Source organism: Azospirillum brasilense, assembly GCF_007827815.1.
Lineage (GTDB): Bacteria > Pseudomonadota > Alphaproteobacteria > Azospirillales > Azospirillaceae > Azospirillum > Azospirillum brasilense_C.
In genome coordinates this window covers 1-57,671 of the sequence record NZ_VITH01000016.1, presented here as the reverse complement: position 1 = coordinate 57,671, position 57,671 = coordinate 1, and the positions used below count along the sequence as shown (strand labels likewise).

Annotated in this window: 38 protein-coding genes (1 of these 38 running past the window's edge); 17 read left to right on the top strand and 21 right to left on the bottom strand. The window is 67.0% G+C overall.

Annotated features, from left to right (window positions below):
- The 3 genes from FBZ83_RS25925 to FBZ83_RS25915 form a co-directional block, all read left to right on the top strand.
- On the top strand, positions 1-198 hold the final stretch of the coding sequence (locus FBZ83_RS25925; protein ID WP_145689662.1) for an LIC12192 family sporadic carbohydrate cluster protein. 225 nt of this gene lie to the left of the window's left edge; 198 of the gene's 423 nt are visible here — the last part of the coding sequence; the start codon falls outside the window, past its left edge; its stop codon occupies positions 196-198.
- 2 nt (positions 199-200) lie between these two features.
- Entirely contained in the window at positions 201-866 is a 666-nt protein-coding gene (locus tag FBZ83_RS25920) for a class I SAM-dependent methyltransferase (protein WP_145689660.1), read from the top strand.
- 109 nt (positions 867-975) lie between these two features.
- The gene (locus FBZ83_RS25915) at positions 976-2,268 is read left to right on the top strand and encodes a nucleotide sugar dehydrogenase (protein ID WP_145689658.1); all 1,293 of its coding nucleotides are present in this window, start codon (positions 976-978) and stop codon (positions 2,266-2,268) included.
- 6 nt (positions 2,269-2,274) lie between these two features.
- On the opposite strand, the gene galE is transcribed toward FBZ83_RS25915, so the two are convergent.
- Entirely contained in the window at positions 2,275-3,276 is a 1,002-nt protein-coding gene (gene galE, locus FBZ83_RS25910; RefSeq protein ID WP_145689656.1) for a UDP-glucose 4-epimerase GalE, read from the bottom strand.
- A 605-nt stretch (positions 3,277-3,881) separates the two neighbouring features.
- Here galE and FBZ83_RS32415 point away from each other — a divergent pair.
- The 9 genes from FBZ83_RS32415 to FBZ83_RS25865 all read left to right on the top strand — a co-directional run bounded on the left by FBZ83_RS32415 (position 3,882) and on the right by FBZ83_RS25865 (position 18,562).
- The gene (locus FBZ83_RS32415; protein WP_247888683.1) at positions 3,882-4,814 is read left to right on the top strand and encodes a calcium-binding protein; all 933 of its coding nucleotides are present in this window, start codon (positions 3,882-3,884) and stop codon (positions 4,812-4,814) included.
- A gap of 299 nt (positions 4,815-5,113) precedes the next feature.
- Entirely contained in the window at positions 5,114-9,244 is a 4,131-nt protein-coding gene (locus FBZ83_RS25900; protein WP_145689652.1) for a glycosyltransferase, read from the top strand.
- Between the two features lie 20 nt (positions 9,245-9,264).
- The gene (locus FBZ83_RS25895) at positions 9,265-9,912 is read left to right on the top strand and encodes a class I SAM-dependent methyltransferase (protein ID WP_145689650.1); all 648 of its coding nucleotides are present in this window, start codon (positions 9,265-9,267) and stop codon (positions 9,910-9,912) included.
- Positions 9,913-9,985: 73 nt separating this feature from the next.
- Positions 9,986-11,263 carry a glycosyltransferase family 4 protein gene (locus FBZ83_RS25890; RefSeq protein ID WP_145689648.1) on the top strand — a complete coding sequence of 426 codons (1,278 nt, stop codon included), beginning with the start codon at positions 9,986-9,988 and terminating at the stop codon, positions 11,261-11,263.
- Entirely contained in the window at positions 11,260-12,837 is a 1,578-nt protein-coding gene (locus tag FBZ83_RS25885; protein ID WP_145689647.1) for a class I SAM-dependent methyltransferase, read from the top strand. The genes FBZ83_RS25890 and FBZ83_RS25885 overlap by 4 nt, the downstream gene beginning before the upstream one ends.
- A 154-nt stretch (positions 12,838-12,991) precedes the next feature.
- Entirely contained in the window at positions 12,992-13,564 is a 573-nt protein-coding gene (gmhA, locus tag FBZ83_RS25880) for a D-sedoheptulose 7-phosphate isomerase (protein WP_145689645.1), read from the top strand.
- A gap of 513 nt (positions 13,565-14,077) precedes the next feature.
- Positions 14,078-15,772 (top strand): M10 family metallopeptidase, encoded by a 1,695-nt coding sequence (locus tag FBZ83_RS25875; protein WP_145689643.1) that lies wholly within the window; start codon positions 14,078-14,080, stop codon positions 15,770-15,772.
- Between the two features lie 225 nt (positions 15,773-15,997).
- Positions 15,998-17,677: a glycosyltransferase family 4 protein gene (locus FBZ83_RS25870; RefSeq protein WP_145689640.1), complete on the top strand. Its 1,680-nt coding sequence runs from the start codon at positions 15,998-16,000 to the stop codon at positions 17,675-17,677.
- Between the two features lie 39 nt (positions 17,678-17,716).
- Positions 17,717-18,562: a GNAT family N-acetyltransferase gene (locus FBZ83_RS25865; protein ID WP_145689638.1), complete on the top strand. Its 846-nt coding sequence runs from the start codon at positions 17,717-17,719 to the stop codon at positions 18,560-18,562.
- 16 nt (positions 18,563-18,578) lie between these two features.
- Here the strand turns inward: FBZ83_RS25865 and FBZ83_RS25860 are convergent, their stop codons facing one another.
- The 10 genes from FBZ83_RS25860 to FBZ83_RS25815 all read right to left on the bottom strand — a co-directional run bounded on the left by FBZ83_RS25860 (position 18,579) and on the right by FBZ83_RS25815 (position 31,814).
- The gene (locus FBZ83_RS25860) at positions 18,579-20,309 is read right to left on the bottom strand and encodes a tetratricopeptide repeat protein (protein ID WP_145689637.1); all 1,731 of its coding nucleotides are present in this window, start codon (positions 20,307-20,309) and stop codon (positions 18,579-18,581) included.
- A gap of 81 nt (positions 20,310-20,390) precedes the next feature.
- Positions 20,391-21,749 (bottom strand): HlyD family type I secretion periplasmic adaptor subunit, encoded by a 1,359-nt coding sequence (locus tag FBZ83_RS25855; RefSeq protein ID WP_145689635.1) that lies wholly within the window; start codon positions 21,747-21,749, stop codon positions 20,391-20,393.
- Positions 21,712-23,949 (bottom strand): peptidase domain-containing ABC transporter, encoded by a 2,238-nt coding sequence (locus FBZ83_RS25850; protein WP_145689633.1) that lies wholly within the window; start codon positions 23,947-23,949, stop codon positions 21,712-21,714. The genes FBZ83_RS25855 and FBZ83_RS25850 overlap by 38 nt, the downstream gene beginning before the upstream one ends.
- Positions 23,950-24,196: 247 nt before the next feature.
- On the bottom strand, positions 24,197-25,189 hold the full coding sequence (locus FBZ83_RS25845; protein WP_145689631.1) for a GDP-L-fucose synthase family protein: 993 nt from the start codon (positions 25,187-25,189) through the stop codon (positions 24,197-24,199).
- Positions 25,186-25,962 carry an ABC transporter ATP-binding protein gene (locus FBZ83_RS25840; protein ID WP_145689629.1) on the bottom strand — a complete coding sequence of 259 codons (777 nt, stop codon included), beginning with the start codon at positions 25,960-25,962 and terminating at the stop codon, positions 25,186-25,188. The genes FBZ83_RS25845 and FBZ83_RS25840 overlap by 4 nt, the downstream gene beginning before the upstream one ends.
- A complete protein-coding gene (locus tag FBZ83_RS25835) occupies positions 25,962-26,822 on the bottom strand; it encodes an ABC transporter permease (protein ID WP_247888475.1) in 861 nt (286 codons plus the stop codon). Before FBZ83_RS25835 ends, FBZ83_RS25840 begins: the two co-directional genes overlap by 1 nt.
- A 182-nt stretch (positions 26,823-27,004) precedes the next feature.
- Positions 27,005-28,063, bottom strand: a complete 1,059-nt coding sequence (gene gmd, locus FBZ83_RS25830; RefSeq protein ID WP_247888474.1) for a GDP-mannose 4,6-dehydratase — start codon at positions 28,061-28,063, stop codon at positions 27,005-27,007.
- Positions 28,064-28,259: 196 nt separating this feature from the next.
- Positions 28,260-29,507 (bottom strand): glycosyltransferase family 61 protein, encoded by a 1,248-nt coding sequence (locus tag FBZ83_RS25825; RefSeq protein ID WP_145689626.1) that lies wholly within the window; start codon positions 29,505-29,507, stop codon positions 28,260-28,262.
- 59 nt (positions 29,508-29,566) lie between these two features.
- The gene (glf, locus tag FBZ83_RS25820) at positions 29,567-30,664 is read right to left on the bottom strand and encodes a UDP-galactopyranose mutase (RefSeq protein ID WP_145689624.1); all 1,098 of its coding nucleotides are present in this window, start codon (positions 30,662-30,664) and stop codon (positions 29,567-29,569) included.
- Between the two features lie 166 nt (positions 30,665-30,830).
- Positions 30,831-31,814: a hypothetical protein gene (locus FBZ83_RS25815; RefSeq protein WP_145689623.1), complete on the bottom strand. Its 984-nt coding sequence runs from the start codon at positions 31,812-31,814 to the stop codon at positions 30,831-30,833.
- Positions 31,815-32,137: 323 nt separating this feature from the next.
- Here FBZ83_RS25815 and FBZ83_RS25810 point away from each other — a divergent pair, with 323 nt between their 5' ends.
- From FBZ83_RS25810 to FBZ83_RS25800, 4 genes are all read left to right on the top strand, one after another.
- Positions 32,138-34,654, top strand: coding sequence for a glycosyltransferase family 2 protein (locus tag FBZ83_RS25810; protein ID WP_145689621.1), 2,517 nt, complete (start codon positions 32,138-32,140; stop codon positions 34,652-34,654).
- Positions 34,655-34,749: 95 nt separating this feature from the next.
- Positions 34,750-35,085, top strand: a complete 336-nt coding sequence (locus tag FBZ83_RS25805; protein WP_145689620.1) for a hypothetical protein — start codon at positions 34,750-34,752, stop codon at positions 35,083-35,085.
- 4 nt (positions 35,086-35,089) lie between these two features.
- Positions 35,090-35,212 (top strand): hypothetical protein, encoded by a 123-nt coding sequence (locus tag FBZ83_RS32410; RefSeq protein WP_282186912.1) that lies wholly within the window; start codon positions 35,090-35,092, stop codon positions 35,210-35,212.
- A gap of 4 nt (positions 35,213-35,216) precedes the next feature.
- Positions 35,217-36,515 carry a hypothetical protein gene (locus tag FBZ83_RS25800; protein ID WP_145689618.1) on the top strand — a complete coding sequence of 433 codons (1,299 nt, stop codon included), beginning with the start codon at positions 35,217-35,219 and terminating at the stop codon, positions 36,513-36,515.
- Positions 36,516-36,652: 137 nt separating this feature from the next.
- Here FBZ83_RS25800 and FBZ83_RS32405 read toward each other — a convergent pair whose 3' ends face one another.
- Positions 36,653-37,378: a CatB-related O-acetyltransferase gene (locus FBZ83_RS32405; RefSeq protein ID WP_145689616.1), complete on the bottom strand. Its 726-nt coding sequence runs from the start codon at positions 37,376-37,378 to the stop codon at positions 36,653-36,655.
- A 281-nt stretch (positions 37,379-37,659) separates the two neighbouring features.
- Between FBZ83_RS32405 and FBZ83_RS25790 the strand changes: the two genes are divergently transcribed.
- The gene (locus tag FBZ83_RS25790) at positions 37,660-38,898 is read left to right on the top strand and encodes a sulfotransferase family 2 domain-containing protein (protein WP_145689614.1); all 1,239 of its coding nucleotides are present in this window, start codon (positions 37,660-37,662) and stop codon (positions 38,896-38,898) included.
- 64 nt (positions 38,899-38,962) lie between these two features.
- Here FBZ83_RS25790 and FBZ83_RS25785 read toward each other — a convergent pair whose 3' ends face one another.
- From FBZ83_RS25785 to FBZ83_RS25745, 9 genes are all read right to left on the bottom strand, one after another.
- Positions 38,963-39,589, bottom strand: coding sequence for an SIS domain-containing protein (locus tag FBZ83_RS25785; RefSeq protein ID WP_145689612.1), 627 nt, complete (start codon positions 39,587-39,589; stop codon positions 38,963-38,965).
- A gap of 7 nt (positions 39,590-39,596) precedes the next feature.
- Positions 39,597-40,634, bottom strand: a complete 1,038-nt coding sequence (locus FBZ83_RS25780; protein WP_145689610.1) for a GHMP kinase — start codon at positions 40,632-40,634, stop codon at positions 39,597-39,599.
- Positions 40,635-40,784: 150 nt separating this feature from the next.
- A complete protein-coding gene (locus FBZ83_RS25775; protein ID WP_145689608.1) occupies positions 40,785-44,381 on the bottom strand; it encodes a glycosyltransferase family 4 protein in 3,597 nt (1,198 codons plus the stop codon).
- Positions 44,382-44,639: 258 nt separating this feature from the next.
- Complete coding sequence (locus FBZ83_RS25770; protein ID WP_145689606.1) at positions 44,640-49,229, bottom strand: glycosyltransferase family 2 protein; 4,590 nt, start codon at positions 49,227-49,229, stop codon at positions 44,640-44,642.
- 622 nt (positions 49,230-49,851) lie between these two features.
- Entirely contained in the window at positions 49,852-52,323 is a 2,472-nt protein-coding gene (locus FBZ83_RS25765; RefSeq protein WP_145689604.1) for a glycosyltransferase, read from the bottom strand.
- Positions 52,324-52,340: 17 nt separating this feature from the next.
- Positions 52,341-53,414: a glycosyltransferase family 61 protein gene (locus tag FBZ83_RS25760; protein ID WP_145689601.1), complete on the bottom strand. Its 1,074-nt coding sequence runs from the start codon at positions 53,412-53,414 to the stop codon at positions 52,341-52,343.
- Between the two features lie 115 nt (positions 53,415-53,529).
- Complete coding sequence (locus FBZ83_RS25755; RefSeq protein WP_145689599.1) at positions 53,530-55,008, bottom strand: mannose-1-phosphate guanylyltransferase/mannose-6-phosphate isomerase; 1,479 nt, start codon at positions 55,006-55,008, stop codon at positions 53,530-53,532.
- 145 nt (positions 55,009-55,153) lie between these two features.
- The gene (locus FBZ83_RS25750; protein WP_145689597.1) at positions 55,154-56,197 is read right to left on the bottom strand and encodes a rhamnan synthesis F family protein; all 1,044 of its coding nucleotides are present in this window, start codon (positions 56,195-56,197) and stop codon (positions 55,154-55,156) included.
- A 25-nt stretch (positions 56,198-56,222) separates the two neighbouring features.
- Positions 56,223-57,671 (bottom strand): class I SAM-dependent methyltransferase (locus FBZ83_RS25745; protein ID WP_145689595.1); only part of this gene is annotated, 1,449 nt, incomplete at its 5' end.

Genomic DNA, 57,671 nt, shown 5'->3' with positions numbered 1-57,671 from the left:
ATCGCCTATACTCTGTTCATGCTGCCGGAACGGCGGGGCCGCCGCCAGGAGATCTACCGTCGGATCCTCGATACGGGCGCCTGCCTGCACACCGCCGTGGAAGGGCTGGTCCTGGCCAGTGAAGCCGACATCGGGCGGCTGGAAGACATCTGGAGCGTCCAGCAGGCGCTCACCCACATGGCTCCGGTGAGGTTCTGACCATGGCCCGCATCGACTTCATCCAATCCCTGCACAGCTCGACCCGGCGCAACTACGTCCAGCGCGTGGTCGAGCACGACAAGGCCGAATGCGCCGAAGTCGCCCGCCGGTTCGGCCGCGACTATTGGGACGGAGAGCGCCGGTTCGGTTATGGCGGCTACCGCTACGACGGCCGCTGGCGCCCGGTCGCCGAGCGGATCGCCGCGCATTACGGGCTGAAGGCCGGTGACCGGCTGCTCGACATCGGGTGCGGCAAGGGCTTTCTGCTCTACGAGTTCACCCAGGTGGTGCCGGGCATCGAAGTGGCGGGCATCGATGTCTCCGAGTATGGCATCGCCAACGCCAAGGAGGAGATCCGGCCTTTCCTCCAGGTCGGTGACTGCCGGTCGCTGCCGTATCCGGAGGGCTCCTTCGACGCGGTGATTTCGCTTGGCACCTTCCACAATCTGCCGATCGAGGGAGTGTTCCAGGCGCTGTCCGAAATGCAGCGGGTCGGGCGCGGCGATCGGAAGTATTTCATGGTGGAGAGCTTCCGGGACGAACGGGAAAAGGCCAATCTGCTGTACTGGCAACTGACCTGCCTGTCGTTCCACAGCCCGGAAAGCTGGGCCTGGATCGCGGACGGCGCCGGCTACACGGGCGATCACGGCTTCATTTTCTTCGATTGATCGCCTTGCTGTGCCCGGTCGGGGCGATCCCATTAACCGCTCCCCAGCGGCGACCGGGCGTGTATAAGACAGCCACCCCCATTCCGCTCTCCAAGGAACCGTCGCCATCATGACCCATTCCCGCCGCATCTCGGTGATCGGGCTCGGCTACGTCGGCCTGCCGGTGGCCGTCGCGTTCGGGCGGACGGGCGCACCTGTCGTGGCCTTCGACATCGACGCGCGCCGCATCAAGGCGCTGCGGGAGGGGCACGACCACACGGGCGAAGTGGCGGACGCGGATCTAGCGGCGGCCCGGCTGCACCTGACCGACGACCCGGCGGGCCTGGCGAAGGCCGATTTCCACATCGTCACCGTGCCGACCCCCATCGACGACGCCAAGCGTCCGGACCTGCGCCCGCTGCTGGCCGCCAGCCGCACCGTTGGGCGGCATTTGAAGCGTGGCGACGTGGTGGTCTACGAATCCACCGTCTATCCCGGCGCCACCGAGATGGACTGCGTGCCGGTCCTGGAGGCGGAATCGGGGCTGATCTACGGACAGGACTTCACGGTCGGCTATTCGCCGGAGCGCATCAACCCCGGCGACCGGGAGCACCGGTTCGAGACGATCACCAAGGTCGTCTCCGGTTCCGACCCGGAGACGCGGGCAATCGTCGCGGCGGTCTATGGCAGCGTGGTGAAGGCCGGCGTGCACGAGGCCGCCTCCATCGCCGTGGCGGAGGCCGCCAAGGTGATCGAGAACACCCAGCGCGACGTCAACATCGCGCTGATGAACGAACTGGCGGTGATCTTCCACCGCATGGGCATCGACACCCGCGACGTGCTGGCCGCCGCCGGCACCAAGTGGAATTTCCTGGCGTTCCAGCCGGGCCTCGTCGGCGGCCACTGCATCGGCGTCGATCCCTACTACCTGACCCACCGGGCCGAGCAGCTCGGCCACAACCCGGAGGTCATCCTGGCGGGCCGGCGCATCAACGACACCATGGGCCAGTATGTGGCGCAGGAAACGGTGAAGCGGCTGCTGCGCGCTCGGGACGGACGGCCCGGCCCGCTGCGCGTCACCGTGCTGGGGCTGACCTTCAAGGAGAACGTGCCCGACATCCGCAACACCCGCGTCGTGGACATCGTGGCGGAGCTGCGCGGCTTCGGCGTGGAGGTGGCCGTGCACGACCCGCTCGCCGCGGCGGACGAGGTCGCGCACGAATACGGCCTTGCCCTGACCCCGCGCGGGGACCTGCCGCCGGCCGACGCCGTGGTGCTGGCCGTCCCGCACGCCGCCTACCGGGCCGAAGGCTGGGGTCTGGTGTCCAGCCTGCTGAAGGACGGCCGCGGTTTGGTGATGGACATCAAGGGCCTGCTCGACCGCGCATCGGTGCCGGACGGCGTGGAGCTGTGGCGGCTGTAAGACCGCTCACCCGGGAAGCGAACGCTCCCAGGCGAGGGCGTTGCGGACGATCTCGTCCAGCCGGTCGTGCTTCGGGACCCAGCCGAGCCGCTCGCGGATCCGGTCAGCCCCGGCGACCAGTTGCGGCGGGTCGCCGGGACGCCGGTCGGCGAAGGTGGCGGGGACCGTCTCGCCGCTGACCGCCTCCAACGTGCGCACGACCTCCAGGACGGAGGCGCCGCGCCCGTAGCCGCAGTTCAGCGTCAGGCTCTCGCCGCCGCCGCGCAGGTGGAGCAGCGCCAGGACATGAGCCTCGGCAAGGTCGCTGACGTGGATGTAGTCGCGGATGCAGGTGCCGTCCGGGGTCGGATAATCGGTGCCGAAGATCGACAGGGCCGGCCGGCGGCCGAGCAGGGCCTGGCAGGCGACCTTGATCAGGTGGGTCGCGGTCGGCGTCGCCTGGCCGGTGCGGCCCGCCGGGTCGGCGCCGGCCACGTTGAAATAGCGCAGGATGACGCTGCGCAGGCCATGGGCCGGCTCGGCGTCCCGCAGCATCCGCTCCGTCATCAGCTTGGAGGCGCCATAGGGATTGATCGGGGCGGTCGGCGTGTCCTCGTCGATCGGCACGCGGTCGGTGGCGCCGTAGACGGCCGCGGTGGAGGAGAAGACCACCTTGTCGATCCCGAACCGCGCGCAGGCGTCGAGCAGGGTGAGGCTGCTGACCGTGTTGTTGCGGTAGTAGGCGAGCGGTTTCTCCACCGATTCGGGTACCACGATCGACCCGGCAAAGTGCATCACAGCGTCCACGTCATGCGCGCGAATCACCCGGTCCAACAGGTCGGCCGACCCGACGTCCCCCTCCACCAGGGGCACGGACTCCGGCACGGCGGCGCGGCGGCCGGTCGACAGGTTGTCGATGGTCACCGCGGGAATCCCGGCGTCGGTCAGGGCATGGAGAACGTGGCTGCCGATGTAGCCGGCCCCTCCGGTCACCAGGACGCGGCGCGGAGCCGCCGGTTGGTCGAGCATGCTGGGCACTTCCTTATCCCGTGTCGTCCGGACAGCGCCGTCGGCCTTCCCGGCGGCGTGCTCCGGAGCTAGGCGAGAGGGGAAGGCCTGTCAACCTGACCGGAATGGCCGCGGCCAGTCGGACCGGCCGGGGCGGGGCGTAAGCGGGTTGCTCCCTTCGTCGCCCTGCGCAGGAATCGGAGCAAAGCGGAGCGAATCACGCCCTCCCGGAAGCACCGGTTCCCAAGGACGGCGGCCGGAAACAGGCATCCGCCGCCGCCACAACCCAATGCGTCAATTTTAACATGGGACTTGGTGCTCGGACCGCAAAGGCCATAGCCACCTTATGGACTTATGCATCCTTTCGTTCATATTTTAAAAATGAAATATTATCTTTGGGTAACGCTGCGCTGTGACATAGGTAACCCGATGGTGGTCCCCATGACCACATGTTCCATTCCGCACTTGCAAAAAGGGATTACCAATGGTATCCGACCCTTAGGCATAAGTTTTATTCGGTTTTGCGGGGGGTCCTTACTATGTCCACGGTCACTACGGTCACAGGTGGTATCACCAATGCCGCCGCTCCTTCCACGCTGGCGGGTGCCATTCTGAAGAACACGAGCTTGGTTGATTCCACCAAGCTCAACAGCAACGCGATCGTCAACGCCACCGTCGGCGGCGTTTACGCTCTGTCGAGCGTTTCGGGCGGCGCGGTCATCGCCTCCGACAACACCGCTCCGGTGACCCTGATCGGCGGCGCCGGCAACAACCAGCTGCTCGTCGCCAACGACAAGGCCGGCACGATCCTCCAGGCCGGCACGGGCACCAACCAGACCATCGTCGGCGGCGCCGGCGGCCAGCTCCTGGGCACCTCGACGGTCGCCGGCGGCTCGGCCACCATCCTCGGCGGCTCGGGCGCCGACACCGTCGTGGCCGCGGCCGGCAACAACGTGCTGACCGCCGGTGCGGGCAACAACCTCATCGGTCTCGTCGGCGGCAACAACCAGGTCTTCGCGGCCGGCAACGACACCGTCATCGCGGGCGGCGGCAACGCCACCATCGGCGCCGGCGCGGGCAACGCCGTGATCAACGTGGTCGGCGGTTCCAACCTGGTCATCGGCGGCTCGGGCAACTCGACCATCGCGTCGGCGGCCGGCAACAACACGCTGTTCGGTGGCTCGGGCAACACCACGATCGCCGGCGGCGGCGGCAACGACCTGCTGATCGGCAGCACCTCCAAGACCGGCAACGCGGTCCTGGGCGGCTTCGCCGGCAACGACACCCTGATCGGCGGCGTCGGCAACGACACGCTGTTCGGTGGCGAGGGCAACGACGTCTTCGTGTTCAGCACCGTGTTCGGCGGCGGCAAGCACGTCATCGGCGACTTCAAGGCCGGTACCGACCTCATCGCGGTCCAGGGCTACGGCATGTCCGCGGCGCAGGTTGCGGCGAAGGTCACGGTGTCGGGCGGCAGCTCGATCATCTCCCTGTCGGATGGCACGCAGATCACGGTTGCCGGCGTCACCAACCTGAGCGCCAGCAACTTCGCCGTCTGATAAGAGGGCCCCTGCACGCCCCTGATGGACCTGCCGAGCAATCGGCAGGTCCATTTTTATGCCGTTTTTGTTCCGTGCCTTCTCCTTGAGCGGCTTGCATCATCAAAGCCTCCGGGAGACATGCCGAGCCGTCCAGGCACCGCCTTCAGCGACACCATCCCAGGCGCCTCGTCGCCGTCGGACGGATGCGGAACCGGCGGGGACTCCGGCCATCGTCGCCATTCCGTTCACGGGCCAGGGCCTGACGTCATGATCAATCTCCGTTCTGCCGGTGCGCAGGTTCCCACGCGGCGAAACGGATGAGTTCCCCAAAGACGCCGAAGCCCGATTCGGGCGCTCTGGAACGCGCCATTGCCGACGGCCGCTGGGCCGAGGCCGAGCGGGAAGCCCGTGCCCTGTTGCGCGACGACCGGAGCCACATCAACGGCGCCACCGGGATGGCCCGCTGCGCCGTCGCCCGCGGCGACCTCGGCGAAGCCCTGCGCTGGGCCGAACGCAGCGCGCGCTTCGCGCCCAACGACATCGCGCTCAAGGCCTTTCTCGCCGCCCTTCTGGTCGCGGCGGACCGCTCCAGCGACGTCCCTCCCCTGCTGGAGGCGGTGGCCGAGCGGGCGCCCACGCCGACGGCGTCGATCGTGCTCGGCCAGGCCCTGGCCCGGCTCGACGCCATGGACCGCTTCATCCCGCTCGTCGAGCGGTTGCTGCAGCGTTTTCCCGTTGGCGTCGCGCCGCTGCTGGCCGACCTCGCCGACCACGCCGCGCGATCCGGTGCCGCCATGGGCTGGGCATCGGCCGACCTTGGCCTGCGCATCGTCGGGGCACTGCGCCCGGACCGGACGGGGGCGGGCAGCGTCCTGCGCATCGCTTCGGACCGGGGACCTTGCCTTGTGCTCGACGGCCCGTCCTTCCTGCAGCGCCATGGCCAGCCCGACCCGGCGGCCGGCCTCGTCCGCTTTTCCCTGCCCCTGGGGCCGGAGACCGAGGGCGAAACCCTGTCCGTCACGCTGGACGGCCGGCCCCTCCTCGGCGCACCGCTGCAGCCGCGCCGCTGCGCCGCCGTCGAGGGCAGCGCCGTGCTGGAGGACGCCCCGGACGGCACCACCCGGCTGTCCGGCTGGGCCTGGTGCCCGGGCGACCCGCCGCAGCGGGTGGCGGTGCAAGTCCGTGATTCCGCCGGCCACTCCATCACGCTGGCCACCGACCAGCCCATGGAGGCCGCTCACGCCTTCGGGATCGAGGACGGCGACTACGCCTTCACGCTCGATCTGAACGGCAGCGGCTTGGCCGTCGGCCCTCTGCGGGTGACCGCCGGGCCGGGGGAGGTTCCGCTCGCCGGCAGCCCTCTGCCCTGGCCGGGACCTGGCCGGCCGCCGTTCCGGCCGTCGCCGGTCGGCCCGATCCCGGCCCGTCCGCCGGGAGGCTCCTCGAGGGGACGGCCCGCCGACCCCGTGGTCGACGTCATCATCCCGGTCTACCGCGGCCGGGAGGAAACGCTGGCCTGCCTGCGGTCGGTTTTCGCCGCCGCGCGGGAGGACGGCACCCCGCACGAGGTCATCGTCGTCGACGACGCCGGCCCGGAGCCGGATCTTTCCCGCGACCTCGCGGCGCTTGCCGGCGAAGGGCGGATCACCCTGCTGCGCAACGAACGCAACCTCGGCTTCCCGGCAACGGTCAACCAGGGCCTGCGCCTTCATCCGGACCGCGACGTCGTCCTGCTGAACGCCGACACGCTGGTCGCCGGGGATTGGCTGGCCCGCCTGCGCGCCGCCGCCCACGCTTCGGACGACATCGGCACGGTCACGCCCCTGTCCAACGACGCGACCATCCTCAGCTATCCCTCCGGGAAGGACCGCCCGCCGCCGCCCTCCCCGGCCGGCGCGGCGCGGCTCGACCGGCAGGCCCGCGCGGTGAACGCCGGCCTCCGGGTCGAGCTGCCGACGGCCGTTGGGTTCTGCATGTACATCCGCCGCGACTGCCTGGCGGAGACCGGTCCCTTCGAGGAACTCCTGTTCGGACGCGGCTATGGCGAGGAGAACGATTTCTGCCTGCGCGCCCGCGGCTTGGGCTGGCGCCATCTGGGGGCAGCCGATGTCTTCGTGGCCCATGTCGGCGGCCGCTCCTTCGGCCGGCAGAAGACCATCCTGGCTGCGCGCAACGGCCGCCTGCTGGAACGGATGCACCCCGGCTACGATGCGCTGGTGCAGGCCTTCATCGCCGACGACCCGCTGCTGACGGCGCGGCGGCGCCTGGACCTCGCCCGCTGGGCCGCCGAGGAGCCGGAACCGCGCCCTCCGGCTGTCCTGCTGATCACGCTGTCCGGCCGCGGCGGCGTCGCCCGTTTCGTCGCCGAGCGTGTCGCGGCGTTGCGCGCGGAGGGCCGGCGGGTTCTGCGCCTGACCCCGGAAACCGGGGAGGACCCGGACGCGCCGCCTGACGATGAGGACGAGAACGACGAGGGGGCCATCCCGGCCGATCCCCCCGAACGGCGCTGCCGGATCGAAGTGGCGGACCGGCCCGAGCTGCGCGACTTGGTGTTCCGCACGCGCGGGGAGTTCGAGGACCTGGTGACGGTGCTGCGGCAGGCCGGGACGGTGGCGGTGGAGATCCATCACACGCTCGGCCATGATCCCGCCGTGCTCGGCCTCGCGGCCCGGCTCGGCGTGCCCTACGACATCACCGTCCACGACTACGGGCTGATCTGCCCACGCGTGAATCTGGTGGACGGGAACGGGCGCTACTGCGGCGAGCCCGATCTGGCCGCCTGCGAGCGCTGCACCGCCGATCCGGAGGCCCGCGCCGACCCGGACCTGACGGTGACCGCGCTGCGCCGGCGCACGAACGCCCTGGTCGCCGGGGCCCGCCGCGTGACGGCCCCGACGCGGGACGTCGCCCGGCGTCTGGCCCGCCACACCGCCCCGCGCGCCATCGACGTGCGCCCCTGGGAGTCCGTCGAGCCTCCCCGCCACCCCCGGCCGGCCCGCCCGCCGGGGGGGCGTTGGCGTGTCTGCACCATCGGCGCGATCGGCATCCAGAAGGGCTACGAGGTCCTGATCGCCTGCGCGCGGGACGCCGCGGCCCGCGACCTGCCGCTGGAGTTCGTGGTGGTCGGCTTCAGCGAGGAGGACCCACCGCTCTTCGAGACCGGGCGCATCGTCGTGACCGGGCGCTTCGCCGAAGAGGAGGCGGTCGCCCTGGTGCGGGCGCAGCAGGCCCATCTCGCCTTCCTGCCCTCCATCTCGCCGGAGACCTGGTGCTACGCGTTGTCCACCGCCTGGCGGGCCGGGCTGGAGGTGGCCGCCTTCGACCTGGGTGCGATCGGCGAGCGCATACGGCACGACGGCGGCGGCCATCTTCTGCCACCGGAACTCGCACCTGCGACAATCAACGACATGCTTCTGGGTATCCTTGACGCTCACACAGTGCATAGCGTAGCAATCGAAAGGCCTATTTCCTTCCAGCCTGATTACAGGCGTTCCGGTCCGCTGACGGATTCGGAAGCGCCGGTTCACCAGTTTTCAACCTTTCACGCCCGCGGGGGGTCGTCGATGATCGGTAGCGTTGCGTCCGCAGAAGCCACCCAGTCCAGCCAGATCAAGGCCACGGCGCAGACACTGCCCTTGGTGCCGGGCTTCTATTCCCTGATCGTCACGGGCGGCGGCGGCCCGTCGACCCCGGGTGAGCTTCCGCTGCCGAGCGTCCAGTTGGCCGTCGCCCCCAACGGCGCGGCCGGCACCGCCGTGGAGATGATCGGCAGCGTCCCGGGCAACTGGCTGACCAAGCCGGGCGATACCATCATCATCAAGGTCACGGGCGGGCCCGCCAATGTGATCCTCAGCTCCTACAAGCACATCGACCGCACGAACGCGCTTCTGTCGCTCCAGTTCGCCCGCATCGACGACGTTCCGGCCTCCTCCCAGCCGTCGGCCCCCGCCCCCGCGGCGGCGGCCCCGGTTGCTGCTCCGGTCGCCGCTCCGGCGCCGGTCGCCCGTCTCCCGCGCACCGAGATCCTGGCCCATGTCCAGCGCCAGGGCGACCTGCGTTTCGCGGATTCCAACTGGGCCGGCGCCATCGGGCAGCGGCTGTGGATCGAGGCCTTCTCGATCACCCCGGTCGAGGGCTTGGCGGCTGAGGACATCGAATACAAGGGCCTGACCGCCAACGGCTGGGAAACCCCCTGGATCACCGGCGGCGGCATGTGCGGCAGCCGCGGCCTCGGCACGCCGCTGATCGGCTTCTCGATCCGCCTGCGCGGCGCCGCGGCCGAGCGCTTCGACTGCGTCTATGAAGGCGCCTTCGTCAGCGGCTATCGCTCGCCGACGGGGCAGAACGGCAGCCCCTGCCGGTCCGACGCCATCGGCGACCCGCTGGAGGGCATCCTGCTGCGTCTGGTCGAGAAGCAGGGCGCCAACGCCCAGCCGCGCCCCTTCTGATCCGGAGCGGTTCCAGTCTGATGCTCCATCCGGAGTTTCCTGACACCCCGCCGCCGGCGACGGCCGCGCCCAGGACCGTGCTCAACGTCGGTTGCGGTCCGCGGGCCATCACCATCGTCGGCACCGTCTTTCCGGCGGAGGGGTGGCGGGAACTGCGGCTCGACATCAACCCGAAGGCCGACCCGGACATCGTCGCGTCGATGACCGACATGCCGGCGGTCCCGGACGGGTCGGTCGACGCCGTCTGGTCGTCGCACAATCTGGAGCATCTCGATCCCCACGAGGTGCCCCTGGCTCTGCGGGAATTGCTGCGCGTGCTGAGGCCGGGCGGCTGCCTTCTGCTGGCCGTGCCGGACCTTCAGGCGGTCGCCCGGCGGGTCGCCGAGGACCGCATCGACGAGCCGCTCTACCAGTCCGGGGTCGGGCCGGTCTTCCCGCTCGACGTCGTCTACGGCTTCGGACCGGCGCTCGCCGCCGGCGACCGTTTCATGGCCCACCGCACCGGCTTCACGCCGCGCACGCTGGAAAAGGCGTTGCTGGACACCGGCTTCGGGCCCGTCATCATCTGGCGCCTGGACGAGGCCTACGAACTGCGGGTCCGGGCGTACCGGCCGCCGGCACCGGCGAACGCGCTGGACGGCGCCATGTGGGACTTCCCGATGGCCTGACGGGCCGTGGGGCGACATGACGTGCAACGTGACTCGGCCCGCGACGGGCCCTCTGCGGAATCGGCGACGCGCAATGAATTATCTCTTCGTCCACCAGAACTTTCCGGGCCAGTACCAGCACATCGTCCAGCATCTGGCGGCGCAGCCCGGCAACCGCGTGGTCTTCATCTCGCATGACAGCCCCATGCAGATCCCCGGGGTGGAGCGCGCGATCTACCAGCCCTTCCGCGCCGCGCGGCCGTCGACCCACCACTATCTCCAGGAGCTGGAGCAGGCGGTCGTCTACGGGCAGGGCGTCTACGAGGTCTGCCGGCGCCTGCAGGCCGAGGGCTTCCGTCCCGACATCATGATCGGCCACAACGGCTGGGGCGAGACGCTGTACATGAAGGACGTCTGGCCGGACGTGCCGCTGCTCGCCTATTTCGAGTTCTTCTACCACTTGGCCGGGGCCGACATCGGCTTCGACCCGTCGCTGCCGGTCAGCCTGAACGACGGCCCGCGGGTGCGCACCAAGAACGCGATCAACACGCTGGGCTTCGACGCCGCCGACTGGGGCCACACCCCGACCGGCTGGCAGTGGTCGCTCTACCCCGACTACATGCGGTCCCGCATCAGCGTGATCCACGAGGGCGTCGACACCAGCATCGTGCGGCCGGAGCCGGACGCCTGGCTGCGACTGCCCTCGGGCCTGACGCTGACGCGCAAGGACGAGGTGGTCACCTACGTCGCCCGCAACCTGGAGCCCTACCGCGGCTTCCATGTCTTCATGCGCGCCCTGCCGGACATCCTCAAGCGGCGCCCCAAGGCCCATGTGCTGATCGTCGGCGGCGACGAGGTCAGCTACGGCCATGCGGCTCCCGGCGGGCGGAGCTACCGCGATATCCTGCTCGACGAGGTCGGGGCCGGCATCGACCGGGAGCGGGTGCATTTCCTCGGCAAGGTGCCCTACCCCAGCTTCCTGACCATCCTGCGGATCTCCTCGGCCCACGTCTACCTCACCTACCCCTTCGTCCTGTCCTGGTCCTTCCTGGAAGCCATGGCGGCCGGCTGTCTGGTCATCGGCTCCTCCACCATCCCGGTCGAGGAGGTGCTGCGCGACCGGCAGAACGGGCTGCTGGTGGACTTCTTCGACGGCGCCGGACTGGCCGAGCGCATCGACGAGGTGTTCGAGCATCCCGACCGGATGCAGGCGCTGCGCGACCGGGCGCGGCGGACCGCGGTGGAGCATTACGACCTGCGCACCGTCACCCTGCCCCGCTTCCTCGCCCTGACCGACGACCTGATCGCCGGCCGGACCCCGTCCCAGGGAGCGCCTTCGACCGGAAGACTTCCCGAAAGGACCCCGGCATGAGCGGCTGGAGCGACGGCTACAACGCCGACATCGCCTACACCCACGGCGCTTACCGCGAGCTGGCCCCCGGCTACCTCTCCTACGTCTGCCTGCTGAACGGCATCCGGCCGCCGCGCACCGACCGGCCCTTCCGTTACTGCGAACTGGGCTGCGGCCAGGGGATGACCCTGAACATCCTGGCCGCGACCCATCCGCAGGGCCGCTTCACCGGCATCGACTTCAACCCGCTGCACATCGCGGGCGCCCGCCGGCTGGCCGAGGAGGCGGAGCTTACCAACGTCGCCTTCCACGAGCGCAGCTTCCAGCAAATCGTCGCCGACGGGCTGCCGGGCGATGAGGCCGGGGCCAAGGGCGGCGAGGGATTCGATTTCATCGCCCTGCACGGCGTCTACAGCTGGATCAGCCCGGAGAACCGCCAGGCGGTGGTGGACATCCTGGAGCGCATGCTGAAGCCGGGGGGACTGGTCTATCTCAGCTACAACAGCCAGCCGGGCTGGGCGCCGCTGATGCCCCTGCAGAAGCTGATCCTGGCGCACGCAACGGCCAATCCGGGACGCAGCGACCACCAGTTCGACGCGGCGCTGGGCTTCCTCAACCGGCTGAACGAGGCGGGGGCCGGCTATTTCGCGGTGAACAGCGCGGCCGGGCAGCATCTCGGCATGATGGCGGGGCAGGACCGCCGTTATCTCAGCCACGAGTATCTGAACGCTTACTGGGAGCCGCTGGGCCATGCCCAGGTGGCCAAGGATTTGGCCCGCGCCAAGCTCGGCTACGCCGGTTCGGCGACCATCCCGCAGAATTTCGACGACCTCGCGGTGCGCGCGGAACTGCGCGCCATCCTGGCGGAGATCACCGATCCGACCCTGGCCCAGACGGTGCGCGACTTCGCGGTGAACCAAGTGTTCCGCCGCGACGTCTTTGTGCGCGGCCCGGAATCGATGCCGGCGGCGGAGACGGAGGCGGCGTTGCGGCGCCTGCGCTTCACCCTGCTGGTCCCACGCGAGAGCGCCAGCTTGGCGATCCCGGTGCCGCTGGGCGAGCTGCGCCACGACCCGTCGCTCGGCCTGCCGATCCTTGACGCGCTCGCCGCCGGCACGCCGAGCTTGGGCGAAATCGCCGCGATGCCCGAAATGGCCCGGCACGATTTCGGCACGCTGTCGCGTTTCCTGGCGCTGCTGGTGTCCTCCAACCAGGCGCATCCCCTGGTGGACGCGCCGGAGGAGGGCCGCGCGTCGGCCGGCCGGCTGAACCGGGCGGTGGCCCGACGCATGGGGCTGGATGAGTCGCTGTTCCATCTGGCCGCGCCGGTCGTCGGACAGGGCCTGGGGGCGGACTCGCTGGAGCGCCTCGTCCTGGCCGGCCTGCTGACCGGTCCGCGGGACGGCCAGCCGCTGGACATCCAGGCGCTTGGCGGCTTCGTGGCCGGGGCGCTGGAAGGTTTCGGGCGGTCCGTGCTGGCCGAGGACGGCAGTCCGGTCACCGGCCGCGACGCCATGCGGGAGCGGCTCGCCGTGGTGCTGCCCGACCTGCTGAACCAGAAACTGCCGGCGTGGCGGCGCACCGGAATTCTGTGAGCCTCCTTCGCGATCCGGCCGATCCGTCGGGGAGGGCCGCCACGCGGCCGCCCGCGAAGGAGGGCGGAATAACAGCGGGATGGCGCCGCCGGGCGCCCCCATCGTATGGTGCGGGACGAAGGACCCGCCCTCTCGACGTTTCCAGGAAGCTCTGATGACCAACCCCGCCGACCGCGTCCGCGACGCCTTTCTCGAGACATCCCGCAACTTCGTCGCCTTCGCCGAGCAGGCGGACGCCATCGCGGCCGCGGCCACCGTGATGATCGACGGCCTGCGGGCGGGCGGCAAGGTGCTGTTCTGCGGCAACGGCGGTTCGGCGGCCGACTCCCAGCATCTGGCGGCGGAACTCACCGGGCGCTACCTGCGCGACCGGCCGCCGCTGGCGGCGGTGGCGCTGACGGTCGACACCTCGGCCCTGACGGCCATCGCCAACGACTATTCCTATGACGAGGTCTTCGCGCGGCAGGTGCGCGGGCTCGGCCGGGCGGGCGACGTGCTCGTCGGCATCTCGACCAGCGGCAACAGCCGCAACGTGGTCGCCGCCCTGGAGGCGGCGCGCGCCCTGGGCATGCGCACCGTCGGCCTGACCGGCGCCGGCGGCGGTCGGATGAAGGAGCTGTGCGACGTCTGCCTGTGCGTTCCCTCCTCCGACACCCCGCGCATCCAGGAAATGCACATCGCCGCCGGCCACATGCTGTGCGAGCTGGTCGAGAACGCCTTCGTCTGACGCGGGACCGGCCGCGCCCACCGTTCGGAGGCGGGCGCAAGGCCTGATCGGCCCAGCTTTCCAATCCCCGCTTTCCAGTTGGCCCGTTTCCGGCCGATCGGCGTTCTGTTCGATCGGATGAGGGGACGACGCTCCGGGCGCGACCGGAGCGCCGCCTTCAAGCGCCTCTCACCCGATCCGCTGTCCCGTTTGCGTCCCCCGGCACGGCCGGTTGTGCCTCCGGACAACCCGGCGCACACCGATGGTTTCCGCGATCCGGCGGAGCTACATCCTCGCATCGCAGCGACACGCAAAAGAAACAAGGCGGCGCCCCTTAATACTCCCCCTGCGGCGGCGAGTACTTACGGGTAGCCGTTCAATGGAGTAATTGTTCGCTCGAATTCACTCCTGAAATGAAGATCCATCCGCTGCGCGCGGTCCTTCTTCATTTCAGGGTATTGGGTGATGAGCGCAATTGATTACGCGTATCCCGTATCCGGGATTAACGCGAGCGGCAACATCGCGATCGATTCCTTGTTGTGGGGTTACAAATGGGGGGCGGACAGCACGCCCGGCACAGGCGTTTCCCTGACCTATTCCTTCGGCGTGGCCGGTCTCTCCACCTACCGTGACGGTTACGCGACGCCCGACCCATCCAGCGCCTGGACCCTGTCCGGCACGGCCGAGGCGGCGATCCGCCAAGCGATCGGCAGCTGGAGCGCGGTGGCGAACATCACCTGCACGGAGGTCGCCGACACGGCCACCGCCTGCGGCGATCTTCGCATCGGCGGCAGCGCGTCGCCCGCAGTCGCCTACACGATCATGACCATGGCCGATCTGCCCGAAGGGGGAGACATCTGGTTCGGCACCAGCTTCGCCGACCCCTCCCTGTCCTGGAGCGGCGGCTCCTACGCCTACCTCACCGCCATGCACGAGGTCGGCCACGCGCTGGGCCTGAAGCACACGCACGAGGACGGCGGGGCCGGCTTTCCCGCGGCCCCCACCGCCATCGACAGCCAGCTCTACAGCGTGATGAGCTACAAGTCCTTCGTCGGGGCGTCGCCGACGATGGGGTACTGGCAGGACCGCTTCGCCACCACGCCGATGATCGGCGACATCCAGGCGATCCAGTACCTGTACGGCGCCAACATGGCGACCAACGCCGGCGACACCGTCTATTCCTGGGAGCCGGGTCAGGCGATCTACGAAACCATCTGGGACGGCGGCGGCAACGACACCATCAGCTGGGCCAACCAGACGACCGACGCGCGGATCGACCTGCGCCCCGGCCATTACAGCGACCTGGGCCCGGCCTGGTCGTCGGGTTTCCTGCTGGAGAAGCGGACCCTCGGCATCGCCTACGACTGCTGGATCGAAAACGCGACCGGCGGATCGGGCAACGACCTCCTGATCGGCAACGAGCGCGACAACCTTCTGGTCGGCGGCGCCGGCAACGACACGCTGATCGGCGGCGGCGGCAACGACACGCTGGACGGCGGCGAGGGGATCGACACCGCCCTGTTCGAGAAGCCGCCGGAGGCCTACAGCATCCTGCACACCGGCGACGGCGAGGTGACGGTGACCAGCTCCCAGGGCACGACCACCCTGCGCAGCATCGAGCGGCTGTCCTTCGGCGACATGACCCTGGCCCTCAACCCCGACGCCCAGGCCGGGACCGTGCCCACCACCTTCTACGCGGTGGCCGACAGCGCAACCGGGAACCGCATCCTTCAGGAGGCCTCATCCTACTCCGGCCCCCTGAACTCCCTGCAGTGGCAATGGATCGGCAGCGCCGCCGACGAGGCCATCGCCGGCAGCGCCGGCAACGACTTCATCAACGGCCTGGGCGGCGACGACGCCATCGACGGCGGGGCCGGCGACGATGTGCTGGACGGCGGCACGGGATCGAACTTCCTGACCGGCGGGGCGGGGCGGGACACCTTCTTCGTCGACGCCCGCGCGGGCGAACCGGTCTGGTCCACCGTGACGGACCTGGAGGCCGGCGAGTCCGTGACCGTCTGGGGGTGGCAGGACGGCCGGTCGACCATGTCCTGGGCGGAGATGAACGGCGCCGACGGCTACAAGGGCGCCACCGCCCAGATCGACATCGACGGCGACGGGCGCATCGACGCCAGCCTGACGCTGACCGGCAAGGCGGTCGGGGCGGTCGCGGCCATGTCCGGCACCGTGCAGGGCAACGGCTATCTCGCGCTCTGGCTGAACGGGTAACGCCGGTCAGCGGGCAGGCGGGGGGCGAAAGGCGGGCGGATGATCGTGATCCGCCCGCGCCGGAATCGGGAGCCAGAATCGGCCGCTGGCGGCGGGCACCGGCGATTGAAGAAATTTCCGGCGACACACGGCGTGGCGTTCAGGCGCGTTGCCCAGGGCGGGTGCCCCCGCTACTCTCCGGCTGGCATCTCTTCCCCGCCGCACCAGCCAGGACGTCCGCCGCCCGTGTCCAACGCCGCCATCTACTTCCACCCCGAAGGCTACGAGACCGCAAGGGCGGACCTGAAGGGCCGCCACGTCGCCGGGGAGTCCTTCCTCATCGGCTTCTTCCGGCATTCGGGGCTGGACGGCTTCGCCTGCCACATCGACCGGCCGGAGCTGGCCCACCTGTTCACCGATCTCGCCGCCCGCCACGCCCCGGGACGCCGCGTGACGCTCTACCCCACATCGGAGCCGTCGAAGCTCGCCAACGTGGGGTGCCTGTTCGTGCCGGGGCCGGGGATCGACCACTACGCCTGGCGCCGGCGCTCCCGCGACCAGCGCGGCTACAGCCTGTGCGGCATCACCCACACCACGTCGGAATCCCCGGAGCATCTGGGCGCCCTGGCGACCGCGCCGCTGCAGTCCTGGGATGCGGTGATCTGCACCTCCCAGGCGGCACGCGCCTCCGTGGAGGCCGTCCTGCGCCCCTACGCGGCCTATCTGCGCGACCGGCTGGGCGCCGCCGAGGTGCCGATGCCGAACCTGCCGGTGGTCCCGCTGGGCGTGGACACCGCCGCCTTCCGCTTCGACCCGTCGGTGCGCGCGGCGGAGCGCGCGGCGCTCGGCATCGGCCCCGGCGAGGTGGCGGTGCTGTTCATGGGCCGCCTGAGCTTCCACGCCAAGGCGCACCCGGTGCCCATGTATCTGGCGCTGGAACAGGCCGCCCGCCTCACGGGCAAGCGGATCCACCTGATCCAGGCCGGCTGGTTCGGCAACGACGCCATCGCCGCTGCCTTCGCCGAGGGAGCCAAGCGCTACTGCCCCAGCGTCAACGCGATCTTCCTGGACGGCCGCAAGCCGGAGGTGCGCACCCGCGTCTGGGCCGCGGCCGACCTGTTCACCTCGCTGGTGGACAACATCCAGGAAACCTTCGGCATCACCCCGGTGGAGGCGATGGCCGCCGGACTGCCCTGCGTGGTCACCGACTGGAACGGCTACCGCGAGACGGTGCGTGACGGCGTGGACGGCTTCCGCGTGCCGACCATCCTGCCGCCGCCGGGCGCCGGCGTCGATCTGGCCGACCGCTACGCCGCCGGACTGGACAATTACGACCACTACATCGGCCGCGCCTCGCAGATCAGCGCCGTGGACGTGCACGCGGCCGCCGAGGCCTACACGCGGCTGGTTGCGGACGAGGGCCTGCGCCTCCGGATGGGCGAGGCCGGACGCGCCCGCGCCGTCGCCCTGTTCGACTGGCGGGCGATCATCCCGCAGTATCTGGACGTCTGGCGCCAGCTGGCCGACATCCGCCGCAACGCGCCGGAGCGCGCGCCGCGCGCCTCCGGGGAGGACGGCAACCCGCTGCGCCCCGATCCGCTGCGCATGTTCCAGAGCTACCCGACGCGCGCGCTGGAACCGGGGCTGCGGCTGGTGCGCACCGATGGCGCCTCGCGGGCGGCCATCGGCAACGCCTTGGCGGTGCTGCAGGCTGACCCGCTGAACTCCCCGGCGCGCGGCATCCTGTCCCCGGCGGCCGACCTTGTCCTGGCGCTGGACGCCCTGGACCCGCCGGGCCGGACGGTCGGTGAGCTTACCGCCCTGGTTCCGCCGGAGCGCCAGTTGCTTCTGGTGCGCAGCCTTGTCCATCTGATGAAGTTCGGTCTTCTGCGCACGGTCGAGCCGCTCGCCGTGCGGGAACTCTGAGGGCCGGACGGAACCGGCCGGGTGCCCGGGGGCAACGCCATGACCATCGGGCCCGAAGGCTGTCTCGATCGTGTCGGCCACGACGTGGCCGGCTGGGTCTGGCTGCCGGCGGAGCCGGCCCGCCGGTTGCGCGTGGAGATCCTGTTCGATGATCCCCCCACGCGGATCGGGGTGCTGGCCGACCGGCACCGCCCCGACCTGGAGGGCGCCGGCAAGGGGGACGGGCGCCATGGCTTCGCCGTGCCGCTGCCCGACGCCCTGATCGGACGGGAACCCGCGGTCGATGTGCGCCTGCCGGACTTTCCCGGCGCTCGACTGCGGGGCACCCCGCGGCGGGCCATCCTCACGCTCGGCTTCGTCACGCTGCGGGCCATTCGCCCAGTGGGCACCGATCCGGAGCGCTTGTGCGGCTTCCTGGCCGGCATGGTCCGGCTGAATGGGGGATGCGCCGACACCGCCGTTCCAGGCGTGGCGGACCTTCGGTCCTGGCTGGCCGGCGGGGCCGACCGGTGCTGGCTGATTGCGGAACGGGGGGGCCGCATCGTCGGGCATTGCCGGATCGGCCCGGGCTGGCCCGCCCAGGCGAACACGGGAGCCCTCACCCTCGGCATCGAGCTGCACCCGGACGTGCGCGGCTTCGGCCTCGGCCGGCAGCTCATGCTGGCCGCGCACCGCTGGGCCGCCGGACGGTGCGCGCGCCTGGAGCTGGCCGCCTTGCCGCACAACGCCCACGCCCTCGCGCTCTATCGCGGCTTGGGCTACGTCGACCTGGGTCCGGCGGCCCTGCCCGAAACCGGGGAGATACACCGCCGCATGGCCATCGGGCTGGCCGCACCTCGCGGACCCGCCTGGGACGCGGGGCGGGCGATCATCCTGGTCGGCTGAGCCGGCCGCGGGAGCGTCACCCCTCGCCGGCGGCGCGGAGCTGGCCGGGGGGCTGATCGTCGAGGGTATCGCCGATCGGGTCGTCGCCGCCGGACGGGTCGGTGGCGGGCAGCCGCTGCAGCAGCAGCTTGGCCCGCTCATCGCCAAGGGTCGCCGCGCGCTCCAGCCAACCGCGGGCGCGGGCAAAATCCTTCCGCTCGCTCCAATGGCCGTGCAACTCGCCGAGCGCCGTCATGGCCGACGGTTCCTTCTGCTCGGCGGCGGCGGTCAACCAGCGGAGCGCCTCGTCGATGTCGCGCTCCATCCCCAGCCCCTGCATGCAGAAGCGGCCGAGGTTGATCATCGCGCCGACATGGCCCTGTTCGGCAGCCTTGCGCGACCAGAAGGCGGCGCGGGCGTAGTCCTGGGGCACCCCGTCCCCGGCGGCGAGCATGGTGCCAAGCCGGAACTGCGCCAGCACGCTCCCCTGCTCGGCCGCCCGCTCGTACCAGGTCAGGGCGCCCGCCGGGTCGCGCGGCACGCCGAGACCGAGGCTGTGCAGCGTGCCGATGTTGTAGACCGCGTCGCTGTTGCCCTGCTCGGCCGCCCGGCGGAACCAGTCGAGCGCCCGGTCGTAGTCGCGGGTCACCCCGCGCCCTTCGGCGTACAGCGCGCCGATGCGCAGCTGGGCCTGCGGGTCGCCCTGGCCGGCGGCGCGCTCCAGCCAGCGGACCGCCTCCATCTCGTCGCGCGGCACGCCGGACCCGGCGAAATACATCTGCGCGATGATCTTCTGCGCCTCCCGGTGCCCCATCTCCGCCGCCGCCCGGTACCAGGTCGCGGCGTCGAACAGGTTGGGCTGCATCCCCGCCCCCCGGCTGTTCAGGTGGCCGAGTTGCAGCATCGCCTCGGTGTCGCCCTGAACCGCCGCCTTTCGCAGCCAGGTCTCGGCCGTGTGCGGATCGGCCGCAACGCCGATTCCCCGCGCGTACATCAGGCCGAGCGCCCGCTGCGCGGCGGCGGCGCCGGCTTCGGCGGCGCGGCGGAACCAGACGGCGGCGGCCTCGTGATCCTGCGCCACCCCCACGCCGGCGGCGTACTGGGTGCCGAGATAGTACCAGGCCATCACGTTCTTCTGCTCGGCCGCCTTGCGGAACCACTGGTGGGCGGCCTCGGGGTCGGATGTCCCCCCATAGCCCCCGGCCAGCAGGGTCCCGAGCCCGAGTTGGGCCGCCGGGTTGCCCCGCTCCGCGGCGATGCGGTACCAGCGTTCGGCCTCGGCGTAATCGGGCGCGATGCCGAAGCCCGAGGCGTGCATGTAGCCGAGCATGGCCTGCGCACCGACGACGCCCTGCTCGGCGGCGGCGCGCGCCCAACGCAGCGCCTCCTTGTAGTCCTGCTCGATCTTCAGGCCCTTGGGGAAGAGGACCGACAGGGCCTCGTCGGTCGGCGTGATCCCCTTCGGCGCGTCGCAGCCGTAGTAGTAGATTTCGGCCAGCCGCGCCTGGGCATCGCCATGACCGTTCTCGGCCGCCTGCCGGTACCAGCCGACCGCATCGACGGCATTGCGCACCACGCCTTTGCCGAGATCGTACAGGCGACCGATCTGGTGCTGGGCGCCGGCATGGCCGGCACGGGCCGCCGGCAGCCAGGATTCCAGGGCCGCCTTGTGGTCTTCCCGTTCGAGCGCCTTCAGGCCCTGGGCGTAGTCGTCGTCCGGCGAAGCGGCGCCGAACAGCCGCCCGGCGGCCTTGATAAGCTTGCGCATCGGCCTCTCAACCCTTTCCTTCCGTACCGATCACCGGCCGTCGGCTTGCGCCGGCCGGTGCCGGTGCCTTCGGGCCTCGCTTTACGGCTCGCGCATGCCTTCGGCACGGCTCTTCAAGGCCCCTTCGACAAGATAGGCAATGATGGTCCTTTCACCGACCACAATGTCCGCCGTCAGCGGCATGCCGGGAACCAGCCGGAAATCGGCGGGCACATCGCGCAGCGTCACGTCGGTCAGCTCGATCCGGGCGCGGAAGAAGGGACGCGGCGCCTGGGACTGATCCTCGCGCTTGGTGAAGGAGTCCTCGCTGATCGTCTTGACCACGCCCTTGGCCATCCCGTGCTCGACGTAGCGGTAGGCATCGAGCTTGACCTGCACCGGGTCGCCCGGCTTGATGAACCCCTGGTCGAGACCGGCGATCTCGGCCTCCACCTCCAGCTTCGCGTTCAGCGGCACCAGAGTGTAGATCGGTTGGGCCTGCTCCACCACCGATCCGACGGAGTACTTCCCGACCTCCAGCACCACGGCGTCGTCCACCGCGCGCAGCTCGACGAGATCGCGGCGCTTCTGGGCCTTGGCCAGTTCCTCGCGGACGCGCTCAAGGTCGACCTGACGGGTCGACAGGTCGGTCAGCAGGGTGCTGCGCCACTGCTGGATGTAGACCTCGCGCTCGGCGCGCAGAGCCTCCAGATCGTGACCGGCGGTGCGGATGGTGTTTTCGCTGTTGCTGAGGTTGCGTTCCGTTTCCACCCGCGTGTCGCTGGCGATCAGGGAGTTGAGGCGGCTGCCGGTCTGATTCTTCTCCAGGGTCCGACGCATCGTCTCGATTTCGCCGACGATCCTCAGGCGCGAGCGGAAATGCTCGGCGTCCGTCTGGTTGTTCTTGATCGTCGCCTGCAGGGTGGCCATGCGCTGGTCGAAGTTGGCCAGCTTGGCCGTGTACTCCGCTTGGCGGAAGCGCCAGATGGATTCCTGCAGGGCCATGTCCGGGTCGTCGGCGGCCGCCGCGAAGACCGCGTTCTTGGCTTCCGCGTTCAGCCGGGCGATCTCGGCCGCCAGCTTGGACGCCTGCCGCTCCAACTGGGCGACGTCGGCCGACGAGAAGGTCGGATCGAGCGTGGCGAGCACCTGCCCGCGCTGCACGGTCTGCCCGACGCGCACGTTGAGGTTCCGGATGATCGAGGTTTCCAGAGGCTGGACGACGATGGTCGGGGCCTGGGACACGACACGCCCCTGGGCACTGACCACGCGGTCGAGCTTCATCACCGACGCCATCACGACCAGCGCGACCAGCATGCCGGTGAAGGACCAGAGGACCAGCCGGGCGCCATTCGGCTCCGGCTGACCGGTGATCTCCGCGACCTCACCCTGGAAATCGTTGATCGCCTGCTCGGCGAAGCGGTCAGCTGTTTGCGGCCGACGTAAGAGGAGCGCGGTCATGAGTGCTTCCCGGGGAAAGGTGGCGGTTCTGCTGGAACCAGAGGTGCCGGTAGACGTCGCAGCGCTGGAGGAGCTCGTCGTGCTTGCCCATGTCGTAGAGCTTGCCGCGCTCCATCACGATGATCTGGTCGCAGTTCACCAGCGAGGCGAGACGGTGGGAGATGACGATCATCGTCCGGTCCTGGGCGATGCGCGTCAGGTTGTTGTTGATGATCGCCTCGCTGTCGGGGTCGAGCGCGCTGGTCGCCTCATCGAGGATCAGGACGCTCGGATCGACCAGCAGCGCGCGGGCGATGGCGATGCGCTGCTTCTGGCCGCCCGACAGGTTGGCCGAGCCTTCCTCGATCATCGTCTCATACCCGCGCGGCAGGCGCTCGATGAACTCCTCCGCGCCGGCGAGACGGGCGGCCCGCATCACCTCCTCAAGCGAGGCGCTGCGGTTGGCCGCCATGATGTTCTCGCGGATCGTGCCGCTGAACAGGAAGTTGTCCTGCAGCACGACGCCGAGGTTGGAGCGCAGGTGGCTGAGGTCGATCTCGCGCAGATCCACGCCGTCGACCTTGATCAGGCCCTCGTAGTTCTGATGCAGGCCCTGCAGCAGGCGCGTGACCGTGGTCTTGCCCGAGCCGGACCGCCCCATGATGCCGATGACCTGGCCGGCCTTGATGGCGAAGCTGGTGTTGTCGAGCGCCGGGTTCTGCGACCCCGGATAGCGGAAGCGCACATCGGAGAAGGAGATCTCGCCCTTGATCACCGGGCGCACGCCCTGGCGGCCCAGACCCTGCTCCTGCGCCTGGTTCACGACCGACGACACCTGGCCGACGGCGCCACGCGCCTCCTGGAACTGCTGCATCAGGCTGGCCATCTGCACGAAGGGCTGGGTCGCGCGGCTGGCGATCATGCTGAAGGCGACCAGCGAACCGCCGTAGACGATCGCCCCCTCGCCGATGGCGAGGTAGGCGCCGATCGCCAGCGTTCCGGCGTAGATCGATTTCTCGAGAGGCTGCAGGATGGTCTGCGGCTGGTTGGACAGCATCTGCATGGCCGTGTTGGCGCGCACCGCCTCGGCGACGCGGACCTCCCAATCGAGCCGCTTGCGGCCTTCCAGGGCCAGCGACTTCACGGTGCGCATGCCATGCAGCACCTCGATCATGAAGGAACCCTTGCGGTGCTCGGCCTGGATGACCTTGCCGTAGGCGCGGGCCAGCGGACCGATGTAGACCACCACCACCAGGCACATGATGAGCGCGATGCCCAGCACGATGAAGGCGAGCGGCGGGCTCAGTATGAACATCGCGGGGATCAGCACGATCAGCGTCATGGAATCAAGGAGCGTCCCGAACAGCTGGCCGGTCAGGAAGCTGCGGATGCGCCAGACCTCGTTGAGCTGGTGGGAGACGACGCCGGTCGGCGTCCGCTCGAAGAAGTCGATCGGCAGACCGATCATCCGGTCGAAGATGTAGGTGCTGATGCGGGCGTCCACCTTGGCCGTCCCAATCGCCACCAAGCGGCGGCGCAGGTAGCCGAAGAGGGTGTCGAACACCAGGATGACCCCGATGACCACCACGAGCAGGGTCAGCGTGGACATGCGCTGATGGACGAGCACGCGGTCCAGGATGACCATGAAGATCAGCGGCGGCCCCAGGGCGAACAGGCTGAGAACCAGGGCGGCGATGGCCACGTCGCCAAAGATCCGCTTTTCACGCAGGATCTGCCCGATCAGCCAGCCGAAGCCGAACGGCTGCTCCTCGTCGCTCATGCGGTAGCGGCGCTTGACGAAGATGACGTCGCCGTCCCAGACGGAGGCGAGGCGGAGTTCGTCGACCGCGACACAGGCTTGGTCGGGGCTCAGCGGGTCCTGCAGCATCACCGCCGGGGTGTCGCCATCCTTGCGGAAGGAGACCAGCACCATCGTGCTTCCGTCGCGCAGACGGAGCAGCAACGGGAGGGCCTTGCCCAGACGGGACAAATGCTTCCAGCGGAGCTTGGCGGCACGGGCGGTGAGCCCGTTGCCCTCGGCGATCTTCACCAGGAGTCCGGGGGACGGTTCTCCAGACTCGATCCCGTTGTCACGCCTCAACTGCTCCACCGAAAGATGGAGGCCGTGATGACGCGCAACGATGGCAAGCGCATGGAGGCTGGTGGTCCGCTGGGCCTCTGCAGAGGCTTTTTGCGGATCGGTGGCGGTCTTGCTCTGCATCGGGCCCCTGTGTTCCAGTCGCTCTTCCGGTGGCTTCCCAATGGCGCGACTGTACTTTACTACCTTCATCGGACACAAGCGCCACACTGGTAAGCCTCAATTTGGGCGAGCTTTAATTGGCCACTGGAGCGTTCGTGTCGGTTGTGATGTATTTGGGGGTGCCCAAAAGAGCACAGGCCATCCCGGTTTCATCGCGCGATGGCTGCGACGTTGCACCGCAGCGGACCGAGGGCGGGCGTGGCCGCCCTCAGCGGCCTTCCAGGGTCGGGACGGCCAGCCCGCGCAGGGTTCCGGAGCGCAGTTGATCCACATACCAGCGGTAGGTCCTTGCGAACCCCTCGCGCAGCGGCGTGGGCGCGGCCCACCCCATGGCGGCGAGCCGGCCGCTGTCCATGATCTTGCGCGGCGCCCCGTTCGGCTTGGACGGGTCGAAGCGGAAGCGGCCCCGATAGCCGATCACCTCGGCCAGCAGTTCGGCCAGCCCGCGGATGGAGACCTCATGGCCCGAACCGAGGTTGACTTGCGGCTCGCCCGAATAGTTCTTGGCGAGGAAGACCAGCCCGTCGGCCAGATCCTCGACGAACAGGAATTCGCGCAGCGGGCTGCCGTCCCCCCACAGCACGACGCTGTCCGCCCCCTCCTCCTTCGCCTGGTGAATCCGCACCATCAGGGCGGCGGCGACGTGCCCCTGCGCGACGTCGAAATTGTCGCCGTAGCCATAGAGGTTGGTCGGCATCGCCGCGATGAAGTCGCAGCCGTACTGCCGGCGGTAGGCCTGGCACATCTTGATGCCGGCGATCTTGGCGATCGCGTACCACTCGTTGGTCGGCTCCAGCGGACCCGTGAGCAGCGCCTCCTCGCGCATCGGCTGCGGCGCCAGCCGCGGGTAGATGCAGGAGGAGCCCAGGAACACCAGCTTGCGCACCCCGACCGTCCAGGCGGCGTGGATGACGTTGGTTTCGATCGCCAGGTTCTCGTAGATGAACTCGGCCGGCCGGCTGTTGTTGGCGTGGATGCCGCCGACCAGGGCGGCGGCGAGGAACACCACGTCCGGCCGCGCTTCGGCCATCCAGTCCTCGACCTCCGCCTGCCGGCGCAGGTCGACGCTCCCGCGGCCCGCCGTGAGGATCTCGCACGGTTCCCGTTCGAGCCGCCGGACGATCGCCGAGCCGGCCATGCCGCGGTGCCCCGCGACCCAGACCCGCTTGCCCTCCAAAGAGAACGGCGCGTCCACGGTCATGCCCCTGCTCCCGTGGCGGTGGCCGCCGCGACGTGGGCGTGATACTCCGCCAGCACCTCGTCGACCGGCCCGAAGCGCTGGACGCTCCCCCGCTCCAGCCACAGCACCTTGTTGCACAGCCGCTTCAGCACCTCCTCGACATGGGAGGCGACGACCATGATGCTGGACCGGCTCACGAATCCCTCGGCGCGGCGCTGCGCCTTCTCCAGGAACTTCGTGTCGCTGACGGCGAGCCATTCGTCCATCAGCAGGATCTCCGGATCGACCGAGGTCGCCGCGGCGAAGGCGAGGCGGAGCGTCATGCCCGCCGAATAGGTGCGGACCGGCAGGTTGAGATAGTCGCCCAGCTCGGTGAAGGCGGCGATATCGTCCATCTTCCGCTCCACCTCCTCGGCATCGATGCCGAAATAGGCCGCCCGCATCCGGATGTTGTCGTAGCCCGACGCGTCCATGTCGAGGCCGAGGCCGAGGTCGAACAGCGGCGTCACGCGCCCTTCGACGCGAATCCGCCCAGCCGTCGGCTCGTAGACGCCGGCAAGCACGCGCAGCAGCGTCGTCTTGCCGGCGCCGTTCCCGCCGATCAGCCCGACGCGGTCGCCGTGCTCCAGGGTCAGCGAAAAGTTGCTCAGCGCCTTCACGGTGATGCGGTGATGGGCGTCATGCTTCAGGACGCCGCTGGTGGAGGAGCGCAGCAGGGTCTTCTTCAGGGAGCGCGCGCTTCCCTGGTAGAGGACGAAATCGACCGAGACGTCGTTGAGGTGGATCGCAGCCATCAGAGCCAGTAGGCGATGCGTTTGCGGAAACGAGCGAAGGCGGCGAAGGTCAGGGCCCAGCCGGCCACGGCGAACAGCAGGCCGAACGCCCAGTTCTCCCAGTGCGGAAGGTGGCCGAGCAGCGGCGCCCGAATGGCCTCGATCAAATGGTAGAAGGGGTTGAGCACCATCAGATAGCGCCGGTCACCCAGCAGCTCCGGCTTCCACATGACCGGCGTCACGAAGAACAGGAGCTGGATCACGCTGGCGACGATGGGCGGCACGTCGCGGAAGCGCGTGCAGATCATGCCGCACAGCAGCATGATCCAGCCGGCGTTGACCAGCAGGAGCCCGAGCCCCGCGAAAGCCAGCAGAATGCCCCCGAGCCCCGGCCAGATCCCGAAGACCACCGCCACCCCTGCGAAGATGACGATGTTGTGGGCGTAGATGATCAGGTTCCGCCACAGCACGCGCAGGATGTGCAGCGACATCGGGATGCGCACGTTCTTGATCAGTGGCTCCAGGTCGATGAAGCTCGTGCAGCCTTCGTTCAGGAAGGCCGCAATGAAGGTCCAGGTGGCCAGGCCGATGGCAAGGAAGGGCAGGTAGTTTTCCAGGTCGAGCCGGAAGAGCGTCCCGTAGATCAGGCCGAGGCTGGCCACCATGACCGCCATGCTGAGCGTCAGCCAGAAGGGGCCGAGGACCGAGCGGCGATAGCGCTTGCGGATGTCGTGCCAGCCGAGCTTGCTCCACAGCCGCCAACGCCGGCCACCCTCCAGCAGGTCTTCCCAGGCCCTCTCCGACTGGCTGCGGTCGCCGGAATCGTAGACACCCGTGCGTTGCTTGCGAAGCCGCAGGCAGATCATGCTTTCACTCGTCATTGCGGGCGCCTTGGGTGCAAGCCGCGACCGTACACCGGGCCCGCCACGGCGAGGAGACTTTGGACAACACCACGCGAACTCCGGAACGAAACAAACCGAACGGCAGCCTGTATACTCCCTTCGTCAGTGGCTTCACAGCCTTAACCCAACGCCCTCCCAAGGGGGGAAGGTGCGCCCCCGGATCAGGCGTGACGCCCGGTCTCCTGCCGGAAACAGGCGAGGTCGCTGTCCATCATCTCGCGGACGAGGTCGCTGAAGCTGGTGGTGTGCGTCCACCCCAGCCTGGCCCGCGCCTTGGACGCGTCGCCCAGCAGCAGGTCCACCTCGGTCGGGCGGAAATAGCGGGGATCGACCTCGATCAGCACCTCGCCGCTGTCGGCGTCGACGCCCTTCTCGTCCACCCCCGTTCCCCGCCACGCGATCCGGCGCCCGACATGGCCGAAGGCCAATTCCACGAACTCGCGGATGGAATGGGTCTCGCCGGTGGCCAGCACATAGTCGTCCGGCCGGTCCTGCTGGACGATGCGCCACATGCCTTCCACATAGTCGCGGGCATGGCCCCAGTCGCGTCTGGCGTCCAGGTTGCCGAGATAGAGCCGGTCCTGCAGACCCGACTGGATGGCCGCGACGGCGCGGGTGATCTTGCGCGTGACGAAGGTCTCGCCGCGGGTCGGTCCCTCATGGTTGAACAGGATGCCGTTGGAAGCGTGCATGCCGTACGCCTCGCGGTAGTTCACCGTGATCCAGTAGGCGTAGAGCTTGGCCACCGCGTAGGGGCTGCGTGGGTAGAAGGGCGTCGTCTCCGACTGCGGAACCTCCCGCGCCTTGCCGAACAGCTCCGACGTGGAGGCTTGGTAGAAGCGGGTCTTGCCCTCCAGCTTCAGGATGCGGATCGCCTCCAGCAGGCGCAGCGTGCCGAACGCGTCGGCGTTCGCCGTGTATTCCGGCGTCTCGAAGCTCACCTGCACATGGCTCTGGGCGGCCAGGTTGTAGATCTCGTCCGGCTGGACCTCCTGGACGATGCGCAGCAGGTTGGTCGCGTCGGTCAAGTCGCCATAGTGCATGCGGAAGCGGACGTCCTCCTCATGCACGTCACGGTACAGATGCTCCACCCGCTCCGTGTTGAACGACGAGGAACGTCGCTTGACGCCATGGACGGTGTAGCCCTTCGTCAGCAGCAATTCCGCCAGATAGGCGCCGTCCTGTCCCGTGACGCCGGTGATCAGTGCAACCTTGCTCAACGCCCGCCCCTGCCTTTGCAACTGCCATTTCCGCTTGCGTTCCGAACAGCATGCCGCCGAACGGGAGATCATGACCGCACAGCGGCCATGCCGGCAACGCCACCCCTTGCCGAGGCCGTGCATCAGTGCGCGGTTGGCTCCCGTGCGTCAACAGCTTTGCGTTCTGGACGCCCGCCGGGCTCCGCGCCGATCCCGATCAGGCCATACCCTGACCCGCACGCTCCAGCCACGCGCGCAAGTGATCGAGTTCGACCTCGAAGGAGGCATGGTGGATCATATCGCAGCTCCCGACCGTCGCGCCGAAAAGCGCGTTGTACGGCTGCCCGCGCATCGCCGCCAGATCCCAGTAGAACGGCTCAACCCAGCCGTTCGGCGCCAGATAGAGGATCTTTGCGTTTGGCGGACAGAAGACGGCGTTGGTCATCGCCGCCCCCATGATGCCGACGACGCTGGACGCCTCGTGGAAAGCCCGCCTCTGCTCGGCGAAGCTCAGGCTTTCCGGAAAGATCTCCTCGAAACCATGGTCGGCGAGGATGGATTTGACGGCGTCGCCGTTCGTGATGTGGCGGGGGTGCGACGTCGAGCGGTTGACGAACAGCTTCCGCCCGCGCTGTGCGGCGGGAGACATCCCGAAACGCCCGTCGCAGATCGCAAGCAGGTGGGACAGCGCCTGCGGATGCTTGAGAACCGGGTGGTAGGACACGGGCGTCACATAGTGCAGATCGTCCACGAAGACCAACTCTTCCGGCTCCAGGAACATCGACCCGACCGTTTCGGACCGCGCCCGCCCAAGCGCGGCGCCATCCGCGCGCACCGTATCGATCCGGCCGCCCACACGCGTCATCAAGGCGGTGACCGGCGTGGTCTCCGCAATGATATCCATCGCCTTGACGGTGGGCAGATCGTCGACGAGCCAATGGCCGTAATTGGAGGAACCGACCGATCCGATGAACAGGAACGCGCTTCCGTCCGCAGCGATGCGGGTGCCCTCCCCCGCCCGCCCGACCCGCGTCGCCATCTCCCGCCCCTTGACCGGGCGGTCGATCGTGCGAAGCATTTCGTAGACCGGGATCAGGTCGCCGTCGTGGACGACGAAGACAACATTGTCAAAGATCGCCGCCTTCGGAATCCGCACCAACGCCGAGCCGGCGATGCGGGAAAAGAAACCATCGAAATGCCGATAGTTCTCAAGGACATGGCGGATGAAGGACTCGTCCGGTCCGACCAGGAAGTCCGGCATTGGGCGGGTGACGGAAACCGGGGGGAACAGCTCCGTCACGACCGTTACCGCCCCCTCGCGGGCACGCGCCAGCTCCTGCAGCGACGGCAACGGCACCTCGCCGTCGTAGAAGCCGCCATCCCGGTAAATCTGCTCGGCCGCAACGGAAAACATGTCGCGCCAATCGCGTTTACCAGCCGCGTGCGGGGTCGGGAGATCGCTCATTGCCCAGGTTCCTTTCCAAACCCCGTTCCGGCCATCATGCGGAATGGGATGGCCTCTGTTTAACGCACGGCCAAGGACCGCACAAATTTCATGGCGGCCCCGACGACCTGATGCATGTCGTAGTAGCGGTAATCGGCCAGCCGCCCCCCTATGTAATAATTCTCGTATTCGGCAATACGTTCGCAGTATTTGCGATGAAGACCCTCATTTTCCGGACTGTTCACCGGATAGAACGGAATGTCCCCGGGTCGCCAATTTGCCGGATACTCCCGCGATACTATCGAAACCGGCGACTGCGTCGGGCTGAAATGGCGGTGCTCGATGCGGCGGGTGTAGGGAACCTCTTCATCGCCATAATTGATGACCGCGTTTCCAAGAACATTCTCGGATTGGAACCAGTCGTGCTCGAAACGGAGGCCACGGTATTCCAAAACACCCAGGTCATAGCCGAAGAACTCATCCAAGGCACCCGTGTAGATCACACGGCGGGCCTTGGCCTGCAGCTCGGAGCGGTTCGTCAGGAAATCAACGGATGTTTCGACCTGAATGCCGTCCAGCAACCCACGGATCAGCTTGGTGTATCCGCCATCCGGAATGCCCTGGTAGGTATCATTAAAGTAATTGTTGTCGTAGGTGAAGCGAAGCGGCAGCCGCCTGATGATCCAGGGCGGCAGTTCCTTAGGGTCCTTCTGCCATTGCTTCTTCGTATAGCCTCGGATCAGCAGGTCGTAGATGGTCTTTCCGACCATCGACAGCGCTTGCTCCTCCAAGTTGCCCGGCTCGCGATCAAGAACAAGACGCTCCTTCTCGATGATCGCCCGCGCCTCATCGGGACTGGTCACCCCCCACAATTGGTTGAAGGTGAACATGTTGAACGGGAGAGAGTACAGTTTTCCACCCGAGATCGAGACCGGCCGGTTGACGAAGGGCCGGAAGGACGCGAAGCGGTTGACGAAATCCCAGATTTCCTGGTTCGAGCAGTGGAAGATGTGGGCTCCATAGCTATGGACCACAATTCCTTCCTGCTCTTCGGTGTAGACGTTGCCACCGATATGGCTGCGCCGCTCGACGACCCGAACCAAATGGCCGGCATCGGTGAGAAGTCGTGCGCACACCGCTCCATAAAGGCCTGAGCCGACAATCAAATAATCATGCATTGCTGGAGCCTGTCCTCATCTTGCAACAGCGGCCCGGATACCCTGGCCTGGACATCCGGCCTCGACCACCCAACACCCTCAAAAAGAGGAAGAGGCAAAGAGGAAGGGGCAGTGTCCGGCATCACACTGTCCGCTCTGTGCGCCTTCCTCAAGAGCCATCCCTGGATCAGAACAGGTTCCGCACCTGCAGGAAGAACTCCTCACGCTCACTCATGATCTTGCGCCGATAATATTCGAAGGAGGCGGTATGGTCCTCGAAGTTCTCCATGATGTCCCGGACCAGCGCGATCACACGCTCCGCATCCTGGTCCGGGTTGGCAACTTTGTATTTTCCAGGAATGGAAATGTCCTCGAAATGCTGGGCGGCGCCACGCATCCCAGTGATCACGCAGCAGCCGGAGACCGCCGCCTCGCGTGGCATGCGATCTTTTCCGGGGTGATAGCCGAAGTCCATGTAGAGTTTCGACGTTCGGAAGAAGGACCAGACTTCCTGTGAGGTCAGCCCGATCAAGGGTTGCCAGAGAAACTCCGGCGCCAACTCCGCAAGCTTCTCCGCCGGCGCGGCTCCCTTATGGTTGTAGAGAATGCGGTTGTCCCGCTTATCGGCCGGAGACGGGACGAAGTAGTTCGAACCGATGAAATCAAAAAGCGGGTACACTTCCCCAATTCCATGACTTCTCAAAGAAACTTTGGCGTGCTCGGATTGCGTCAGGTGCCGGCAGTTGTGATTTTGGAAGTTGCCCCACCCTCCGGCCGCGTGCACAAACGACAAGGCGTTGTCGTAGCTGAGCCACCAGAAATATTTCTGCAGGTTTTCACCGAACTGCAGCCAGTATGACCAGACCTCCGGAAGGACCATAATGTTGTCCGGGGAGTCGACAACTTCGAAAGTGTAAGGAACGCCATATTTTACATAGTCCGGCACGACCGGATCATCGACCGACTTGAATTCATAAACATTCCAGAGATCGTCAGCGGTCTTTTTCTTCTGAAGCTCGGGAATCTCGCAAGCAACATACACCATAAAAGCATTGTGCCCAAGGCCCCGTAAAACGCTCCCCAATTGATGAAGCGCTTCCGGCCCGCCAGTCCGCCCCCTCGGCATGCAGAAAATATAAATATTGCGGCCGGGCTTCAATGAATATTTCATAACCATCTCCAAAAACTAGTAAAACATGTTTTCTTTCGTAAAATAAAATAAATTACGATAATGTCAAGCTTAACAATCAACGCCCGTCAACGTCTGGAAAACTACGGCCTTCGCTGCACTTCGTCGGTGCGCCGAGGTTCATGGCGGCAATGGGCGGCCACCGTGGAGAAACAACGACGGTCCTGGTCTGGCGTAGCGTCTTGACGAAGCCGGGCCGTAGCTGACACAAAAAAACGCATGGAGCACTCCCTATCGCCATCGCGCCATCGCGACAGCCGCCGAGCCTTCCCAGGCCCCGCACGGCCCTCCCATAAGGACTCTCCATGAGCAACAGCCTCCCGGCGCCGCCGGCTTCCGACACCACCACCGGCGACTTGGGGCGGCGATCGGCGACCGAACCCTTCTATGGGCGGCTGGAAGGGCGGGAAGGAGCACGGCTGTTCGGCTGGGCGCTGTCGGTGGCGGCGCCGGACACGCCGGTCCCGCTCCTCGTCTCCGCAGGGTCGGCGAGCGTCACCATCCTGCCGGACCGCGACAGCGGCGCGCTCTCCCGCCTGCTTGGCCGGCGGGTGCGCTGCGGCTTCGAGTTGGACCTCGCGCAACTCTTTCCGGGCCTCGACCCGCTGCGGACGGCCGTCGGCGTGCGCATCGCCGCGACCGGCCATCTTCTGGAGAACGGCCTGTCCGTCCCCGCAGCCCCGCGCGCCGTGGTCGCCAATCTGGACAGCGTGGACGGGCCGCGGATCGTCGGCTGGGCGGTCAACACCGAAGACGAGCGGGAAGCCGTCGAGGTCGACATCCTGGTGGACGACCGCATCGTCGCCGGAGCCGTGGCCAACCAGCAGCGCCGGGACCTGCTGTCGCGCTTCACCACCTGCGACCACGGTTTCGAGCTGCTGCTGTCCGTCCGGTCGGGACGGGTGCTGGAGGTCCGCGACCGGCGCGACGGCGCGGTCCTCTGCGGCCCCGTCCCCATCGCGCTGCACGCGGACGAGACCGGTCCGGACGACCGGCTGGCCGAGCGGCTGGACGAGGTGTCCCGCATCCTCCAGGACCTGCGCGACGAAGTGCCGCGCCGCCGCGCCGCCGCCGCCCGCTCCGTCGCCGACTATGCCGCCTACTTCGACGAACATTACGCCGACACGGCCACCCGCCGCCCGCAACTGTCGGCACGCGCGGCGAAGCTGGACCGGCGCCCGCTCTTCTCGGTCGTCATGCCCGTCTGCGACCCGCCCCTGTGGATGCTGGCGGAGGCGATCGAATCCGTACGCGCCCAGGCTTACGGACATTGGGAGCTGTGCATCGCCGACGACGCCTCGCGCGACGACGCCGTGCGCCTTCTGATCCGCCAGGAGGCGGCCCGCGATCCCCGAATCCGCGCCGTGTTCAGCGCGGCCCGCGGCGGGGTGAGCGCCAACACGAACCGCGCCCTGTCGCTGGCGTTGGGCGACCATGTGGCCTTTCTCGACCACGACGACCGGCTGGCCCCCGACGCCCTGCTGGTCATGGCCGAGGAACTGGCGCGGGCGCCCGTTCCGGTGCTCTACAGCGACGAGGACCGCATCGCCCCGGACGGTCGGCACGTCGCCCCCGCCTTCAAGCCGGACTTCGATCCGGAGCTTCTGTCCTCGCTGAACTACGTCTGCCACCTGCTGGTGGCCGAGCGGCGGCTGGTGCTGGAGGTCGGGGGCTTGCGCGAGGGGTACGAGGGGGTTCAGGACCACGACCTCGTGCTGCGGCTGTTGGAGCGGGTCGGTGCCGCCGGCATCCGCCACGTCCCGCGCGTCCTCTACCACTGGCGCATCAACCCTGCCTCGCTGTCGGGCAGCGGCGACCCGGCCGTCCTGCTGGACGGGATCGAGCGTGTGGTGGGCGAACACCACCGCCGGACCGGCAGCCGGGCCGCCGTGACCGCCGACCGCGAGACGCACGCCCGCTCCGGCGGGCTGTTCTGCGCCCGCATCCGCCATCCCCTGCCCACCCCGGCGCCGAAAGTGTCCATCATCGTCCCGACCAAGGACGCCGCCGAACTGGTCCGCGACTGCGTGTCGAGCCTGCTGGCAAAGACCGGCTATCCGGACTACGAGATCATCCTGGTCGACCACGACAGCGCCGACCCGCGGTCCCGCCCCGTCTTCGACAACCTCGCCCGCGACCCGCGGGTGCGCGTCGCCGCCTTCCACGGACCGTTCAACTGGGCCGCGATCAACAACGCCGCCGTGGGCGCCTGCCGGGGCGACGCGCTGTGCTTCCTCAACAACGACGTCGTCGCCATCCACCCGGACTGGCTGGCCGAGATGGTGTCCTTGCTGGCCCGGCCCGGGGTGGGGGCGGTCGGGGCGAAGCTGCTCTACCCCAACGGCACGGTCCAGCATGCGGGTGTCATCCTGGGCGCGGAGGGGGCGGCCGGGCACGCCTTCGTCGGGCTCGGCGCCGACGAGCCCGGGCATCTTGGTCAAGCTGTGCTGCCGCGCACGGTCTCGGCGGTCACCGGCGCCTGCCTGCTGACCTCCCGCGCCGCCTTCGAGGCGGTCGGCGGCTTCGACATGGTGAACCTGCCCGTCGCCTACGCCGATGTCGACTACTGCCTGAAGCTCCAGGGCGCCGGCCTGCGCGTGCTGTGGACTCCGCACGCCCGGCTCTACCATCTGGAAACCCAGACGCGCGGCACCGACGACACACCGGAGAAAATGGAGCGGTTGGCCGGCGAAGCCCGCCATCTCCGCGCCCGCTGGGGCGAACGGCTGCTCAACGATCCTTTCTACAACCCGCACTTCGAACGGCTGGGACCGAGCCACCGGCGCCTGTGCCCGCCGCCCGGACCGGAGCCGAGGACATGAAGGACAGGCAGAACCAGATTATAGGATATATTTCCTTGATTTTTTAGGAACGTGTTCTTATGATGCGCGCAGGACCAATTGCGGAGCCTGCTGCCATGTCCACCCTCCTCCCGCGCGACGAAGACTGCGTTCCCATACCGGCGCTCCGCCTCCGGCCCGGCGGTGCCCAGTCGATCACGGTCGGGGCGGGCAGCGCCACCAACGCGCAGCCCTTCAACCCCGCGACCCGGGTCATCGGGATCTACGCCACCGGACCGGTCTTCCTGCGCAGCGGTGCCGCGGGAGTCACGGCCACGACGGCGGACCATTACTTCCCGGCTTACACCTACTACGACCTGTCCCTGGGTGACGAGCGCACCGGTCGCCACACCCACATCGCCGCCGTGCGTGCGGCCGGCGACTGCACCCTCTACATCTCGGAAAAGGAGTGACACGATGCTGCTCCGCCTCGGCCGCCTGACCGGCCGCGCCTTCGTCGCCAGCATCCTCGGGCGCTTCACCGTCGACACCGGCACCACCCTCGCGGCCCGCGACGGCCGCACCCTGGCCCGGAGGTGAGCCGATGAGCGACGTCTTCATCGGCGATCTCCCGGCCGCCGTCAGCCTGGCCGACGGCGACACGCTGCCGCTCGACCAGGGCACCCGGACCGTCAAGGCCACGGTCGCGCAGATCCGCTCCATCCCGCCGAACGGACTCAGCGGTGACGCGATCCACGGCGGTACGGTCACCGCCTTCGCCTCCACCGGCATTGGCGACCAAGCCACGTCGCGGGTGCTGACCCTGTCGGCGGCAGGCAACGCTGGCATCGGGACCACCGCTTCGCCCATCCCTCTCACCGTCGAGCGGGCAGACGGAAGCCCCTTCGCAGCGCAGATTCTGCTCCGCAACCCAGGCGTTGCCAGCAACGCCGCCGGCATCGCCCTACAGGTCTCACACCCGTCGGAGTTTACCAGCTACGGCCCTAAGGCCGGGGTGCTGCTCCAGCGGGTCGCGCCCAACGGATTGGGAGCCTTCAAGCTTTACAATCGCGTGTCTGGAGACACCCAGGGCTATGGGACCGGCGATGCCTTCCTCACTCACAACGGCTGGACAGGAGCCTTGGCGTTCACCCCCACTGGCGGCGCATCGGTGGCCGGGACGCGGGGCGAAGGGCAAGCAATCCTGGATATTCTGACCGGCTTGACGTCCACCACAACCGTCTGCGAAGTCGCGGGCACCGGGGCGGGCGTGTCGGCCACCGCCATTCGTGTACAAAAGAACAGCGTCACCGGGCGGTCGATCAACGCCGCCGGCACGGTCAACGCCACTGGCCTCGACTATGCCGAATACATGGAGAAGGCTGCGGACTGCGGCACCATCGCCAAGGGGCAGATCGCCGGAGTCGACGCCGACGGACGACTGACCGACCGTTTCGACCGGGCGCACAGCTTTGTGGTGAAGTCCACCAGCCCCAGCTACGTTGGCGGCGATGCGCTGACCGAGGATCGGCTGGGACCGCCACCGGCCGAGCCGGTTCCCATCTCGGACGAGCCGGAGAGCGAGGCGGTGGAGCGCTTTGCCGACCGGCACAGCGCTTGGGTGGAGGAGCTGGCAACTTGGCAGGCGCGCGCGGAGGCAGAGCGGACACGATTCGACCGCATCGCCTTCTGCGGCCAAGTGCCGGTCACCGTCGCAGGGCCTTGGGCCGTTGGCGACTATGTGCAGGCCGAACGGGTCGAAAACGGCACGCCGGGCGGCGCCATCGCTGCGGTGGCGGTCCCGAGTGACGTCCTTGACGAGATCGGTTACCGGCGCGCGGTGGGACGCATCTGGCGAATCGCGCCCGATGGCCGCCCGGTGATCGTCGTCAAAACAGTCTGAGGCAGAAGCCCTGATTGATCTGGCGGCCGGCGAATCAGTCAGGGCTCATAACTTCCATTATTTCCGTTCTTCTTAGATAATTATATTTTGATCATCTTTAATAATTTCATGCGCTTTTCCCATAATAGATTACACCCTCATTGCACATTCTCTGTTATTTCTTCTCCCATATTTGATAGAATGTATGATTTGTATCTGGCTTTCTGAACAGTTCCATGCTCTATGGCATATTGTATCATTTTTATAGATTCGCCGACATTTGAATAATCAATCTCGCCGGTCAGTGGACTTAGGTCAAAATTCCACCAATTAAGGTTCACCAGACTTTCTATAGTATTACTGTCAAACCTGAATTTTATATGCTTGGCAGGACATCCACCTACGACTGCATAAGGAGGAACATCTTTTGTCACGACGGCACCAGCCGCAATGACCGCACCATCACCAACCGAAACGCCTCGCTTTATTATGGCTCCATGGCCAATCCAAACATCATTTCCTATCCGGCATTGCCCAGGCTGCCCATGAAATCTTGTTGACTTTGCACCAAACCAAGCCTGCGCTTCAGGATATGTGCGGCTCACACCAACGACAACGTCGTTTGGATCGCAAACAAAAGGGTGAGTGGACAGCCAATCGATGGGATGCTCACCACCCCCAATACATACCGATGCCGCAATTGAGCAAAATCTTCCAATCTCTGTCCCTTCGATTACTGTATCTTTTTGTAAATAGGTGAACGCTCCTATGCTACATCCACGCCCAACATTCCCCAGTACTTTTGATGGGGCCTCAACTCGACACGGAGCGGAAAAATTGCTCTTGAGTGCAACAACACCAAGATGCAAAAAATTATCACTCATCACTGCAACTCCACATATTCGCAAAAAATTACACTGTATATGAAATATTTTACCATTATTTCAATATATTGCAAACAGCAATTTCCGTCTCTAAAATCGTTTGAGAATGGTTAGCGTCTAATCTATGTCATAAATTAGTATTAAAGGCCTCTCTCCTCCGTCATGTTAGATAAATACACAAAATTTTAACCTATAAATTTTAACGTGCGAAAGCTGACTATTAAGGTTGCAAGAAAGTGTTTCTTGCAAAATTTAGGAAGATTGCAAAGAGGCAGGGCAGAATGGGCAAGGATGGGATTTATTTTTTGCACATCCCGAAATGTGCAGGAACATCATTCAGAACCTGGATGGAAAATAATTTTCATCGGGATGACATCCTTAGCCTTTGGGATGATGTTAATATTTCGAGGATTCCTCCAAGTGTTCTTAGAACCAAAAAATGCATCTCAAGCCATAGTGGCTGGTGGCCGATGGATTATTTGGAAAACACTCATCGTGTGGTCACAGTCCTGCGAGATCCTGTAGAGCGCACTGTATCAAGTTATAGGTACATCTTACAAACCAGTCATCACATGTTGAGTGATACTGCGAATCGCATGGACATACTTGACTTTTTTAGGCATCCAAGAATCCGTCGATACATGGCTAATTGGCAAACTCGCCACTTGGCATTCCAGTCGATTCAGGAATCGACCGCTGTTCAGGAATACGACACTCCCGTCGACAAGGAATATTTTGTCAACTCTTATGATGAAAACTCTCTTGAAATAGCTAAAGAAAATATCAGAAATATAGATTTCTTGGGTACGAGCAAAACCGTAAACGAACTCATGCATTCAATTTGTCATTTTTATGGATGGTATCCGCCAGAGCGGCTTCCAAAATTCAACATAACACAAGCAGAGTTCACAGCAAACACGACACCAGAAGTGTTGGACGAGATTCGCTCTATAAATTTGGTCGACCAAGCTGTTTATGATTTCGCTATTGAGGAAATAAAAAGAAGGGATCTCCAGAAATTTAGCAGAGATGAGACAATTAGCAAGTTTATCAAAAGAATGAATATGCAGAACAGGCAAAGCGGTGATTTCCGCTTTGATTTCAACGATCAGTTCAGTGGTGAGGGCTGGTACGGCCGAGAAAGCGAACAAAATGGATACACTGTTCGCTGGACAGGCCCGGAGAACTCATCGTCTGTGTACGTGTGCTTTGACTCATCCAGTGATTACAATATCACCATGATGGCGTCGTCCTATATTCCAGAAATTATCGATGGCATTGAGATATATGCGAATGGAGAAAAGCTGCCTCTATCACTGTATCAGCCGCCTAACCTTCCAACGCACACAAGAATAGTATCGGCAAGAATTGATGCAGCTTCGCTGTCGGCGAACAACGGAACCGTTCATTTCCGTATAGATTTGCCGCGCACGGTAATTCCGCACGAAATCAACAGCGCCGATCCTGACAGACGCGCGTTGGGCGTCTACGTACACTGGCTGGACTTCATCAAATTGTAACATCGTTCCATCATGAAGGAACCGCTCATGAAAGCGGTTCCTTCATGACAGGAATCAGGAACGCTTAGAACTTCAGCGTGGCGATGTCACCGGCGGGCATGACGCTCTGGCGCACGAACTGGGCCAGGATGTGCATGACCGACTGGTGCACGTCCTCGACGATGCCATAGTTGTTGGCCGCGACATGGATGTTGACGTCGGCGAGCGGCGCGGAGCGGCCGCCGTCGAAGCCGGTCAGCGCGATGGTGCGCAGGCCGTTGTCGCGCGCCCACTGGAGCGGACGGACGATGTTCTCCGAATTGCCGGAGGAGCTGACGGTGATGAGCAGATCGCCGGGCTCCCCGATGCCGCTCAGCTGGTAGGCGTAGATGTCGTCGTAGGAGAAATCATTGCCGATGGCCGTGATCATCTCGAGATGCGCCGACAGGCTGTGGATGCGCGGGCGCAGGTTGGTGCCGGTGCGGATGCCCTTGCCGAAGTCGCAGTGCAGGTGGTTGCAGATCGCCGCGGAGCCGCCGTTGCCGCAGGCATAGACCCAGCGGCCCGCCTCGATCGTGCTGCGCAGCAGGTCGGCCGCCGCCCGCATGGCGTCCGGACGGATGGTCTCGCTCGCCTCGTACAGACGCTTGAAATACTGCGCGGTGTAGTCGGCCGCGTCGGAGATCGGAACAGCGGGAAACTTGCCGGACATGGCTGCCTCAGGTCAGTTCGAGAACGCGCTCGGCCCGCTTCGGGGCCGCGGCTTTGCGGACGGGCGGTTGGTAGAAGATGATCTTGCTGCCCTCGCGGGCGAACGGCATGTCGATCCGGCGCAGGTCGCTGAGCGCCCGGGTGATCGCTTCGTGCCGTTCGGGCGGCGCGTAGATCATCAGGAAGCCGCCGCCGCCGGCGCCCAACAGCTTTCCACCCGTAGCACCTTCGGCGCGGGCGCGCTCATAGAATCCATCGATGGCCTCGTCGGTGATGCCCTGCGACAGGCCCCGCTTCAGCACCCAGCCCTCGTGGAGGATCTCGCCCAGAATGTCGGTGTTGCCGGCCCGCAGATAGTTCAGGAAATCCTGCGCCAGCGACACCATGGTCTGCAACGACGCGATGGTCGCCGTGTTGCTGGCGCTTTTCTCCGACTGCTGCTTCAGGATGTTCGACGCGGAGCGGGTGCGCCCGGTGTAGAACACCAGGATGCTCTCCTCGAACCGCTGCTGGGCCGCCGGATCGCAGACCACCGGCGTGACCGTCACCGTGTCGTTCGGGTGGAATTCGATCGCGTTGAGCCCGCCGAAGGCCGCGGCGTACTGGTCCTGCTTGCCGATCGGCTCGCCGCAAACGTCGATCTCGATGTGGCAGGCGCCGCGCGCGAGATCGTCGGCCGCCATGTAGGCGCCCTGGTAGGCGCTGAGCGCGTGCAGAAGCCCGACCGTGAAGGAGCTGGACGAACCCAGCCCCGTCCCGCTCGCCGGGATGTCGGCAATGGAGGTGATCTCAAGGCCGCCGGCGATGCCCAGCTGCGCGCAGCTGGCGCGCACCAGCGGATGGGCGACTTCCTTGGCCGATCCGACGGTTTCCGTGACCGAGTAGCTGACGCGCACGCCGTCGTCGAACTTGGGGTTGACGTTGACGAAGACGTACTTGTCGATGGCCGTGCTGATCACCAAGCCGCCATGCTGGCGATAGAAGGAAGGAAGGTCGCTGCCACCGCCCATGAAGCTCATGCGCAGGGGGGTCTTGCTGATAATCATGGCAACTCCTCGGCAGAAGCCATCAACCACTGGAACCGCGCCGCGACCGCTGGGCTTGCCAACGGGCCGCTCGTGGAAAATCCCATCACGGCCGCGTGGCGCCGATGAAGGAGCGGCGCCGGTCGGTCACCCCCCTCCACCGGCGTCCGCTCACGCTGTGACCGCTTGCGCATCGATCAGATCGAGCCGCTTCAGCAGCAGGCTCTCGACCCGGCGCACCGACTCCACCTCGCTGGGGAAGTCCAGGATGAACTCCTTCCCCTTGCGGACACGCTCCGCCCGTGCCGGGACATCGTCGAGCAGAGCGATGACCTGGTTGGCGAAGGCGGTCGGGTCCGGATCGCCGAGGAGGGCGATGTCCTCGCGGCCACCGTAATTCGTGATGTTGTCCTGGAAGCGGACATCCACCACGGGCAGGCCGCAGGCCATCATCTCGTACGGCACCAGGCTGGGGTTGGTGAGCGAGAAGACGATCCCGAGATCGGCGTTGGAGTAGAGGCGCGCCAGATCGTCGATCGTCGGCAGGATGCCGAGGTTGCGCGCATCGAACGGCAGGCTGCCGGTGTCGACATGGTGGGAGCCATACATCAGGATCTGCACGCCCGGCCGCCGCATCTTCACCTCGGCCAACATCATGTTGCCGAACTCGAAGCAGCGCCGCGGCATCTCCGGCCGGGCAAAATACAGGATGGTCCCTTCCGCCGAGGTTTCGGTCCGCGGCCGCTGCCAGTAATTCAGGCGGTCGAGCGGGAACTTGAAATGGTCGGCGTCGTTCGAATAGGTCTGCTTGAGAATCCGCTCGCAGTAGGGGCCCGAGGTGATGTGATACAGGCCCTTGCGGTAGGTGTTCTCCGCCATCAGATATTCCGAGCCCAACGGCACGAAGCCCGGCTCGAAGTCCTGGACGAAGTAGCAGGCCTGCTTGGCGGCGGCCCGGTGCCTCACCACGATCTCCACCGTCGTCCAATGGGTGGCGAACAGGACGTCGCAGGGCGGCATGCTGCCGTTGTAATTCTGGACGCTGCCCTTGAACGGGTAGAAGTGCTCGTTGATCAGACGGTGCGTCTCCACCGCGGGCCGGGACGAGTCCTTCACCACGATGCTGACGGTGTGGCCGAAGGTGGTCAGGTAGTAGGCGAAGCGCAGGATGTTGCGCTGTCCGCCGCTGCCCGCGTGGATGTCGGGCACGACCCAGACGATCCGCATCTTGCGCTCGTTGAGCGGAAGGCCGAAGCGCGCCGGGATCACGGCGTTCACGGCGTCCGGGGCGGCGGCCTTGGGGAACAGGCCGGTGATGGCCTGCTTCAGCGCGGTCTCGGAGAACTGGGTGAGCGCCCGTTCGCGGGCACGCCGGCCCACGGCGGCCCGCAGTTCGCCGTCGGCAACCAGCCGCTCCAGCCGCTCCAGCCACTCCTCCGGCGTCGTCGCCAGGAAGCCGTCCACACCATCGGTGACGGCCTCGCGGAAGGAGTGGGTCGCCGAGGCGACCGAGGGCACGCCAAACAGCCCCGCTTCGAACACCTTCAGCTGGCTCTTGGCCTCGCAATAGGGATTTCCGACCTCAAGCGGCGCGATCGAGATGTCGACCTCGCGGTAGAAGGCCAGCATTTCCTGGTGGGACATGAAGCCGACCGGAATGACGCGGTCCTTGAACTCGTCCCATTCCGGGCCGAGATCGATGCGGCCGACCGCCATCAGGGTGACATTGGGGTGCCGCGCCATGATCGTGCGCAGCGCCTGTTCGCACTGCGCGAAATCACGATGATGGGTCCAGGACCCGCTGAGATAGGCGATGCGCACCTCGGAACGCGACGGCGCCGGCTCCTGCAGGAGCACGGCGGCAAGCTTCTCCTGCAGCGGCCCGAAGGTGTTCGGAACGACCCGGGCGGGCCGGCCGAGCGCCGCCAGCTCCTCAACCAAGAAGGAGGTGGAGCCGGTGGCGCCATCGGTGAGCATCAGCGCCTGACGGAAATGCTCAATGCACTGGGCCGTGCCGGCAAAGGCCTCCGGGCTCATCAGCGCGGCGCCGGCGATCATCGGCAGGACCTTCGGCACGAAGAACAGGTCGTCGATGTCGTAAAGGAACTGCGTGCCCTGCGGGCGGAACGTCTCCACCACGTTGCACAGGGTGCTCGTGTAGGCGGACCGGAAGATGACCATGCACCGGATGCGATTGCCTTCCGAGATCACCGTCGGGAATTCGGGCTCGGTGAAGCAGCCGACCCGGTAGCCGAGACCGATCAGCGTGTCCATCAGGTTGAGCACGCGGTAGCGCTTGGACTCGCTCGTCGAATCCCCGATGTAGAAGACGACGTCGTAGGTCTTGGCGCCCTTCGTGCCGTCAAGCGGCTGGTCCTTGAGGGACTTCAGAGGCTTGCCGATCCGCCGGCCGGGGTCCTGCCGGAACAGGGCGTAGGCGTCGCCGATGCAGCGGGCGGCGGCGTCCCGGTCACCGTCCTTGATCCGGTCGAGGCCTTGCTCGATCAGCGGCACGATGCGCCGGCGCAGCCCGTCGCGCTTCCAGCCGTACGTTTCGTTCGCCAGGGAGGTCGCGTGGATGGTCGCGTCGACCAGCTTGCCTTCGGCAAGGTCGAGCATCCCCAGTTCATAGGTTGCCCGCTCGAACACGATGAAATTGGGGCGCGGCCGGGGCAGCGACCGGTCTTTGTACTTGAAATCGAGATCCCAATGGTCGCGCCGGAGGCCGGCCAGCACGGCCCGGGCTTCGTCAGAACGGCCGGCGAGGCGCAGCAGCTGCGCCGTGCGCAGATTGCTCCAACCGCTCACCTGCTCCGCCCAGAAATCCTTACGGAGCACGTAGTAACGCGCGGACGCCTCGCTCAGGATCTGGTAACGCTGAATCGACTGTTCGACCGTAGAACCGGTCAGCTCTCCAAAGACGGTCCGGTAATACAGGAAAACGAACAAATCGACGGGAAGCTCGGCGCGGACGTCATCCGGTTCCTCGATCTCCTCGACGTAGGCCAGCAGCCGAGGCAGGTCCAGCAATTCGTCGAGCTGGGGGAAGTCCACCAGCTGCTTGAGGCGCCAGTCATCGAAGGCGGAGGACGCCAGCCCGATCTTGCCGGTGCAGACGGCGTCGATGAACAGAAGCTGTTCGGCGACCAGCGGCTGGGGAATGGAAAGCGGCGCACCGTTGGCAACGATGCGGCCCTCCTTGGCCCCGTACTGGAGCCAATGCTGGTAACCGCTGGCGAACACGCCACCCCGGATGGCCGCCTTCACATCCGGATACTGGCGCGTGTATTCCTTCTCGTTGAAGCCGCCAACCTTGTAGGTCAGGTTCGTCGCGAGCGGCTGCGCGATGTCCTGGAAAATCCGATCCTTGTCGATCCCGAGCCCGGACGCGTCAGCCGCCGCTGGCGGCGCCACGACGATCTCGCGCGGGCTGCCTGTCAGGTGGAGGTTCGTGCCGGCAACGAGAACTGTGACCATATGCGGATTTCCATCGGCGAAGGCGGGCGGAACGGAAAAGTGAAACCCCTTGTCAGCCTGCCCGGTGGTCGCGGCGACGTCCGGTCGGGGGTGATTGGCGATGACCGTCGCCACGTTCACACCGTCGATGGAGATCTCGACGGCGGCGCTCCGCGCCGGGGTGTCCTGGTCGATCAGCCAGCCACGGATAAAATTCCCATCGACGGGATCGAAACTTCCCACCCACCGCTTCAGTTCCGCTTCATCAGGAATATTTGTGCCGAATTCGATGGGTGTGATGGCGACGGTCATGATCGAACCTTTTTGAGGATATCAACCCTGTGGACCCAGCCCTGAGGCCGGGCGAGAAACGCCCGCTTCAACAGAAACCAATGCAACGCGCGCCAAGGAAAACCATGGCCAGCATCGGCCGAATTAGGGCTTCACAACGTTACTATGTCGTTAAGAAACTCTGTAACCTCCAACCTCGTTGAGCATTGGGATCGCTCCAACCTGCACAGTGGGTTGCAACCTTTTTGTGGCAGAGCGATCGTGGAGCATGATCGCGGATCATACGTACCCGCGCGGCTGGTAACACTGCCCGGAAACGGGATAAAGGCGCGGGCTGTACCATCGGCTGGTGGACGGAACCGCCACGCCGAGATGGCCCAGCAGATCCCGGGACGGACTCTGCGGCTGAATGTTCATCCGCACCGTGAGCCGCCAGACGCTGAAGGGCGTGTAGAGCACACGCTTTCCCTCGCCATGGGCGCGGAGCGCGATGGCACCGGCGATCTGCCCCACGGTGGTGTCCGGAGCCAAACGCCCGAGCAGACCGCGCAGGAAGCCGGAGCGCGCCAGCCAATGGCTGGGTGACACGCCGTCCACGAACCTCTGGCAGAAGAGCATGCCGTGGTAGCCGCTGTCGTCGGCATCGCGCCCGTAGTCGGCCGTCGCCAGGAACCCGCCGATGCCGAAGAAGCCCCCGGCCCAGGCAACCTTGTCGTCGGGGCCCAGAACACGGCCGCCGATGGCCACCGCCTCCTCCACCCCACCGAGAAGGCCCGCCAGTTCCGGCAGGCAGCCGGCTTGCAGCGGCAGGCAGCCGGCCTGCACGAAGGCAACGCTCTCCCCGTCCCCGCAAGCGTCGGAGAGGAGATCCACCAGGGAGCCGCCCTCATGGATGGTCGTGCTCGACAGGGCGCGGGCACCGACGCCGTGGCGCTCCAGCAACAGGCGGAACGACGCCGCACCGCCGGCCGGCACCAGGAGCCGGACCGACGCGATCCAGCGGTTCCGCTGCATCAGCAGGGCCGCGACCGATGCCGCCGCCGCGTCGTCCACCGCCGACGCGGCGATGACCAGCGCCGTGCGCGGCTGCATCGCCGCGTCGGGCGCCAGCCGCCACATGCCCGGATGAGGGAACAGCGTGTTCTCGACGATGCCCAGCTTCTGGTCCAGCCCGGTCAGGGCCAGATGCTGCTCCAGAACGTGCCGCTGGCTGTGCAGGGCCGCCGGCTTCATGCTGCTTTCCACCGAAGCCGTCGAGCCGGGGTTGATCCGCCAGGCGTAGAGCAGGTGCGGAACATGGACGACGGCGTAGCCGGCCCGCTCGACGCGCGTGAAGGTGTCCCAGTCGTGGCTCCAGGTCGCCTTCAGATCCGTGTAGGCGCCGACCTCCACCGCCACGTCCCGCCGCAGGGCGCAGAGGTGGCAGGTGAAGCAGATGTTCATGTGCAGGACCCAGTCGAAGTCCGGCTTGTGGAAGGGCGAGAACAGCCGGGATTCGGGGTTGCTCTTGAACTCGTCGGAATACAGCACGGCCGGGCGGCCATGGGCGTGGATGTGCTCCGCCATCACCTGCAGAGCGTCGAGCGTCAGGAAGTCGTCGGCGTCCACGGGCAGGACGTAGTCGCCGGACGTCGCCCGGAAAGCCAGACCGTAGCCCGCCATGATGCCCTGGTTTTCCGGAGCGACGATCACCGTCACGTTCTCATGCACCGCCACCTCGCGCAGCCAGTCGAGCAGCTCCGGCCGATGGTCGCCGTCGCTGACGATCACCCATTCGAAGTTCCGGTAGAACTGGTTGAGAATCGTCTTCTCGATCTCGCGCAGGAACCGGACAGGCTGCTTGTAGGTGCTCATGAAGAAGGAGAAGCGGATCGACTCCTCCACTGGCGGCCGCGACCGCGACGCGGCGATGCGCGCCATGATCTGCTCCTGGACGTCGCGCACCGGACGGACGGCGGGGGCGTGCTCAAGCTCATAGAAGGGGCGTTCGGCCGAGAAGGCCGGGTTGACGTAGGGGTCCTTCACGATTCCCCAGCGCCGGATGAAGTTCTGGAGCTCCCAATTGAAGGTGCCCGACTTCGACAGGGATTCGAAATGGTAAAGCTCGATCGCCGGATCGATGACGATCCGCAGGCCCCTGGCGCGGACCTTGTTGCAGAAGTCGACGTCGTTGTAGTTCAGCCAAAGCCCGGTGTCGAAGCCGCCGACCTCCTGGTAGAGCTTGCGGGACACCAGCATGCAGGCCGCCGTGGTGGCCGCCGCGTCGTGCACCAGCTGGCCGATCCCCTGCGGGCCGGGCGTCAGCCGATGCTCGCCGATCAGGGCGTGGGTCGGCGAGCCGTTCAGCATCAGGATGCCGACATGCTGGATCGTGCCGTTAGCGAACAGCAGGCGCGGGCCGACGATGCCCACACCGGGCTGACTGGCCAGCCCCACCATGTCGCGCAGGAAGTGCTTCGAGATGGCCTGGATGTCGTCGTTGAGCAGCAGCACGTAGTCGCCGCGCGCCTGCTCCACGCCGAGGTTGACGCGGTCGGAGAAGTTGAAGTCCGCCCGCTGGGCGTTGACGTCGCGGACGTTCGGAAAGGAGCGCAGGAAGCGCAGGGTCGAGGGCTCAAGCTCGCCGTTGTGCACGACGACGACCTCGAAGTTCTCGTAGCACTCGCTGCCGAACAGGCTGGCGACGCAGTTCTTCAGGATGTCGACCCGCATCCCGAAGACCTCGCCCATCCGGCCGGCGCTGGGGATGACGACGCTGACCAGCGGGGCCGGGGACGGCGGGGCGTACACGACGCGCCAGTTGCCCGTGGACCAGTGGGGCCGCACCTCGAACGGCGTGGCGGCGCTTTGCGCGACGGCGTCCTCGATGGCCAGCTTCTGCCGCTCGATCGCGTAGCTCTTGGCCGACAGCACCTCGGCGGTCGATCCCGGGATCGCGACCCAGTGGTAGAGGATCTTCGGGACATGGACGAAGCGGTCGGTCACCGCGGCGATGCGGAGCGCCAGATCGTAGTCCTGCGTCCCGTCATAGGCGCTGCGGAAGCCGCCGACCGAACGGACCACCGAGGCGCGATAGCAGGTCAGATGCCCGGTGTACATGGTGCTGCGCAGCAGGTCGGGCGACCAGCCGGGCTTGCAGGCCGCGTCGTAGAACCGGCCATCGACGGTCATCTTGTCTTCGTCGGAGTAGACCGCGTCCGGCTCGTGCTCGACGATGGCGGCGGCGATCTCGTAGAGCGCGTCCGGCGTCAGCTGGTCGTCGTGGTCCAGCAGCGCGATCCACTCACCCTCCGCCAGCGACAGCGCGGCGTTCGACGCGGCGGAAATCCCGCCGTTGGCCGGCAGGCTCGCCACGCGGATGCGGCGGTCGCGCGCCGCAAACTCCTGCAGCAGCTCCGAGACGCGCGGGCTGGGCGACGCGTCGTCAACGATGCACAGCTCCCAGAACGGATAGAGCTGGTTCAGCACGGAGTCGATCGTCGCCCGCAGCCACCGTTCCGGCGTCTGGTAGACCGGCATGACGATGGAGATCGTCGGCCAGCGGTCCCGCGCGGCGATCCGCGCCAGGATCTCCTGGGAGGGGATGGTCCGCACGGGCGGCTCGCCGAGGTCCAGGCCGCCCCTGCGTCCTTCATGGTGCCCGTGGCTGAGGAAGTGGTGATAGCCGGAGGGAAGCGCGCGCCGGCCGACCGCCGCGGAGATGTCCGGGTTCTCGGCGAGGTAACGGTGCTCGCAATAGCCGTTCAGACGCGGCGTGGTTCCCGCCATGTCCTCGTGGATGCCATGCTCCACCCAATGGCGGCCGGCCGACGCGAGGCGGCCATCGGCGATCGCGGCGGCCACGTCGACGCGGAGCCCGCAGTAGAGGTCACCGGCGAAAGTGCCCGACAGGTCCTGGGCGGGAAAGCTCCGCGCGTTGAACGCCGCCCAGTTGCGCCCCGTCGGGCCGGGCAGCGGCCCGGTCCCGTTCAGGATGGCCATGAACTCCGGCCGTTCCAGCAACTCGTGGGTGCGCAACGGCGGCAGCGTGGCGCCGGAGGGCGCCTGACGGTGCTCCAAGGCGCCGTACATCAGATAGTGGCGGTAGCCGCTGACCAGCTGCCGCTCGTCTACCAGGGCACGGACATCGTCGTTGACGTGGAGGTAGGTCTGCTCGTCGAACCCCGGAGCGGCGTCGAAGCCGAAGACGCTGCCGACGTTGTAGTAGTGGTCGACCAGACTGCGGGCTTCGGTCCCGTGCATGCTGCGGATGACGTTCCCATAACGCTCCAGATACCAGGCCTCGTTCACGAGAACGTGCGCCCAGCGGTTCTGGGGGCGACCGACGAGCAGGTAGTGCAGATAGGGCGAGCCCCCGGTCTCGTGGCACCACTCGGAAACGTCCGGATAGGCCCGCTCGTACCAGTGGGCGTCGAAGACGCCGCCGTTGCGCAGCATGGCCACGTCGCCCACCACGTCGACCGGCGTGTCCTCCGGCCGCCCTCCGGCCTCGGCCAGGGTGAGCGGCCGACGGGCAGGGCCGCCGAGCAGGGTCTGCATCGGCGAACGGTCATCGGGCAGCCTGAGGGTCGCGCTGCCGATCAGGTCTCCGTTGCCGACCACATGGAAGATGCGCGCCTCCTGATCGGAGAGATGCTCCGAAGGGATCAGGATGGAAAAGGCGCTGAAGCCGCTTCCGGTGCCGTTCGCGAACAGCTCGCGATGAAAATAGCGGGCCCAGGAGGTCGTGATGCACCGTCCATCGATGACAACGCCGATGCCGACCTTTGTGGACGGGCTTTCGATATTGATGGCCCAGCCGGACAGGATGCAACCGAAGCCCTTGTACAGATTGACGGCATCAAGGCTGCCCACTGTCTTCTGTGTCATATGCCCTTGACCTTCTTGAGATTCAGTCGCGCTTGATCGCACACCCGCCACCGGTGGAGGCCATCCTTCTCCCCCGAAAAGCCTCCCATCCAGTCACGATCGCGCGCCCACGAGGCGCGCTTTCGCAGACGTGAGTTTTCCGTGGAAGGCCACCCGACCCCCGTTCTTAAGAATAAATTCATATGAATAACAAATTTCATGGAATTCTGCAAAAATAGGACGAATAACATGGAAAAGTATCGGGAAAAATCAGTAACGGCGACTTCACCGCAACGGACCACATCAGCCGCTACTGGTTGCGAAATCTTCTGCCGTGAATGATGGACTTCTGCAAAATTCATTTCCTCTGAAGGCAAGATGAGGCGCCGCTCTTAGATACGTAATCATTGATGACCAATCGATGGATTGGTGCTCCATCTTTCCGTTGATGTCAATCACTTCATCATCATGAGAGAAGCATCGCGGATTCTGTTTCTCTTGCCGATTCAATATTTCAAAACAGCAACAAAGCCAGTCTGCTGAAGCAGTAAAACCGAACAGGACCACACGGCCGCCCTACGGTCGGCATCGACGACGGGCGATTGCGGAGAAAGGGCCACGAACGACCATCGCCATGCGGCGGTCACCTCTGGCCGGCGACACGCAAGAGGGTCGACAAGGCGGCTTCCGGCGTGGCTTGGGGGACGATGAAGCCGTTCGGCCAGCAGCGCAGCCGCTCGGCCGGCGCACCGATGTCGAAGGCACCCACCGGCAGCCCCAGCCCGACCACCTCATCCAGCACATAGCAATAGGTCTCCGGCCAGATCGACGGCAGGAAGACCGCGTGGCACCCCCGTTCGGCCAGAAGCCGCGGAAGCTGCCCCGGTTCGTAGGGACCGTTGTCGCTGAAGTGCACCGAGCGCAGGGAGCGGTCGATGTTGCCGAACAGTTCGAACCGGATCGGCAGGCGGTGCTCCTCCGCCAGACGCACCATCCGCTCCAGGATCCGGGCGCCCTTGGCCACATTGATCCCGCCGACGACAGCCACCTGCATGACCGGCCCCGGCGCCGGCGAGGGCAGCGGCGTCACAACCACATGGTCTGCCAAGTGCGGGATGATCCGCACCCGGTCGTCGGGAAGAGCGAAGGCCCGGCGCAGGACGGCAAGCGCGCTGCGCGAGAAGACGACGTGGCGGTCGGCCACGTCGAAGAGCTCCTGCCACGCCCGGCGGTGGGCGACCACATCGATGCCGGCACCTCCGGGGCCGACGGGCCCCGCGCTGCTCTCCCGCCATTGGAAATGCGCGTTCGCCGGGGCGCAGGTCCGGCAACGCTCCAGCGCCGGCACGCCGCAGAAGCGATCCTCCGCGTCGATCAGGTTGAGGGATGGGCAGACCGGGAAATAGTCGTGATGCAGCAGGCGCAGCGGCGCAGCTCCACCGCCGCCCGACCGGAGCGACCGGAGAAAGGCCATGACCTTACCCGTGTCCGCGTGCCCGACCAGCGAGCTGACCACCACCTCGGCGGGCGGCAGCGCGGACACCAGGGCGGCGAGGTCGCCGAGATCGTTCGCCGGATAGCGGACCGTGGTGTCGCGGTGCAGAAGCTCGATGTCCAGTGCGCCCTCGGGCATGCCGAGAACCGGCTGCACCGTCGGCCGCACCAGCAGGACGGCGTGCCCCTGGCCCTGCAGGCGCGCGACCTCCTTGGCGCGGAAGGCGGCGGCCCCGCCCTTGCCCGGATGGTCGAACAGAAGCACCGTCCGCGGCCGGCCGGGCAGCCCGCGCGCCGACAGGATGCGGACGGCCGCCGCCGCTCGGATGGGGCGCAGCGGGTCGGCGCGGATGAAGTCCTGAACCTCCGCGTCGAACTCCGGATAGCGCTCCCGGATGACGGCGCCGGACGCTTCGATCAGGGCCGCCTTCTCCGCGCTGGGGAAGCTGCCGCCGTGGTGATGGTGCACGTAGAGATCGGGCACGATCACATTGGTGAAGCCGCGCCGCAGGGCGCGCCGGCACCAATCCACCTCCTCGCCATATCCGCGCCCGAAGGCCGCCTGGTCGAAGAAACCGATTTCCCGCAGCGCGCGGCGGTTCAGGGCCATGCAGAAGCCGACGCCGGTCGGCGCCTCGACCGGTGGGAGCCCGGCCATGGCCGCAAAGGCGGCGTCGATCTCTCCGACCGGGGCATCGAGGAAGGGCGCGTTGTCCTCCGGCATCGCCGGGAAGCCGCAGATGGTGCCGGCGTTGGTGAAGGGGGTGGTGCTGGCGATCGACGGCGTCCGCTCGATCGGCCGGACGAGCCGTTCCAGCCAGCCGGCGGGCACCTCGACGTCGGTGTTCAGCAGCACGACATGCCCATCCGGGTTGAGACGGGTCGCCAGCTCCATCCCGTCGGCCACCGCCTTCAGGTAGCCCTCGTTGCGCGGCTTGCTCACCACCGTCACATGATCGAGCGAGACGGCGAGCGCCACCAGGAAAGCCGTGATGCTGCGGTCCGGGTTGCCGTCATCGACGAAGATGATGCGATGCCGCGGCTCCACCGTCTCCAGCAGGGCGTGGACCAGCGGTATCAGGAACCCCTTGCCGCCATAGATCGGCACGATGATGGACACGGGCGCGGCGAGCGGGCCGCAGGGCGGCGGGGCTTCGGCGAACAGCCCGAGCGCCGGCCGCGCGCGGGTCAGTCGCGCCGGCAGGGCGGCGGCGTAGCGCAGGCCGCTCTCGGTCAGGAAACGGTACTCCACCGCCGGCACCGACCGTTCGCAGCCCACCTCCCAACTGCGCAGGGACAGGCCGGTGCGCAGCATCAGCGGGATGGCCTCCTGCGCGTCCCCGGCGGTCAGGCGCAGGACGACGGCGGAGGTGCTGGACGGCAGCGCCGCCACCACCACGAAACCCGACCGCTCCGCCATCGGCGCGCCGAGGGCCAGGGCGACGTCGCGTCGGCCGATGCCCTGCTGGACATGGACGGCCGGTGGACGGTCGCCGCCATCGATCACCACGTCGAAGCCGCAGGGGCCGTGCCGGTCGTGGAACGCCCAGCCCTCGATCCGCAGCTCGCCGCCGACCTCGATGCGCTCGATGAAGAAGGCGAAGGTCCCGTGCGTGGTCATCGCATCATGCTCCCGCCTCAATCCGCGAAAATCCGGTCCTGGTCGTCCGCGGACAGGAGCAGATCGGTGTCCCAGGGCATGACGCCCTGCACGGGACCGCTCTGCGGGCAGCGGACCTCGGTGTAGTCGAGGCCGCGCAGCGTCGCGATGAACCAGAAGAAGGTGTCGGGCATGCCGGCGGGCGTCAGGGTCACGACCCGCGCGCCGGGCGCGGCGAAGGCGATGTTGGTCATCGCCGCCCCCATGACGCCGACGATTTTCCTGGCCCCCTTGAACAGCGACGCCTGCTGGGGCAGCGTCAGGACGCCCGGTTCGACCAGCGTGTAGCCAAGCGTCTGGGCGCGGGCGATCAACGAATCCTCGCCGACGACGCGGCGGAAGCCGGTCGCCTGGCGGGTGACGAACAGCCGTTCCGCCCCGGCCGCCGGGACGACGCCGGCCAGGGCGTCCAGGGCGTCCAGGACGAGCGGCGACATGTAGCCGCCATGCTCGCTGAGCCCGTCCACCACAAGCAGATCGGTGAAGCGCCGGGGCGCGTCGTCGGCGACGATGGTCCGGGAAAGGTCGATCCCGAGCATCGCCATCGACTGGGCCATGCTGTCGTTCAGGTGCCCTGGCACATGCGCGACGAGGAAACGCGCCGACAGCGCCGGCAGATGCTGATGGACGAGCCATGCCTTGGGCAGCATCTCCATCATCCAGTGGCCGTAATTGCCGATGCCCCGCTTCTTGCACAGCAGGACCGGACCGTCCGCGTCGGCCTCCACCCCGCCCTGCTCCATCGCCGCCAGCACGGCCGCATGGGCTTGCTCGACCTCCCCCGCGGAATGCTGCGTGATGGTTTCGCGGTAGAGGTTGCCCCCGCGGTCGAAGACCAGCCCTTCCTTGGCCACCCACACGTCGGCGAGGCGCAGGACGCGCACCGGGCGTTCGGGAAAGCGCGGCGTGTTCCACGCCCATTCCATCGATTGCAGGATCGGCTGGGGGATCAGCTCCCTGTTGACCACGCGCGGGTAGGCGGCGTCGAAGGCCGGCGAGGCCAGGGTCAGGATGTCGGACCCGTCGGGCGGGCTGATCGGTGTCGGAGGCATGCGGAGAGATAGGCCTTCCATGGCGGAAGGCCTATCCTATGAGATCCCGGCGTCAAAAAATCGATTCAAAAATCGGGCAAAGATCGGATGATGTCCGCGCGCTTCGCCGACCGAGTCAGGGGCGTCCGTAATGATCGTCGACGCGGACGATGTCGTCCTCGCCCAGATAGGCGCCGGACTGCACCTCGATCAGGTTCAGCGGCACCTTGCCCGGATTTTCCAGCCGGTGCATCGTACCCAGCGGGATGTAGACCGACTCGTTCTCGCGCAGCAGGATCTGCTCCTCACCGCGGGTGACCAGGGCCGTGCCGTTCACCACGACCCAATGCTCGGCGCGGTGATAGTGCTTCTGCAGGGACAGGCGGGCGCCGGGCGCCACCGTCAGCCGCTTCACCTGGAAGCGGTCGCCGGCGTGCAGCGACTGGTAATAGCCCCAGGGCCGGTGCACGCGGCGGTGCTGGCGCGGCTCGTCGCGGCCCTGCGCCTTCAGATGCTCGACCAGCGGCTTGATGTCCTGCGCCCGGTCCCTCGCGGCGACCAGGACGGCGTCCTCGGTGGCGACGACCACCGCGTCCTCCATGCCGAGCAGGGCGACGAGCGCCCCGTCCTCGCTGCGGACATAGCAGCCTCGGCTGTCCCAGGCGATCGCGTCGCCATGGCAGACGTTGCCGCCCTCATCCTTGGTTCCGATGTCCCACAGCGCCGACCACGCGCCGACGTCGGTCCAGCCGATGGCGCAGGGCACCACCACGGCGGCGTCGGTGCGCTCCATCACGGCGTGGTCGATGGAGATCGACGGGGCGGCGGCGAAGGCCTCCTCCTCCAGCCGGAAGAAGTCGAGATCGGCGCGGCCTCCGGCGAGCGCGGCGCGGCAGGCGGCGAGCACGGCCGGCTCCCAGCGCTCCAGCTCCTCCAGGTAGCGGCGCGCCGGCATGAGGAACATGCCGCTGTTCCAGAAGACGTTGCCCTCGGCCAGATACCGCTCGGCCGCCGCGCGCGGCGGCTTCTCCACGAAGGCGGCGACGCGATAGGCGCCTTCCTGCTCCCCCGACAGCCCATCCAGGGGCAGGCCCCGGCGGATGTAGCCGTAGCCGGTCTCCGGCGCGGTCGGCACGATCCCGAAGGTGGCGAGCCGGCCGGCGTCCGCCGCCCGGGCGGCGACGGACACCGCCGCCAGGAAGGCAGCCGTGTCCTGGATGACGTGGTCGGCCGGCAGCAGCAGGAGCCGTCCGTCGGGGTCCTGCTCCGCGACGATCAGCGCCGCGATGGCGGCGGCGGCGGCGGTGTTCCGGCCGACCGGCTCCAGCACGATCCGCGCCGCACCCGTCCCCCGTCCCTGGCCGCGCTCCTGCTCGACCTGGCGCATCTGCTCGGCGATGACGAAGCGGTGCTCCTGATTGCAGACGACCAGCGGCGGCGCGAAGAGCGCCGGATCGGCGACCCTCAGGGCCGTCTCCTGCAACATGGAGCGTTCCGAGCACAACGGCAGGAACTGCTTGGGATACTGTTCCCGCGACATCGGCCAGAGCCTGACCCCGGAACCGCCGGACAGGATGACGGGGAAGATGCGGGCGTGCTGCGGAGTGTTGGTCATGGCCGCCGATCGTGTGCGTCGCAAGGGATTGCCGCCCGGCGGGCCGTGCGGCAGCAACCCATTGTGACTACGGGAGGTCTCCGATTCCTGTCAACTTGGCCAAAGTGGGTCCTCCTTTCGGTGCCCGCCGGCCTTCGCCGCCGCGTCAGACGCTGCGGTTCTTCAGCGCCATCTCGAGATGGCGCAGGATGAGGTCGGTGTCGTAGTCGGTGGAGCTCTGGACCACCCGCTCCCAATAGTTCAGCAGCGGGATGTGCGCCGGGTTCTTCTGCAGCAGGTCGCGCTTGATAAACGGGAACTCCATGCGGGCGATCAGGTAGTCCCAGAAGAAATGCGTCCCGTTCAGCGGCACGCCGGCGTTGATCGTGTGGAAGACCTGCTGGATGAAGCGCTTGCGCACGGGGTCCTGCAGCGCGTCGCCGGTGACGTTGCCTTCCACCACCGCCTCGATCAGGGCGGCGGCGGCCTGCCGGTAGGGGAAGGCGGCCCGGCAGTGCAGACCGGACCGGCGCAGGGTGCGGGTCAGCCCGATCTCGTACTTGCGCACGATCCACATCTTGGACTGGACGTAGCGCAACTGCCGCCAGAAGGCGGTGAAGGCCGGCGCGGTCAGGGCCGCCTTGTGGAACAGCAGGAAATAGCTCTGCAGGTGGAAGGACCGTTCCCAGCTGTCGGACGCTCCCCAGACATCGGCCTCCTCCGGCCCCATCCGGTCCAGCAGGCCGCCCAGATGGTACAAAGGGCCGTAGACGCTGTCGTTGGCGAGCAGCAGCATGTCCAGCGCGCCCAGATCGGGGACCGCCGCGATGCCTTCCTTGTAGGCGCCGAAATCGTAGCCGACGTTGTCCCGCCGGATGACCAGGGCGCAGATCTCCTGCAGCGCCTCCACCTGCACCAGACGCGGCGCGTTGCTCACGAAGACGATGGCGAAGCCGATGTCGTGGAGCTGGCGCAGATAATGCCGCACGAAGTCGTGGACCACGCCCTGGCGGTCGTAGTGGACGAACACCACGACCCGGCGCGCGCCGGCCAGCGGCCGATGCCCGTCCCAGCGCTCGCGTACATAGCTCTCCTTGCGGAAGAAGCTGGCGGCGTAGGAGAAATACCCCCCCAACAGCTTGATCTGTGCGATCAGCCAGAAGAAGCCGATGCGCAAGCGCATGAGAAGACGCGGCAGAATGCTTGTCATCGGGACGGTGCCATCCTCGGCGCGATCAAACGGGAAGCCGCTGGGAGCGGACCAGCTTCTGAGCCCGGGCGTGCAGGTCGGCCGGCACCGCCGGCAGGCCGGGCTCCGGAGACAGGAGACCGCGCAGCGCCTCGGCCGCCTGGGACTTCTGCCCGGTGGCGGCCAGGGCCTCGGCCTGATGGTAGAGGGCCGGCCACAGCAGCGGGGTGACCGGCTCGCGGCTCGCCTCGGCAGCCCTGCCGAACCATCCGGCGGCCGTCTTCACCGCCTTGCGATGGTTGAGGGACAGAATGGCGAGCGCGAAGGCCGCCGAGGCCACCTCTGCCGGACCCCACTGGGCGAGGTCGTCCTCGACGCCCCGGGCGAGACGGTCGGCGGCGGCGTAATGGCCCAGGTTGACCAGATCGATGAAGCTTTGCCGGCGCAGGCCGGCCAGGATGGCGGGGGGCACGCGCTCGCCCAGGATGGGGCTGGCGTCGCGCGCCAGACGTTCGATGCCGTCGGCGGCCGCGAGCGGGTTGCTCCAGGCCTGGATGCCGGCGGCGTGGCCGCGGGCGCGCCAGGCGAGGTCGTCGGTCTCGCCGTCGTCGGCTCCGGCCGCCTGCAGCGCGGCGCGCGCCCGCTCGCCGGCCTCGCCCGCCGCCTGGAAGTAGAGGCGCGCCCGCTCGCGGTCGTCGTCGTGCAGCCACGCCGTCATGCCCAGGCAATAGAGGATGCCGCACAGGCTGAACGGGGCGCGGTCATGGAAACCCGCGATGTCGGCCGGCCAGTCGCCCATGGACGGCAGGCTCTCCGGATTGTTCAGCTCCAGGCCCCAGCGCGTCCGGCAGGCATCGAGCACCGGGGCCGCCGCCTCACGCGCCTCGGCGAAGCGGCCGGCATGGACCAGCTCCTTGAGGCGGCGGTAGCGCAGGCCGAGGCCGAGCGGGGTGTCGGCGGCGATGGTGCGCGACCGTTCCTCGAGATACTCGAGATAGCGCGCCCGGTCGAGCCGGCGCGACAGGTCGGCCGTCCCCTCCACCATCGCGGCGGTGGCGCGCAGCGTCGGCCCGTGCTCGGACACCGACACGGCGGTGAAGCCGGCGCGGCGCAGCAGCGCCTCGAAACCCTCGCGGCTGTAGAGCGTGACGTGGTAGCCGGGGCTGAGCAGCGGCACCAGGATGCCGGCGGCGGTGTCGGGCGCGATCGCCCCGGCGTTGGGCGTGGTCAGCAGCAGCGTGCCGCCCGGCGCCAGGACGCCGCGCAGGATGGTCAGGAAACCCAGCGGCTCGAAGATGTGCTCGACCACCTCGGAGCAGAGGACGAGGTCGAAGGGATCGGGCCCGGCGTCGGCCGGTGTGCGCAGATAGGTGGACGAGATGTCCAGCCCCAGCAGGTCGCGCCCGGCGCGGGCGGCGAAACCGGGGTCGATGCCCTGGACCGACCAGCCGAAGACGGTGCGCGCGACGTCGAGCGAGAAGCCGAAGCCGCAGCC

Coding starts and splice junctions, on each gene's coding strand:
- FBZ83_RS25920 (WP_145689660.1), top strand. CDS start 201: ATGGCCCGCATCGACTTCATCCAATCCCTGCACAGCTCGACCCGGCGC.
- FBZ83_RS25915 (WP_145689658.1), top strand. CDS start 976: ATGACCCATTCCCGCCGCATCTCGGTGATCGGGCTCGGCTACGTCGGC.
- galE (WP_145689656.1), bottom strand. CDS start 3,276: ATGCTCGACCAACCGGCGGCTCCGCGCCGCGTCCTGGTGACCGGAGGG.
- FBZ83_RS25900 (WP_145689652.1), top strand. CDS start 5,114: ATGAGTTCCCCAAAGACGCCGAAGCCCGATTCGGGCGCTCTGGAACGC.
- FBZ83_RS25895 (WP_145689650.1), top strand. CDS start 9,265: ATGCTCCATCCGGAGTTTCCTGACACCCCGCCGCCGGCGACGGCCGCG.
- FBZ83_RS25890 (WP_145689648.1), top strand. CDS start 9,986: ATGAATTATCTCTTCGTCCACCAGAACTTTCCGGGCCAGTACCAGCAC.
- FBZ83_RS25885 (WP_145689647.1), top strand. CDS start 11,260: ATGAGCGGCTGGAGCGACGGCTACAACGCCGACATCGCCTACACCCAC.
- gmhA (WP_145689645.1), top strand. CDS start 12,992: ATGACCAACCCCGCCGACCGCGTCCGCGACGCCTTTCTCGAGACATCC.
- FBZ83_RS25865 (WP_145689638.1), top strand. CDS start 17,717: ATGACCATCGGGCCCGAAGGCTGTCTCGATCGTGTCGGCCACGACGTG.
- FBZ83_RS25860 (WP_145689637.1), bottom strand. CDS start 20,309: ATGCGCAAGCTTATCAAGGCCGCCGGGCGGCTGTTCGGCGCCGCTTCG.
- FBZ83_RS25855 (WP_145689635.1), bottom strand. CDS start 21,749: ATGACCGCGCTCCTCTTACGTCGGCCGCAAACAGCTGACCGCTTCGCC.
- FBZ83_RS25850 (WP_145689633.1), bottom strand. CDS start 23,949: ATGCAGAGCAAGACCGCCACCGATCCGCAAAAAGCCTCTGCAGAGGCC.
- FBZ83_RS25845 (WP_145689631.1), bottom strand. CDS start 25,189: ATGACCGTGGACGCGCCGTTCTCTTTGGAGGGCAAGCGGGTCTGGGTC.
- FBZ83_RS25840 (WP_145689629.1), bottom strand. CDS start 25,962: ATGGCTGCGATCCACCTCAACGACGTCTCGGTCGATTTCGTCCTCTAC.
- FBZ83_RS25835 (WP_247888475.1), bottom strand. CDS start 26,822: ATGACGAGTGAAAGCATGATCTGCCTGCGGCTTCGCAAGCAACGCACG.
- FBZ83_RS25825 (WP_145689626.1), bottom strand. CDS start 29,507: ATGAGCGATCTCCCGACCCCGCACGCGGCTGGTAAACGCGATTGGCGC.
- glf (WP_145689624.1), bottom strand. CDS start 30,664: ATGCATGATTATTTGATTGTCGGCTCAGGCCTTTATGGAGCGGTGTGC.
- FBZ83_RS25815 (WP_145689623.1), bottom strand. CDS start 31,814: ATGAAATATTCATTGAAGCCCGGCCGCAATATTTATATTTTCTGCATG.
- FBZ83_RS25810 (WP_145689621.1), top strand. CDS start 32,138: ATGAGCAACAGCCTCCCGGCGCCGCCGGCTTCCGACACCACCACCGGC.
- FBZ83_RS25805 (WP_145689620.1), top strand. CDS start 34,750: ATGTCCACCCTCCTCCCGCGCGACGAAGACTGCGTTCCCATACCGGCG.
- FBZ83_RS32410 (WP_282186912.1), top strand. CDS start 35,090: ATGCTGCTCCGCCTCGGCCGCCTGACCGGCCGCGCCTTCGTCGCCAGC.
- FBZ83_RS25800 (WP_145689618.1), top strand. CDS start 35,217: ATGAGCGACGTCTTCATCGGCGATCTCCCGGCCGCCGTCAGCCTGGCC.
- FBZ83_RS32405 (WP_145689616.1), bottom strand. CDS start 37,378: ATGAGTGATAATTTTTTGCATCTTGGTGTTGTTGCACTCAAGAGCAAT.
- FBZ83_RS25790 (WP_145689614.1), top strand. CDS start 37,660: ATGGGCAAGGATGGGATTTATTTTTTGCACATCCCGAAATGTGCAGGA.
- FBZ83_RS25785 (WP_145689612.1), bottom strand. CDS start 39,589: ATGTCCGGCAAGTTTCCCGCTGTTCCGATCTCCGACGCGGCCGACTAC.
- FBZ83_RS25780 (WP_145689610.1), bottom strand. CDS start 40,634: ATGATTATCAGCAAGACCCCCCTGCGCATGAGCTTCATGGGCGGTGGC.
- FBZ83_RS25775 (WP_145689608.1), bottom strand. CDS start 44,381: ATGACCGTCGCCATCACACCCATCGAATTCGGCACAAATATTCCTGAT.
- FBZ83_RS25770 (WP_145689606.1), bottom strand. CDS start 49,229: ATGACACAGAAGACAGTGGGCAGCCTTGATGCCGTCAATCTGTACAAG.
- FBZ83_RS25765 (WP_145689604.1), bottom strand. CDS start 52,323: ATGACCACGCACGGGACCTTCGCCTTCTTCATCGAGCGCATCGAGGTC.
- FBZ83_RS25760 (WP_145689601.1), bottom strand. CDS start 53,414: ATGCCTCCGACACCGATCAGCCCGCCCGACGGGTCCGACATCCTGACC.
- FBZ83_RS25755 (WP_145689599.1), bottom strand. CDS start 55,008: ATGACCAACACTCCGCAGCACGCCCGCATCTTCCCCGTCATCCTGTCC.
- FBZ83_RS25750 (WP_145689597.1), bottom strand. CDS start 56,197: ATGACAAGCATTCTGCCGCGTCTTCTCATGCGCTTGCGCATCGGCTTC.